The following is a 56,002-nucleotide window of genomic DNA, read 5'->3' on the forward strand; positions in this document are numbered from 1 at the left end:
ACAGCGTGACATCCAGGACTATATCGAGAACTTCTACAACACCCGGCGGCTGCACTCTACGCTGGGCTATCTGACGCCGGCTGCCTATGAAGCCAGCCAGCGTCCAAAAAACACCTATCGACGTGTCCACTAAAACTTGACCACCACAGCCGGCCTGGGGCAAGCCCCGCAAGATCTTCCCCCACACCCCACTGGCGGCAAGAACCCTAAGCACACGACTCTGCCCCGCGACCGTGAAATTGCCGCTGGCGGAGCACTGTGCGTTGGGGGCCTGGGGTGCGCGGGGAGTCGATGCGCCCGAGGGAATCTGAAGGCAGCGGCCGCAGGCCGCAACGAAGATGACGACGGGGCAGTCCGGAGCGAAGGCTCCGGACCGCAATCGTTGACCCGCGCACCCCAGGCCCCCAACGCACAGTGCGCCTAAAGAACCAAATCCACCCCCACGGCACACAACGCCTAAAGAACCCAAATCCAACCCCACCACACAAAACGCCTAAAGCCCCCACTCCAACCCCATCCCACCTCAAGACCCCAACCCATTCCCATCAAGGAAAACCCGCAATAGAAAACCAGAATACCCACCCCGACAATTTCTATTACCCCCAACTCGCCCCGCCCCCTAGACTCCCCATATCCCCCACCCGGAGAGCAACATGCCCGCCTACGGCCCGCCATTGAATTTCCAGCGCTGGATTCAAGACCACGCTCATCTTCTCAAGCCACCGGTTGGCAACCAGCAGATCTGGCAAGACGCCGACTTCATCGTCACCGTCGTGGGCGGCCCGAACCATCGCACCGACTATCACGACGACCCGCTGGAAGAATTCTTCTATCAGATCAAAGGCAACGCCTGGCTATCGCTCTGGGTCGACGGCAAACCCGAACGTGTCGACCTCAAAGAAGGCGACATCTTCCTCTTGCCGCCACACGTCCGCCATTCCCCGCAACGCCCCGAAGCCGACAGCGCCTGTCTCGTCATCGAACGTCAGCGCCCCTTGGGAATGCTTGACGGCTTCGAATGGTATTGCCCACATTGCGGCCACCTCGTGCATCGCGTCGAAGTGCAGCTAAAGAGCATCGTCACCGACCTGCCGCCGCTGTTCCAGGCCTTCTACGCCAGCACCGAACAACGCACCTGCCCCGGCTGCGGTGAAGTCCACCCCGGCAAAGGCCACACACAGCAGCCCCACCCCACCCAACACGCCACACCCGCCTAACGCCACCACCCAGCGAAGCCGTTCCCATGATTCAGAAAATCGACATGCATGCCCACTTCTTTCCGCCCATCACGCGGCAGGAAGCGGCGGCGCTTGATCCCGTCAACGCGCCCTGGCTGCGCCCCGATGGCGACGGTTCCACCGGCCAGATCATGGCGGGCGACCGGCCGTTCCGCCCCGTTGACGCCACCTTGTGGGACCCGGCGCTGCGCATCGAACAGATGGACCGCCACGGCGTCGACCTACAGATCCTGTGCGCCACGCCCATCATGTTCGGCTACACCTACCCCGCGCAGGCCGCGGCTGACTGGGCGGCGCGCATGAATGACCTGGCGCTGGAACACTGCGCGCATGCGCCGACGCGCTTGAAAGCGCTGGCGCAAGTGCCGCTGCAAGACCTGGACCTGGCCTGCAAGGAAGCCACGCGTGCGCGCGCAGCAGGGCACCTGGGCGTGCAGATCGGCAACCACGTCGGCCCACGCGATCTCGACGATGACACGCTCGTGCAGTTTCTGATCCACTGCGCCCACGACAACATCCCCGTGCTCGTCCATCCGTGGGACATGATGACCGACGGCCGCATGAAGAAATGGATGCTGCCGTGGCTGGTCGCCATGCCCGCCGAAACGCAGCTGGGCATTCTGTCGTTGATTCTGTCCGGCGCGTTTGAACGCATTCCCCGCAGCCTGAAGCTGTGCTTCGCGCATGGCGGCGGCAGCTTCGCGTTCCTGCTGGGCCGCGTCGACAACGCCTGGCGGCATCGCGACATCGTCCGTGAAGATTGCCCGCAACTGCCCTCGTCCTACACCGACCGCTTCTACACCGACAGCGCCGTCTTCGACCCGCACGCGCTCCGCCTCTTGATCGACGTCATGGGCGAAGACCGCGTGCTGCTCGGCTCCGACTACCCCTACCCGCTAGGCGAGCAGGAAGTCGGCCGCCTGGTCACGCATGCCGAGCTGGTGCCGGGCGTGCAGCAGAAGATTCTGTTCCGCAACACGATGACGTTCTTCGGCCTGAACGCGTAACACGTCACGCACGACGGCGCAGCACAGCACAACGCAACGCAACGCAGCACCACACCACGACCGTGACACACGGCAACTCAAGGGAAACCATCATGACACGCACCTCCATGCTGACCGCCGCCGCGGTTGTGGGCTTGACGCTATCGACCACTGCCTTGGCCGATGTGAAGATCGGCCTGTTGACGACCTTGACCGGCCCCGGCTCCGTGCTCGGCCAGGACCAGCTGGATGGCTTCATGCTGGCCGTGGACCAAGGCGGCGGCAAGCTGGGCGGCGTGCCGGTGCAGGTCATCAAGGAAGACGATCAGTTCAAACCGGAAGTGGGCGTGCAGGCCGCGCGCAAGCTGGTGCAAAGCGACAAAGTGCCGATCATCACCGGCGTGGTGTATTCCAACGTAATGCTTGCCGTGGTGCGCCCGGTCACCAGCGCCGGGGTGTTCCTGGTGGGCTCGAACGCCGGCCCCACCAATCTGGCCGGCAAAGACTGTTCGCCGTATTTCTTCTCAACGTCGTGGAACAACACGCAGCGCCACGAAGGCAGCGGTGAAATGGCCAACCAGATGGGCTTCAAGAAAGTCTATCTGCTGGCGCCCAACTACCAGGCTGGCAAAGACGCCATGGCTGGCTTCAAACGCTTCTATAAAGGCGACATCGCCAACGAAGTGTTCACGCAGGTCAACCAGCCCGACTACTCGGTGGAACTGGCCGCGTTGGCCGACGCCAAGCCCGACGCCGCCTACGTGTTCTTTCCCGGCGGCATGGGCGTGAACTTCATCAAGCAGTATCGCCAGGCCGGGCTCTTTGGCAAGATTCCGCTGCTGTCGGTGGACACCATCGACGGCGCTACGCTGCCCGCCCTGCAAAAGGATGCGCTGGGCGCCGTCACCAACGTGCCGTATTCGCCTGACCTGGACAACGCCGCCAACAAGGCGTTTGCCGCAGCGTTCCGCCAGAAATACGGCCGCGAGCCGTCCAGCTACGCCGCGCAATCGTTCGATGCCGCGCAGCTGATCGGCTCGGCGCTGAAGAAAACCGGCGGCAAGACCGACGACAAAGACGCCTTGCGCAAAGCGATGGAAGCCGCTGACTTCCCCTCGGTGCGTGGCGAATTCCGCTATCAGCCCAATCACTTCCCGGTGGCCGGCTTCTTCCGCGCCGACGTCGAAGCGGGCGCGGATGGCAAGGTGGCGTTCGTGAACAAAGGCCCGATCTTTCCGGACCTGGCCAAGGTCTCGGACCAGTACGCCGCCCAGTGCGTCATGAAGTAATTGCCATGTCGATGACGCTGCTGCTAGTGCAGACCTTGAACGGCCTGCAACTTGGCATTCTGCTTTTCCTGCTGGCGGCCGGCCTGACGCTGGTGTTCGGCATCATGAACTTCATCAACCTGGCGCACGGTTCGCTCTACATGATGGGCGCGTTCATCGCGGCCACCGTGTTCCGTCACACCGGCTCATTCCTGCTGGCTGCCGCCGCCGTCATCGCGGGCATGGCGGCGCTGGGGCTGCTGCTGGACCGCATCGCGCTGGCGCGCCTGTATCCGCGCGAACACCTGGACCAGGTGCTGGCCACCTTCGGCTTGATCCTGTTCTTCAACGAACTCACGCGCATCATCTGGGGCCCGGCGCCCATCAGCATGGGCCTGCCGTCTTGGCTGTCGGGCACCATCGACATCCTGGGCGTCACGTATCCGCTGTACCGCTTCCTGATCATCGTGGTGGGCTTGCTGGTGGCGGCCGGCTGCTATGTGCTGATCCACCGCACGCGGCTGGGCATGCTGATTCGCGCCGGGTCCACCGACCGCATGATGGTGGGCGCGCTGGGCGTGAACATCGCGCGGCTGAACACCTTGCTGTTCGTGCTGGGCGCGGTGCTGGCGGGTTTGGCGGGGCTGATGGCAGGACCCATCCTGTCGGCCCAGACGGGCATGGGCGAACCCATTTTGATCCTGACCTTGGTGGTGATCGTCATCGGCGGCATCGGCTCGGTGCGCGGCGCGTTTCTGGCCGCGCTGATGGTGGGGCTGATCGACACGCTGGGCCGCGCATTGCTGCCGACCTTGCTGCGCGCCGCCTTGCCACCCGCCGCCGCCAACGCGGCAGGCCCGGCCATTGCGTCGATGCTGATCTACGTGGTGATGGCGCTGGTGCTGGCCATGCGGCCGCAAGGCCTGTTTCCCGTCAAGCACGGATAAGGAGAACACCATGCTTCAGTTCTCTCCGCGCACCCTCGTCGCCACCGCCCTGTTGCTGTTGCTGGCGTTGGTGCCCGCCTATGCGCAATGGCAGGGCGAACCCTTTCTGCTGGCGCTATTCGGCCGCGTGCTGGTCTACGGCGTGGCGGCGCTGGCGTTGAATCTGCTGCTGGGGTTTGGCGGCATGGTCAGCTTTGGCCACGCGTTGTACCTGGGGCTGGGCGCGTATTCCGTCGGCGTGATGTCGCACTACGGCATTGAAAGCGGCTGGCTGCATCTGGCGGGCGCGCTGGGCGCGTGCGCCGTCGTTGGGCTTGTCAGCGGCTACGTGGTGATGCGCACGTCTGGCATTGCCTTCATCATGATCACGCTGGCGTTTGCGCAGATGTTTTATTTTCTGGCGACGGGGCTGGATGGCTTTGGCGGCGACGACGGCATGTCACTGTTCGCCGGCAGCGACTTCGGCCTCTTCCGCCTGGATACGCCGCTTGCGCTGTACTACGCGGCGTTTGGCGTCATGCTGGCCGTGCTGTGGCTGATGCATCGCCTGATCCACGCGCCATTCGGCATGGCGTTGCGCGGCTGCCAGGCCAATGAACGGCGCATGCGCGCACTGGGCTTTCCCACCTTGCGCTACCGGCTGGCGGCCTACGTGATATCAGCCATGATCTGCGGCGTGGCCGGCGTGTTGCTGGCGAACCTGACGATGTACGTGTCGCCGTCCTATCTGGCGTGGACGACGTCCGGCGAACTGATTGTGATGGTGGTGCTGGGCGGCATCGGCACGCTGTTCGGGCCGGTCGTCGGCGCGCTGACGTTCCTGCTGCTGGAAGAAGGCCTGAAGCTTTTGACCGGCCACTGGATGCTGATCATGGGCCTGCTGATCGTGGGCGTGGTGCTGGTATCGCGCCGGGGCGTGTACGGAAACTTGCGCGACACGCCGTGGCGCAAGCGCGCCGCGCCACTGCGCACGCCATCAGGAGAAACGCGATGAGCGCCGCGCTGCAAGTCGACAATCTGGTCAAGCGCTATGGCGGCCTGACCGTCACCGACAAGCTGTCTTTGAATGTACTGCCGGGCGAACTGCATGCCGTGATCGGACCAAACGGCGCAGGCAAGACCACGCTGATCGGCCAGCTCAGCGGGGAACTACGGCCCGACGCCGGACGCGTGCTGCTCAACGGCCGCGACATCACACGCATGCTGGTGGAAAAGCGCGTGCGCCACGGCCTGGCGCGTTCGTATCAGATCACCTCGGTCTTCAAGCCCTTCACCGCGCTGGAAAACGTGGTGATGGCGGTGCAGGCGCGGCGCGGCCACAGCTTTCGGTTCTGGACGCCCGTGCTGTCCACCGCGGCGCTGACCGAACCCGCCCACGATGCGCTGGCGCTTGCTGGCTTATCCGCCCGCGCCCACACCCCTGCGGGCGAGCTGGCACATGGTGAGTTGCGGCAACTGGAGCTGGCCATGGTGCTGGCCTGCCAACCGTCGCTGCTGTTGCTGGACGAACCGATGGCGGGCATGAGCCAGCACGAATCCGAAGCCATGACCCGCCTGCTGCTGCAACTGCGCGGGCACTACACGATTCTGCTGGTGGAACACGATATGCAAGCCGTCTTCGCGCTGTCTGATCGCATCACCGTGCTGGTCTACGGCAGCGCGCTGGCGTGCGGCACGGCGGACGAGATTCGCAACAACGCACAGGTGCGCGAATGCTATCTGGGCAGTGAACGGGGAAGCGGCGGAGCCAGAGCCAGAGTCAGCGCCAGCGCCGGAGTCAGCGCCAATGCCAAAGCAACACACCCGCAGGAGACCGCCGCATGAGCGCCCTGCTATCGCTACGCGGCGTGACTGCGCACTATGGCGCCAGCCAGGCGCTGTTCGGCATCGACCTGGATATCGGCCCCGGCGAATTCGTGACTTTGCTGGGCCGCAACGGCATGGGCAAGTCCACCACCGTGAAAGCGGTGATGGGGCTGACCCGCGCCACCCAAGGCATCATCACCTTCGACGGGCGCGACATCAGCCGGCTGCCCGCCTATAAGGTCGCGCAATGCGGCATTGGTCTGGTGCCCGAAGGCCGCCATATCTTTCCCAACTTGTCGGTGCGCGAAAACCTGATCGCCACTGCCCACAACCGCCAAGGCGCCGCGCAACCGTGGACGCTGGAACGCGTCTACGCGTTGTTTCCGCGCTTGTCGGAACGTGCGCGGCACTTGGGCAGCCACCTGTCGGGCGGTGAACAGCAGATGCTGGCCATCGGGCGCGCGCTGTTGACCAACCCCCGGCTGCTGATTCTGGACGAAGCCACCGAAGGCCTGGCCCCCGTCGTGCGCGAAGAAATCTGGAATGCGCTGGACACCTTGAAGCAGACCGGGCTGGCGGTGCTGTGCATCGACAAAAACCTGGAACCGCTGCTGGCCACGGCCGACCATCACGCCATCGTGGAAAAGGGCCGCGTGGCATGGACCGGTTCGTCGCAGGCGTTTTTGGATGACGAGCCCCGGCTGCTGCAATACCTGGGTGTGTAGTTTTAGGGCCGCCGCACTGGCGGCGCCACGCCCAGCCGCTGGCTCCACGCCTGTATCTCGTCCCATAGCGCAGGCGGCACGGGGATGCCGTCGCGTTGGCGTACACGCTGCGCGGCGGCTTCCGGGTCGCCCGGCAGGCGTGGCGCGCCCGGTGCTTGCGACAACTCCATCGCCATCGCCGCGACCACACCTGCCAACGCCGCACCGCCAGCAAAGCGCGCCGGGTCGATCACGATGAAGAACGCGCCAAGCTCGCGCGGCCGCTCCAACTCGGCGTACATCGGCGAAATATGCGGGCCGAACGGATTGCCGTTCAGCGGCCCGCACAGCAGCTCGATCATCATCGCCAGCCCGTAGCCCTTGTAGCCGTATTCCTCGCCGCCCAAGGGCCGCAATGCGCGCACCTGTTCCGCATCGGTGCAATCCTGGCCCTGCGCATCCAGCGCCACGCCGGGCGGCAAGGCCACGCCGTCACGCCGCGCGTTCATGACGCGGTTCCACGGAATGGCGGTGGTGGCCATGTCCAGGCACAACGGCTCGGCGCCCGCGCGCGGGAACGCCAGCGAAATGGGGTTGGTGCCAAAGAACGCCTGATGGCCGCCGAAAGGCGCGGCGATGGAATCCGAATGCGTGAAGGCGATGCCGATCAAGCCCTGGCGCGCCGCCGCGCGGCTATACAGGCCCACGGCGCCGCAGTGCGACGAATCGCTGACGCCGACGGCCGCGATGCCCGCCTCGCGCGCAAGTTCGATGGCAAGCGCATTGGCGCGGTGCGCCACCACAATGCCCTGCCCCTGTCCGCCATGCAGCTGCGCGGTGCCGGGTCCGGTACGTTCAACGCGCATGTCGGGCTGCGCCAGGATGGAGCCCTGCGCGACACGGTTCAGGTAATGCGGCAGCCGGGCGATGCCGTGGGAATCAATGCCCCACTGGCTGGTTTGCGCCAGGCTGGCCGTCAGGCAGCGCGCATCATCGTCGGTAAAGCCCTGCACGCGCAGGCAATCGTTGCCCCAGCGTTCCCACTCAACGGCGTCCACTCGGCTTTCCGCATGCATGCAGCGCTCCTTAAGTTGCGGCCTCCACGGCGTGCATCACGCCATGCTCGCGCAGGGTTTCCAGATGGGTCGCCAGCGCCTCGACGAATTCGGGCGATTTGCCCAACTCACCGAAGACCGGTTTGAAGCTCGCCAGCACCATCGCCCGGCGGTGCGCGGCCGCCGACGGCGCCGATGCCCGCGCCGCCACATCGGCGCGCGACATCAGCTTGGCCAGACGCGCCGCCAGCGGGTCTTGAATGACGTAGCGCCCGCCCTGCTCATCGACACCGCGCAGATAGTGCAGCCACGCCGCCACCGCAAGCGTCAGGCGCTGGATGTCGTCGCCCGTGCGCAGCCGGTCGCGGATCGTGTCCAGCAGCCGTTGCGGCAATTTCTGCGATCCGTCCATGGCGACCTGCGGCGTCGGATGCCGCAGCGCCGCGTTGGCGATGCGCGCCAAAAAGCGGCGGCGATATTCCTCCAGCCCGCTGTCCGGAATACCCTTCAACGTGGGCGCAATTTCCAGCCGCATCATCGCGTCGACAAAGTCGCGCAGCGCCGGGGTCTGCACCGACTGGCTGATCGTCTCGTGCCCCAGCAGCGCGCCCAGATAGGCGAAGGTGGAGTGCGGGCCGTTCACCATGCGCAGCTTCAGGCGTTCGTATGGCGCGGCGTTGCGCACGAAGGTCGCGCCGCCCTGCGTTTCCCATGCAGGCCGGCCGGCGGCGAATTTGTCTTCGATCACCCAGTTCAGATAGGGCTCGCCCACCACAGGCCAGGCGTCTTCCACGCCCAGACGCCCGGTGATGCGCTGGCGGTCTTCATCATCGGTGCCAGGCACGATGCGGTCCACCATGGAATTCGGAAACGTGCAGTTCGTGTCGATCCACGCCGTCAGCGCCACGTCTACACGCAGCGCAAAGGCCAGCACCAGGCTGCGCAGCATGTCGCCGTTGCCACGCAGGTTGTCGCACGACATCAAGGTGACTGGCGGCAGGCCGCGCTCGCGGCGCAGTGCCAGCCCGTAGACCAGGATGCCGATCGTGCTGCGCGGACGATGCGGGTTTTCCAGGTCGTGAAGAATGTCCGGATCGTCCCAGCGCAGGTAGCCGGTGGCGGGTTCGTGGCTGTAGCCCTTCTCCGTCACGGTCAGGCTCACGATGCGCGTTTGCGGATAGGCAATGCGTTCTAAAACGGCGTTGGGGTCTTCTTCGGCCACCATCACGCGCAGCACCGAGCCCACCACACGCAGCTGTTCGCGCGTGTTGCCGTCGGGGCCGCCGTCGCGTAGCGCCAGCGTGTACAGGCCGTCTTGCGGCGTCAACGCGTCACGCGTGGCGGCGCTGCGCAGCGACACGCCCAGAATGCCCCAGCTCAAATCGCCACTGGCCTGCATCGCCAGATCCGTCAACACCGCCTGATGCGCGCGGTGAAAGGCGCCCAGCCCCAGATGCACGATGCCGGGCGTCAGGCGGCTGCGGTCATAAAGGGGTTTTTCCACGTCTGCGGGCAGGCGCGGCAACGACTCCGTATTCAAACGTTCAAGCATGGTTGACCAATGGCGTAAGGCGCCATGCACCTGTCGGATGACCGGCCAGTCGGCGCGCGATGAGGATATCCGTAGACGCCGTTTTCTTCGACACCGCGACAGTGACCAAATGCAACGGCGGCGCCCACGATGCCGCCGCTACATCACCGCGCCCAACGCCCAAGGCACGAATTCGTTTTGGCCATAGCCGTGTTCTTCGCTGCGCGTGCGGTGCCCCGACGCGGTTTTCAGCATCAGCTGGAAGATGCGCTCGCCCATCTGCGCCACGCTTTGCGCGCCGTCGACGACTTCACCGCAATTGATGTCAATGTCGTCCGACTGGCGCTGCCACAACGCCGTATTGGTCGACAGCTTCAACGACGGCGCGGGCGCACAGCCGTAGGCCGAACCGCGTCCGGTGGTGAAGCAGATCAGGTTGGCGCCGCCCGCGACCTGGCCCGTGGCGGACACGGGGTCGTAGCCCGGCGTGTCCATGAACACCAGCCCGCGCGTGCGCACGGGCTCGGCGTACTCGAACACGTCGGTCAGGTTCGTGGTGCCGCTTTTGGCGATGGCGCCCAGCGACTTTTCCAGAATGGTCGTCAGCCCGCCCGCCTTGTTGCCGGCCGACGGGTTGTTGTCCATCTCGGCGTCGTTGCGGGCGCAGTAGTCTTCCCACCAGCGCACGCGCGCCAGCAGCTTGTCGGCAATGGCTGGGGTTTCGGCGCGGCGCGTCAGCAGGTGTTCGCCGCCATAGATTTCGGGCGTTTCGGACAGGATGGCGGTGCCGCCATGGCGCACCAGCAAGTCCACCGCTGCCCCCAACGCCGGGTTGGCGCTGATGCCCGAATAGCCGTCAGACCCGCCGCATTGCAGGCCCACGGTCAGGTGGCTGGCGGGCACCGGCTGGCGGCGCACCTGGTTCGCCTGCTCCAGCATTTGCTCCACCAGTTCGATGCCGCGCGCCACCGTCTTGCGTGTGCCGCCCGTGTCCTGAATGTTGAAGGTGTGCAGCAAGCCACTTTCGCGCAAGCCCTCTTGTTCCATCAGGCCGCCGATCTGATTCGTTTCGCAGCCCAGCCCCACCACCATCAGCCCGCCAAAATTGGCGTGCCGCGCGTAGCCGCCCAAGGTCCGGCGCAACACGCGCAGCGGTTCGCCTTCGCTGCCGGTGGCGCAGCCCGCGCCATGCGTCAGCGCCACCACGCCGTCCACATTCGGACAGGACGCCAGCGCTTCAGGATGGATGTCGCGGCGAAAGTGGTCGGCGATGGCGCGCGCGACCGTGGCCGAACAGTTCACGCTGGTCAGGATGCCGATGTAGTTGCGCGTGGCGACGCGGCCATCGGTGCGCACGATACCGTCGAAGGTGGCGGGTTGCGCCACGTAGTCGGTGGGATGCGCGCCCTGCCCCACCGCGTAGTCCCGTTCGAACTCCGAGAACTCCAGGTTCTGCGTATGCACGTGCTGGCCCGGCGCGATGTCTTGCCGCGCCACGCCAATGATCTGGTTGTAGCGGCGCACCGGCTGGCCCGCCGCGATGGCGCGCACGGCCACTTTGTGACCGGGCGGCACCAGCCCCTGCACCGTCACCCCTTCGCCTTCCAGCCGCGTGCCGCTGACGAGTTGCCGCCGCGCGATCACGACGTTGTCCGCCGGGTGGATGCGTATCACTGCCATGTCTGCGTGGGACATGAGACCTCCGGAAAGTTAAGGGGTGCGCGGGGCGATGACCCTCACCGAAATCGACGGGGAAGGGTCATCGCAAATTGCAGACGGGGGCTTCATGGGAGGGCTTGACGAGGCTACCCATCGATCAGCGCCGGGTCCCAGGCATGCACGCGCTGGCGCTGTTCACCCAGCCCTGCGATGCCCAGCTTCATTTCGTCGCCCGCTTTCAGGTACACGGGCGCGGGCTTTTGCCCCATGCCCACGCCGGGCGGCGTGCCCGTGCTGATGAGATCGCCCGGATACAGCGTCATGAAACGGCTGACGTACGCCACCAGTTGCGCCACGCCGAACACCATCGTGCGGGTGCTGCCGTTCTGAAAACGCTTGCCGTTCACTTCCAGCCACATCTCCAGGTCTTGCGGGTTGGGGATCTCGTCCGCCGTGGCCAGCCACGGGCCGATGGGGCCGAAGGTATCGCAACCCTTGCCCTTGTCCCACGTGCCGCCGCGTTCAATTTGATATTCCCGTTCAGACACGTCGTTCACGATGCAGTAGCCGGCCACGTGCTTCATCGCGTCGGCCTCGCTGACGTAGCGCGCGCGTTCGCCGATGACCACCCCCAGTTCCACTTCCCAATCCGTCTTGACGGAATCCTGCGGCAGCACGACCGGGTCGTTCGGGCCCACGACTGCGGACGTGGGCTTCATGAAGATGACGGGCTCGGCCGGCACGGCCAGGCCGGATTCCGCGGCGTGATCGGCGTAGTTCAAGCCGATGCAGATGAACTTGCCCATGCCACGCCACGGCGGCGCGACGCGGCCGGGGTTGGCCACCAGCGGCAGCGATGCCGGGTCCAGCGCGCGCAGTTCGGCAAGCCGCGCGCCGGCCAGCGTTTCGGCGGTGATGTCGGGCAGTACGCCAGACAGGTCGCGCACATTGCCTTGCATGTCGATCAGGCCGGGCTTCTCGGCGCCCTTGGCGCCATAACGCATCAATTTCATATCGGTTCCTTGTTGCGAAAAATGGGTGCGGTCAGTTGGACCAGCCGCCGTCGATCACCTGCGTGGTGCCGGTGGTGAAGGCGGATTCGTCACTGGCAAGATACACCGCCAGCGCGGCAATTTCTTCGGTGCGGCCGATGCGGCCCATCGGTTGGCGGGCGGTGAACGCGGCTTCGACGGCGGCGACGGGCTGCCCGCTGGCCTGCGCCTGCGCGTCGATACGTTGCCGTAACGAGGGGGATTCCACCGTGCCGGGGCAGATGGCGTTGCACCGGATGCCCTGGGCCACGAAGTCGGCGGCCACGGCCTTGGTCAAGCCGATGACGGCGGCCTTGGTCGCGCCATACGCGCAGCGGTTCGGCGCGCCTTTGATGCTGCCCGCCACCGACGCCATGTTCACAATCGAACCGCCGCCGCGCGCCAGCATGCCGGGCAGGCAGGCGCGCATCAGCCGGTACATGGACCGCACATTCAAATTGAACGAAAAATCCCACGCGTCTTCATCGCAATCCAGAATGGTGCCGGCATGCACGAAGCCCGCGCCGTTGAACAGCACGTTGACCGGCCCCGCGCCTTCAACCAGCGCTTGAATGGCGCGGCCGTCGGTCACATCCACCACTTGGGTGCGGCAGCCCGACAACGTGCCTAACGCGTCAGCATTGATGTCCACGGCCAGCACATCCGCGCCTTCGCGCGCAAACGCTTCCGCTACCGCGCGGCCGATACCTTGGCCGGCGGCGGTAACGATGGCGGTCTTGCCTTGCAGTCTTTGCGACATGAGTACGCGCTCCTTATTTGCCGGCCATGCCCATGGCGGTGGGCAGCCACAGCGTGATCTGCGGGATGTAGGTAATGGCGATCAGCGCCACGAACAGCGGCACCAGCCACGGCAGAATGGCCATCGTGGTGCGTTCAACCGATAGCCGCGCCACCCGCGCCAGCACGAACAGCACCATGCCCATTGGTGGATGCAGCAGGCCGATCATCAGGTTCAAGGTCATGATGAGACCGAAGTGGATCGGGTCGATACCCAGCTTCAACACGATGGGCAGCAAGATCGGCACAAGAATGGTGATGGCGGCGATGGTGTCGATGAAGCAGCCGACGATCAGGATCAGCACGTTCGCCATCAGCAGGAACACCCACTTGTTCTGCGTCACGCTCAGAATGGCGTCGGTCAGCGTTTGCGCGGCTTGCGTGGTGGTCAGCAGCCACGCGAACACAGATGCCGCCGTCACGATGAACAACACGGACGCGGTCGTTTCGATCGTGTCGAAGGTGGCTTTGGCCAAGGTCTTGAACGTCATCGAGCGGTAGCGCACCAAGCCCAGGAACAACGCCCAGATCACCGCGGCCACGGCGGCTTCAGTGGGCGTGAACCAGCCCAGCGTCATGCCGCCAATCAAGATCACCGGCGCCATCAACGCCATCACCGCAGAAAAGTTGAAGCGCCAATCCAGCGCCAGCAACGCCACGAATGCAATGCCAGTGGCCACGTTGGGCGACACGCCAGCCAGCGTCATCAACCAGATCGACAAGGGAAACGACAGCACGATCAGCACTTCCAACCCCGCGCCGCCCAGCCGCTTCCAGTTGAAGGCCACGTCACCGCCCCAGTTATTGCGGCGGGCGTAATAGGCCACGGTCAGCATCATCAGGATGGTCAGCACCGCGCCCGGCAACAAGCCCGCCAGGAACAGCGAGCCAATCGACACGTTGGCCATCATGCCGTAGATAACGAAGGGCAAAGACGGCGGAATGATGGGGCCCAGCGTGGCCGAGGCCGCCGTTACCCCGACGGCGAATTCCGTTTCGTAGCCATGATCTTTCATGGCTTTGATTTCGATGGTGCCTAGCCCCGCGGCGTCGGCAATGGCCGTGCCGGACATACCGGCAAACACCACCGAGCCGATGATGTTCACCTGCCCCAGCCCGCCGCGCATCCAGCCCACCAACGCCACCGCAAAGTTATAGATGCGGCCGGTGATGCCGGCGATGTTCATCAAGTTGCCGGCCAGAATGAAGAACGGCACGGCCAGCAAGGGAAACGATTCGACGCCCGCAATCATGCGCTGCGCGACCACCACATCCGGCACGCTGCCCGAGATCAATACGAACAACAGCGATGCGCCTGCCATGGACACCGCCACCGGCAAGCCCAGAATCATCAACAGCAGAAAGGTTCCAATCAGTGTGCCCATGAGTCGCTCCTGGAATGGCACTGCGGATACATAAGGGTGTGGCGCGGCGCGCCGTTCAGTCGAGCGACTCGTAGGCCGCCGGGTTCTCCAGAATCGAATAGCCCTGCCGCCAGTTCTGCACGGACACTTGAAGGGACCGCAAGAACATCATGACGAAGCCCGCCAGCGCAACCCAGTACACGTAGGACTTGTTCCAGAACAAGGTGGTCATGGGCTCGTCGCCCACCAGCACGATGTAGCGATACGTCAGCCACACGGCATAGCCGAAGAAGGCCGTGCGCAACACGTCGACCAACGTAGACAGCACGCGGCTGACGGGTTTGGGCAGGTAGCGGTACAGGAAGTCCACCTGAATATGGCGGCAGGCGCGCACGCACATCGCAGCGCCCAGGAACACCACGCCAATCAGGCAATACACCGCCAACTCTTCGGTCCACGCGTACGAATCATTCAGCACGTAGCGCGAGAAGAATTGCAGGAAGACGAGCCCCGCCATCGTCCAGAATATCGCCAGGCAGATCCAGTCTTCGGGCGCGTAGCCGGCCAGGCTGACTTCGTGATGGTCGGCCTCTTCGAAGCTATGGACGATCTCGTCGACGGATGACTGATGCGGGCCGGGTGGCGACGCGGCGTGGCCGGGCGCCGGGGTCGGGCCATGGTTGACGGCCGCCATGGGCGCCGCTTTTGCGTTCACGTGCATGAAGTTCCCCTGGTCGGAATCGGGTATCGAGCACCGGGTATCAAGCGGTGGCCGGCAACGGCGGGCCAACACGGCCCGCCGCCGCGGCTTACTTCACCGCCTGGATCTTTTCCCAATCCGATTTCTGATAGCCGTACTGCTCGAACGGCACCTTCTCCAGCACGGTCTTGCGGAAGTCGTCGACGTTGACTTCGGCCACGTTCAAGCCGCGCTTCTTGAACACTTCGACCATTTTCTTTTCGCTGTCGGCAACTTCGGATGACGCCTTTTCCGCTGCCTGCTGCGCAACCTCCGCGAAGATCTTCTTGTCTTCATCAGACAAGCTCTTCCACAACTTGCCCGAGATCACCGTGTTCAGGTGGTCAACGATGTGGCCCGTCAGGATGATGTTCTTCTGCACTTCATAGAACTTCTTCGCTTCGATGGTGGTGAGCGGGTTTTCCTGCGCTTCCACCGTGCCGTTCTGCAAGGCCAGGTACACCTCGGCGAACGCGATGGGCGCGGTGTTGGCGCCACAGGCGCGCGGCATGGCCAGGTAGGCCGCCACGTCCGGCACGCGAATCTTCATGCCCTTCATTTCCGAGCACTTGGTGAAGGCGCGATTCGATGTCGTCTGGCGCGTGCCGTAGTAGGTGGTGGCGACGATGTGGTTGCCGCTTTTTTCGTCGTAGCCGCCCGTGAGCTCCTTGTAGATGTCGCTCTTGGTGTAGGCGATCAGGTGCTCGGGGCTGCGGAAAGTGTAGGGGTAATAGGTGACGCCGATGCGGGGAAAGCTCTTGGCGGCGAAGCTGGAGCCCGAGATGATCATGTCCACGGTGCCCAGCGTCAGCCCCTGGTTGATGTCATTCTCCTTGCCCAGCTGAGAGGCGGGGTAGACATCGATGTGATAGCGGCCGTTCGTGCGTTTCTCGATTTCCTGCGCCGCCCACACCGACGAGGTGTGGAAGGGTTCGGAAGTCTCGTACACATGCGCCCATTTCAGCTTGGTTTGCGCCAGCGCGCTGCCACTGACGGCGAGCGCGACGGCGGCAAACAGCACTTTGATAGCGTTGCCTCGATTCATGTTGTCTCCTCTCTTTGAGGTAACGGACGCGGCGAATGTTGTTGTGAGCCGGCCCGCTTTATGTTTCACATCGGGATATCACCTACAGGTTGCACCTTCGTACTGCGACTACGGTTCCCCGGTGGCGTCAGGACGCCGCCGGCTCTTTGCTATCCACGCGCATCGTCTCGGCCCCGCCTGGCCAGCTGGCGGTCAAGCGGTCGAACGAGCAGGAAAGATGGTGATGCATCGCGGCGCGCGCGGCGGTTTCGTCGCCCGCCGCGATGGCGGTGATGACGCGGCGATGCTCGGTAATGGCGACGGCCCAGCTGTCCGGGTTTTCGAAGTAGTCGCCCAGCTTCACGGACAGGGGGTTGTGGCGTTCGTCGAAGAGTTCGCCCACCACGCGCACCAGCACGGCGTTGTTGGCCATTTCGGCCACGCGCAAGTGGAACAGGCGGTCGCCGCGGATGGGCACGTAGCCTGCGCGGGCTTCCTCTTCCATGGCACCCACGGCTTCCAGCAGGCCATCCACCAGCGCCGGCGCCGTGTGGCGGGCGGCTTGGGCGGCGAGTTCGCCTTCGATGGTCCAGCGTGCGCGGATGGTTTCAAGCGGGCTTTCGGCGGTCAAGCTCGCGCGCGGCGCGCCGGCAAGGCTCTGCACGTACACGCCGGAACCCATGCGCACTTCCACCCAGCCTTCGACTTCGAGAGCGATCAGCGCTTCGCGCACCGACGGGCGCGACACGCCCAGCTTCAACGCCAGATCTCGCTCCGGGGGAAGCCGCGCGCCCACGGGAAATTCGCCCGCCTCGATCAGCAGACGCAACTGGTCGGCAATCTGGCGGTACAAACGTCGCGGCTCGATGGTCTGAATCGGCATGGGGCGGGAAGCCTTGGGGATACAGCTGGCTGACAGGACGAAAAGGTAAAGTGGCCTTACCAATTGACCAGAATCCTGCGCCTGCTGTCGTTGGGTCACAATTAGGGTTTGCCCATAGCCCTGCTTCGCATCACGCGGGCAACCCTTATCTGTTAAAAAGCCGCCACACCCGGCCCTCTTTCGCAACCATGACCCACGACCCGCAACACTCGCCCTTTAAAAGCAGCGGCGGCGCGCGCCGCATCTTGAATGCGCTGCGTTATTCCTGGCAGGGCCTGAAGGCCGCCGTCAAATATGAAGCGGCCTTCCGCCAGGAACTCGCGCTGGCCGTGCTGATGATTCCGGCGGCGTTCTTCCTTGGGCGGACCACGGTCGAGGTCTTTTTTCTGGTTGGCACGGTCATCATGGTGCTGGCGGCGGAACTGCTGAATTCCGCCATCGAAGCCCTGGCCGATGCTTTGTCCGTGGAACGCCACCCCTTGCTGGGGCGCGCCAAGGACCTGGGCAGCGCAGCGGTGATGCTGCTGCTGATCTTCGCCGGAGCGGTCTGGATAGGCGTTGCCATCAGCCGTTTCGCCATGCATTGATACGGGTGGCGCCCCATGGGGGGTGCGCCGCTCTTTATACTGGGAGCCATGATGCCTAATTCGACGTCAGCACCCTCTGAGCGCATCGTCATCGTTGGCGGTGGCGCGGGCGGCCTGGAACTGGCCGCAAAGCTTGGCCGTATTCACGGCCGGCAACACGTGACGCTGGTCGACAGCCGTCCATTCCATATCTGGAAACCGTCGCTGCACGAAGCGGCCGCCGGCACGCTGGATATCCACCAGGAAGGCTTGTCCTATCTGATGCTGGCCCACATGAACGGCTTTTCGTTCGCGCAGGGCCGCTTGCTGAGCGTGGATCGCGCGCGCCGCCAGATCGTGGTGGATGCCGTGAACGACTCGCAGGGCCAGGAAGTCCTGCCGCGCCGCGACCTCGGCTACGACACGCTGGTGCTGGCGCTGGGCAGCACGTCCAACTTCTTCAATACCCCCGGCGCGGCCGAACACGCCGTCACGCTGGACACCACCGAAAACGCCGAACAATTCCGCCTGACCATGCTGAAAGCCATGGCGCAGGTGGACTTGGCCAAGGTGCGCAACCCGTCGGCCCGGCTGGACCTGGTGATTGTGGGTGGCGGCGCCACGGGCGTTGAACTGGCGGTTGAGCTGACCGAAGCCAGCCATGTGGTCAGCGCCTACGGCCTGCCTAACTTCCGTGCGGAACGCGACCTGGCGATCACGCTGGTCGAAGGCGCACCGCGCATTCTGTCGGCCCTGCCCGAGAAAATCTCGGAAGCCGCCACCAACCGGTTGACCGAGCTGGGCATTGGCGTGGAAACGGCGTGCCGCGTATCGGAAGTCACCGCCAACAGCGTGAAGACCGCCGACGGCCGCGAATTTCCCGCGCAGCTGTGCATGTGGGCAGCCGGCATCAAAGGCCCCGCCCTGCTGGCCGACCTGGACCTGCCGCTGAACAAGCTGGGCCAGCTGGAAGTCAACGAACGGCTGGAAACGGCCGACCCGCACATCCTGGCGCTGGGCGATTGCTGCTCGGTGCCCTGGCGCGACGGCCGCACCGTGCCTGCCCGCGCGCAAGCCGCGCACCAGCAGGCCGATTACCTGGCCAAGAAGCTCACCGCCCGCCTGCGCCGCTCGGCGGAACCTGCCGGCCCCTACGTCTACCAGGATCACGGGTCGCTCGTGTCGCTGGGCCAGGACGCGGGCGTGGGGTCCCTGATGGGCAAGCTCGCCGGACGGGGACTGTTCGTAAGCGGTACACTGGCGCGCTTGATGTACATGAGCCTGCACCTGATGCACCACAAAGCGGTGCTCGGTATCTCACGCACCGCCTCCCTGGCCCTGGCTCGCCTGCTCATGCGGCGCACGCGCCCCCGGGTCAAACTGCACTGAACTCCCCCATGAATTTCCTGCAAAAACTCGAACACGCCTGGACCACCAGCAACTCGCTTCTGCAAGTGGGCCTGGACCCCGACCCCCAACGCTTTCCGCGCGAATTGCAGGACAAGCCGGACGCCATCTTCCAGTTCTGCCGCGACATCGTCGACGCCACCGCGCCGTACGCATGCAGCTTCAAGCCGCAGATTGCGTACTTCGCCGCGCACCGCGCCGAAGACCAGCTGGAAGCGCTGTGCCAGCACATCCGCGACAAGCACCCCGACTTGCCGATCGTGCTGGACGCCAAGCGTGGCGACATCGGCTCCACCGCCGAAAACTATGCCCGCGAAGCCTACGAACGCTATCAGGCGCACGCGCTGACGGTCAGCCCCTACATGGGCCTGGACTCGGTCGAGCCCTACCTGGCGTGGCGTGACCGTGGCGTGATCGTGCTGTGCCGCACGTCGAACCCCGGCGGTTCCGATCTGCAATTCCTGAAGATGGATAGCGGCGAGCCGCTGTACCTGCACGTGGCAGGCCTGGTGGCCGACAAGTGGAACGCCAACGGCCAGTGCGGCCTGGTGGTGGGCGCAACGTTCCCGAACGAGCTGGCGGCGGTTCGCCAGCGCATCGGCGACGCCCTGCCCCTGCTGGTGCCGGGCATCGGTGCGCAAGGCGGCGACATCACCGCCACCGTGAACGCCGGCGCCAATGCCGCCCGCAGCGGCATGATGATCAATTCGTCACGCGCCATCATTTACGCCAGCGGCGGCGACGATTGGCGCGAGGCCGCCGGCCGCGCCGCCATGGGCCTGCGCGACGCGATCAACGCGGTGCGCTGATCCCGGCGTCATCGCCAAAAAAAACGGGTTGCATGCGTGCAACCCGTTTTTTTTTCAGCGCGGCTTAGCGTCGTTCGGCGGCATGTCGTGTTGCTCAGTGCCGCTTAGCGCCGATTCACCGGCGCGCCCAGAAATTCCAACACCCCTCGCAGCGCAAATTCCACCGCCGCGTGGCGCACCTGCGTGCGATCGCCGGGGAACACGTGCGTGACGGCGCGGCTGGTGATGCCTTCGCCCACGCGCATCGCAAACCCAAAGCACACCATGCCCACCGGCTTGCCCGGCGTGGCGCCGCCCGGCCCGGCGATGCCGGTGGTGGACACGGCCACGTGCGCGGCGGGTGACACCAGCAACACGCCGTTGGCCATTTCCAGCGCCACGGGTTCGCTGACCGCCCCGAAGTGATGCAGAGTATCGGGCGACACATCCAGTTCCGTCACCTTGGCGTCGTTGCTGTAGGTGACGAAGCCGCGCTCGAACCAGTCGCTGGAACCGGCCACCGACGTCATCGCGCCGGCCAGCAGGCCGCCCGTGCAAGACTCCGCCGTGCCCAACATCCAGCCATGGCGGCGCATGGCGTCGCCCAGCCGTTCAGCCAGACCCACGATGGTGGCTTCCGCCAACTGCTCCGCCGATAAATTCGAACGGGTGGTTCCTTGCGGTTCGCTCATCCCAAGACTCCTGTGCGTGCAATCAATGCCATGACCAGCAAGGCGTAGCCGGCGGCGACGATATCGTCCCACATTACGCCGAAGCCGCCCTTGATGTGGGCGTCAAAAAACTTGATGGGTGGCGGCTTGACGATGTCGAACGTGCGAAACAGCGCAAACGCCAGCAACTGCGACAACCAGCCTGCGGGCGTCAGCCAAAGCACCAGCCAGAACGCCACCATCTCGTCCCAGACCATTCCGACATGATCCGACTGCCCAAGTTCACGGCCCACACGATGGCAGGCCCAGCAGCCGTATAAAAAGGCCAGCGCCAGGAACACGCCAATCGCCAGATCCGACGCCGCAGGCGCCGCCGCCACCCAGATGCCCCAGGCAAGCAATGTGCCCCAGGTGCCAGAGGCCGGGCGGATCAGGCCGCTGCCAAAGCCGAACGCGATCAAACGGCCAGGGTCGCGGCACACCCAGGACAGGGCGGGATAGACAGCCCGCGAGCGTTCGCGCATGGAGACGGATGGCTTATCGGAAGAGGACATGGATGCGAGGCGGAGTAAGAGGGAACGAAGACAGGGATTGCGCGGGGTCAGGCTCTGGGTCTGGGTCAGGACGCGGGGAAATGGTCGAAGCCGGCAGGCAGGTCGGCCAGCGGATGGCCCTGGCTGTCCATCACGCGCAGCCCGGCTTGAGACAGCGTTTGGCCGATGCGGGTGACGCGGGCCTGGGCTGCGCGGGCGGCGGCTTCCACGGCATCGCGTTTGGCCGCCGGAGCGGTAAAGCACAACTGATAGACGTCACCGCCGCCCAGCACCGCGCGGCGGCGCAGCGCTTCGTCCATGGCGGACACAGCGGGGGCCACCGGCAGGCTCGCTTCATCCAGGCTTGCGCCCAGCCGGCTTGCAGCCAGGATGTGGCCCAGGTCCTGCAACAGGCCGTCAGACAGGTCGATCGCCGCATGCGCAATGCCGCGCAACGCCAGACCCAGCGCCACTTGCGGCTGCGGCCATTCCAGCGCGCCGCGGGTGGCGGCCAGCAAGGCGTCGTTCGCGGCGTACTGGCCATCCAGCAGGCGGTAGGCCACATCGGCCGCGCCCAGTTCGCCGGACACCCAGATGTCGTCGCCCGCTTCTGCGCCATCCCGGCGCAGGGCTTGTCCGGCCGGCACTGCGCCGAACACGGTGACGCTGATGGCCAGGTCATGCGCGCTGCGCGTGGTGTCGCCACCGATCAGCGGGCAGCCATGGGCATCGGCCAGCGCGTGAAAGCCTTCGGCGAACGCGGCCAGCCAGGGTTCTTCCAGACGCGGCAAGGCCAGCCCCAACACGCAGCCGATCGGGCGCGCGCCCATGGCGGCGAGATCCGACAGGTTCACGGCCAGTGCCTTGTGGCCCAACGCGCGCGGGTCCACGTCGGGAAAGAAATGCCGGCCTTCCAGCAGCAAGTCAGTGCTGGTGGCGACTTGCTCGCCGGGCGGCACGGGAAACAGCGCGCAGTCGTCGCCCACGCCCAGCAGCCCTGCGGGCGCGGTGCGGGTGAAATAGCGCGCGATCAGATCAAATTCGGACGCCACGGCAACTCCGAAAACCCGGCAGGCACGCCGGCACGATTATCAAAAGCCGAAGGGGTCAGGCGCAGGCCGCACCTGCCGCACCGGATAAGGGTGCGCGCAGGGCGGCATGCGCCTGACCCCTTCGACAGGCGGTCAAGCCCCGGTTCAGCGCCGTTGCTGCGCCGCGGCCTGGACCTCGTTCGCACGCACGTCGGCAGCCAGTTTGTCGAGCACGCCGTTGACGAACTTGAAGCCGTCGGTGCCGCCAAACGATTTGGCCAGCTCAACCGCTTCGTTGATGGCGACCTTGTACGGCACTTCGACATGATGAATCAGTTCGAAGCTGCCGATCAGCAGGATGCCATGCTCAACGGGCGACAGCTCGGCGAGCGGGCGGTCGATGTAGGGCGTGAAACGCTCGCGCAGCGTGGGCGCTTCGCGCAGAACACCATGCAGCAAGGTCTTGAACCATTGCGCGTCGGCCTCGGAAAAATCCTCGGTGTCGCGCAAATGGGCGTCGATCTCGCCGGCGTCCTGCGTGCCTTCGCCACCGCGCAGCAGCCACGCGTACACGCCTTGCAGCGCGAATTCGCGTGCACGGCGGCGAGCGCTGCGCGCATTGGCGCGGGCTTGCGCCGCGCTATCAGCGCTTGTCGTCGTCTTCTTCGTCGTCAAAATCTTCGTCCTCGTCTTCGTCGTCTTCGTCTTCGTCTTCTTCCTCGGGTTCCAGCGCCGCCACCAGGTTGGCCATTTCAACGGCCACCTGAGCGCAATCGCGGCCCTTGCCGGCGGCGCGGGCTTGCGCCTGCTCGTCGGTGTCGACGGTCAGAACGCCGTTTGCGACGGGGATGCCGGTTTCCAGGGAGATACGGGTGATTGCCGTGGCCGTTTCATTGCTGACCACTTCAAAGTGATAGGTCTCGCCACGGATGACCGCGCCCAGTGCAATCAGGGCGTCGAATTCAAACGTTTCGGCCATGTGGGACAGGGCCACGCCCAGTTCCAGGGCGCCGGGAACGGTAGTGACCATGACGTCACGTTCGTCCACGCCCAGTTCGGCCAGTTCTTTCAGGCACGCTTCAAGTTCGGCTTGGCCGATTTCTTCATTGAAGCGGGCGCGTACGATGCCGATGTGCAGCCCTTCGCCGTTCAGGTCGGGGGTAAGGATGTAAGGGTTCATGTGTCGGCCTTCAGTGTGTTGCGGGAGTATTCTGCGGGTCGCAATCGTAACCCGTAATGGTCAGCGAGAATCCGGCCATGCTGGGCATCTTGCGCGGCCGGGCCAGCAGCCTCATTTGGCCCACGTTCAGGTCGCGCAGAATCTGGGCGCCGATGCCATAAGTGCGCAAGCCGAAGCGGTCGGTGCTGGCGGCGGCAGCAGCCTGGGCCTTCGGGTCGTTCCAGCCGGCAATCTGGCCAAACAGGTGTTCCGTGGACGATTGGCAATTCATCAGCACCAGGACGCCTGCGGGCGAAGCGGCAATGGCCTCAAGGGCCTGCGCCACGCCCCAGCTGTGCGGGCTGGCGCCGGTGTCCAGCACGTCCAGCACCGAGGCCGGCTCGTGTACGCGCACCAGCGTTTCGACGTCGGGGGTCACGTTACCATGCACCAGCGCCAAATGGGCGGAGCCGGTGGCGGCGTCTTCATAGGCCACGGCCTCGAAGGTGCCCCACGCCGTTTGCATGGGGCGCTTGCCCACGCGCTTGACGATGGATTCGTGTTCGCTGCGGTACTGGATCAGGTCGGCGATGGTGCCGATCTTCAGGTTGTGCTGGCGGGCGAATTCCACCAGGTCCGGCAAGCGGGCCATGGTGCCGTCCGGCTTCAGAATTTCGCAGATGACGGCGGCGGGCGTCAGGCCGGCCATGGCCGTCAAGTCGCAACCGGCTTCCGTGTGGCCAGCGCGCACCAGCACGCCGCCGGGCACGGCGCGCACCGGGAAGATGTGGCCGGGCTGGACCAGGTCGGACGGCTTGGCGTCGCGCGCCACCGCTACCTGAATGGTGCGGGCGCGGTCGGCGGCCGAAATGCCGGTCTCGACGCCTTCGGCGGCTTCGATCGACTGCGTGAAATTGGTGCCGTAGCGCGTGCCGTTGCGGGCCGCCATCATGGGCAATTCCAACTGGCGGCAGCGTTCTTCGGTCAGGGTCAGGCACACCAGGCCGCGGCCATGGGTGACCATGAAGTTGATGGCTTCGGGCGTGACGAATTCGGCGGCCATGACGAGGTCGCCCTCGTTTTCACGGTCTTCTTCGTCAACCAGGATGACGATGCGGCCGGCACGCAGCTCGGCGATGATCTCGGCAACCGAAGCGATGCCGAAGGATTCCGGCTCGGAGCCGGGCAAAGAGGACAACTGGACGGACATGGCGGGCACGCAAACCAGGCGGGAAAGCCCGGATTTTACCGCTCTCGGCGCCAGAATCCCTATTCGCCCGCCAGAAGGCCGCCCGGCGGGGGCATCCGGTTAAACTTTCGCCCGGAGATCCCCCTATAAATCGAAGGAAAAACCTCATGCAAGCCCTTGCGGCCATGCCCTTGACCGTTGCGGCGGCGGTTCGCGTCGTGTTGACCGATATCGACGACACGCTGACCACCGAAGGCCGCCTGCCGGCCGACGCCTACGCCGCGCTGGAGCGCCTGGAACAGGCCGGCATCCAGGTCGTGCCCATCACCGGCCGCCCGGCCGGCTGGTGCGACCATATCGCCCGCATGTGGCCGGTGCGCGCCGTGGTGGGGGAAAACGGCGCGTTCTACTACGCGTATGACCGCAACGCGCGCCGCATGACCACGCATTACTGGACGGATGCCGCGTCGCGCCAGGCCAGCCGCAAGCAATTGGACGCCATCCGCGACCGCGTGCTGGCCGAGGTGCCTGGTGCCGCGGTGGCCAGCGACCAGGACTACCGCGTGGCCGACCTGGCCATTGATTTCTGCGAAGACGTGCCTGCCCTGCCCGATTCGGCCATCAGCAAGATCGTCCAGATCTTCCACGACGCCGGGGCGCAAGCCAAAGTCAGCTCGATCCACGTGAACGGCTGGTTTGGCGACTACGACAAGCTGACCATGACCCGCACGATGTTCCAGCGCGAATTCGGCCAGGATGTCGCAAGCGCCTTGGACAGCACGCTGTTCATCGGCGATTCGCCCAATGACGAACCGATGTTCGCGTACTTCCCGATTTCGGTCGGCGTGGCCAACATCCAGGCCCAGCTGCATCGCCTGACGGACCGCCCGGCTTATGTGGCGGCGTTTCACGGCGGCGCGGGCTTTGTCGAAATGGCCAACCGGCTGCTGGCCGCGCGCCAGGCGTCGCAGCCAACCCAAGCCCAACCGGCATAAGGTCAGACACACCGTGGCCACCCCCAAGCCCTCCTCCTCTGCCGCCGCCAATGACGGCCGCCGCAGCATCCAGTCCATCGAAGTGGGCGTGCCGTTATTGTCCGCGTTGGTGGACGCCGGCAAGCCCCTGAACCTGCGCGACCTGGCCGCAGGCGCCGGCATGACGTCCGCCAAAGCCCACCCCTATCTGGTGAGTTTCATCCGCGTGGGGCTGGTGCAACAGGACGCCATTACCGGCCAGTACGAGCTCGGCCCCTTCGCCTTGCAGATGGGGCTGGTCAGCCTGCAACGGCTGGACCCGGTGCGCATCGCCATGCCCGAGATCGCCACGCTGCAATCCGAAATCGGCCACACGCTGGGCATTGCCGTGCTGGGATCGCACGGCCCCACGATGATCCACATGACCGAAGCCAGCTACCCGGTGCACGTGAACATGCGCAAAGGCACGGTGATGTCGATGCTGCACACGGCCACCGGCCTGGTGTTTGCCGCGTGGCTGCCGCCCAAGGTCAGCGAGCACTACATTGCCCGCGAAGAAGGCGACACGGCGGTCATTGCCAGCGTGCCGCCCCCGCGCAAGGCATCGCGCGCCAACATCGAGGCGCAACTGGCCGACATCCGCGTGCACGGCATGGCCCGCGCGTTGGGCAACCCGCTGCCCGGCGTGGATGCGCTGTCGGTGCCGGTGTTCGACAACACCGGCAACATCGTTCTGGCGCTGACCAGCCTGGGTCCCACCGGCCTGTTCGACGTGGCGTGGGACGGCGCCATCGCCCGGCCGCTGCTGGCCTGCGCACAAGAGATTTCGCGCAAGCTGGGCTATCGGAATTAAGACTTTCGTTCGGTTGTTCGCAAAAAAACGAACATAAAGCGAACAATTCGAACAAAAGTCGAAAACAAAGGCAGGGACTTTCCCAAGTGTGCCTGTCCCCTCTTGTGTGTTTGAATTCAGGAAATATTCAAATTCATCCCATAAGAGGAGACAAACCATGCACGCGATGCGTCTATTGCAAGCGGCCGCCCTGGCCGCATTCGCTTTTGGCGGCACGGCCGCCCAGGCCGCCGACACCTGCTCCAACCGCGGTGATCTGGACCAGATGTACTGCGACGCCAACAAGGATTTGGTGGCGGACACGCCCGCCGACGCGTCCAAGCAGAAGACCCCGTCTACCCTGGTGTTCACCTACACCCCGGTGGAAGACCCGGCGGTCTACGAAGACATCTTCAAGCCCTTCACCAAGCACCTGTCCGAATGCACGGGCAAGCGCGTCGTGTTCTATCAAGTGCAAAGCAACGCCGCCGAAATCGAAGCCATGCGCTCGGGCCGCTTGCACGTGGGCGGTTTCTCGACCGGCCCCACCGCGTTCGCCGTAAACATCGCGGGCGCCGTGCCGTTTGCCGTGAAGGGTTATGCCGACGGCTTCCAGGGCTACAACCTGATCGTCATCGTCAAGAAAGACAGCCCCTACCAGAAGCTGACCGACCTGAAGGGCAAGAAGCTCGCGCACACCGCACCGTCGTCGAACTCCGGCCACATGGCGCCCGTGGCGCTGTTCCCCAAGGAAGGCCTGACGCCGGACAAGGACTACAAGGTGGTCTTCTCGGGCAAGCACGACCAGTCCGTCATGGGCGTGAACTCGGGCGATTACGACGCCGCCGCCGTGGCCTCCGACGTGTTCAAGCGCATGGTCGAACGCGGCCAGGTCAAGGAAGCCGACTTCCGCGTGATCTACCGCAGCGAAAAATTCCCCACCTCGTCGTTCGCCTACGCGCATGACCTGGAGCCGAAGTTCCGCGACCAGATGCTCAAGTGCTTCTACGACTACCGCTTCCCCGCGGAAATGTCGAAGGCCTTTGATGGCGCCGACCGCTTCTATCCGGTGACCTATCAGAAAGACTGGGCCATCGTCCGCCAGGTGGCTGAATCGGGTGGCGAAAGCTTCAACCGCGCCGCCTACGACCGCGAATCCGCAAAGAGCAAGAAGTAATCCAGCATGACGACGTCGCTACGCATTTCCGGCCTGGTCAAGGAATACCGGGCCGGCCGGCCGGTTCTCAATGGCATCAACCTTGAAGTCGCCGGCCAAGGCCTGACCGCCATCATCGGCCCTTCCGGCACCGGCAAAAGCACGCTTCTGCGCTGCATCAACCGGCTGATCGAACCCACCCAGGGCGAGATCGTGTTGCAGTCCAAGGAAGGCACCGTGGACCTGGCCCGTGTGCGTGGCGCGTCGTTGCGCCGTGCGCGCCGGCGCATCGGCATGGTGTTCCAGGAATACAACCTGGTCGAACGCCTGACCGTCATGGAAAACCTGCTGACGGGCCGGCTGGGCTACACCTCGGCGCTCAAGGCCTGGATGCGCCGCTTCGAACCCGAAGATATCGAGCACGCCTACAAGCTGCTGGATACCGTCGGCCTGGCGGGCTTTGCCGACCAGCGCGCGGATGCCTTGTCGGGCGGACAGCGTCAGCGCGTGGGCATCGCCCGTGCGCTGATGCAGCGCCCGCAACTGCTGCTGGCAGACGAGCCGACGTCGTCGCTCGACCCGAAGACCTCGGTTGAAATCATGGAGCTGCTGTCCGTGCAGGGCAGCGCCACCGGCATTCCCGTCATCGTGAACATTCACGACGTGGAGCTTGCGCGCCGCTACGCCACCCGCATCGTCGGCATGTCCGGCGGGCATGTGGTCTATGACGGCGACGGCCATGGCCTGGACGCCACCATGCTCAAGACGATCTACGGAGGCGAGTCTTGGCTGGAATGACGCACCCTCAGGGCAACCGCCCCTTTGCCATGTCCGGGCGCGCCAAGGCGGGCCTGGTGCTGCTGCTGATCTACACCGTGTATGCCGGCGCGCAGCTGGATTTCAGCTGGGCGCGCTTTGAAACCGGCATGGGGCATGCGTCGACGTTTCTTTCGCGCATGTTCCCGCCCAATTTCGAAAAGCCCGCCACCTTGTGGAAGGGCATTGCGGAAAGCCTGGAAATTGCCGTGCTGGCATCCGTGCTGGGCATTCTGTTCGCGCTGCCGGTGGGCCTATTGGGCGCGCGCAACATGATGCCGGCCTGGGTGTCGTGGCCCGCGCGTTCGCTCGTGGCCTTGTGCCGCGCGCTGCACCCGGTCATCGTCGCCATCCTGTTCGTCAAGGCCGTGGGCTTTGGCGCGCTGGCGGGCATTCTGGCGTTGACGGTGGCGTCTATCGGCTTCATCGGCAAGCTGTTCACCGAAGCCATCGAAGAGATATCGCTCAAGCAGGTGGAAGCGGTGCGCGCAAGCGGCGCGTCGTTCGCCAACGTGATCATCTTTGGCGTGCTGCCACAGGTGTTCGCGCGCTTCATCGGCTTTGCCACCTATCAATTCGACTCCAACCTGCGCAACTCCACCATGGTGGGTATCGTGGGCGCGGGCGGGGTGGGCGGCACGCTGTTCTCGGCCTTCCAGCGCTTTGACTACGACTTCGTCAGCGCCATCCTGCTGACGCTGATCGCCATCATCATGCTGGGCGAAATCATTGCGGGCTTCGTGCGCGCCGTGTTCCTGGACAACCTGGGCTTTGACCGCATCCTGCAAGGCCGCTTTGCCGGCGCACGCGGCATCAGCGCCGGCAAACCGCCGGCGGCCCGCAAGGCGGAGGTGGAAGAATGAACACCCATGCCTCTACCTTGAACCCGGCCGGTTCGCCACGCGTGTGGCAGCGCTACAGCATGGGCCAGCGGCTGCTGCGCTTTGCGCTGTATCTGCTGGTGGTGGCCGCCATTGCGCAAGCCATTCGCGGCGTGGAAGTCATACCGGAGTTCCTGTATGACGCCCCCGAGCAGATGGCCGACCTGTTTCGCCGCATGTGGCCGATCGACTGGGCTTACTACCCGGACGGCGTGCACAACGCGCTGATCGAAACGCTGCACATCGCCACACTGGGCACCATTCTGTCCGTCTTCATGGCGGTGCCGGTGGGCCTGCTGGCGGCCAACAACCTGACGCCCAGCAAGACCATCAACATGCTGGCCCGGCTGATTCTGGTGTCCAGCCGCTCGGTCAATTCGCTGGTCTGGGCGCTGCTGTTCATCGCCATCTTCGGACCCGGCGCGCTGGCCGGCACGCTGGCCATTGCGTTCCGCTCGATCGGGTTCGTGGGCAAGCTGGTGGGCGAAGCCATCGAAGAGGCGCAGCGCGGCCCCATCGAAGCCGTGACCGCCACGGGCGCCAGCAAGGGTTCGGTGCTGTGGTACGCCTACTGGCCGCAGATTCGCCCGGCGTTCTGGTCGATTGTGCTGCTGCGCTGGGACATCAACGTGCGCGAATCCGCCGTGCTGGGGCTGGTGGGCGCAGGCGGCATCGGCATGGCGCTGGACACCGCGCTGAACCTGTTCCAGTGGGATCGTGTGGCGCTGGTGCTGGCCGCGATCTTCGTGGTGGTGGTGCTGGCCGAAATCATCATTACCCAGGCGCGTAAGCGAATCTTGTGACGCACGCTGTGGTGCGCATCCTGTAGTGCGCATCCTTTATGCGCATGCTTAGCGTCCCTGTTTAACGCTTGTCGGTTTCCCCTGACCAGCGCTCCTTGGCGCCGCCCTTGAAAAGGGGCGGCGCTTTTTTCTTGTCGCGGTTGCGGTGCAGCTTGTCCGGCGATTGCGAACACGTCTATGCTCAATGTGAACAAAATATGAACGGTCATCAAATCCCGCCCCCGGGTTGATTAAGATCTCGGCTTTTGCCGTTGGACACCCATCGCCATGTCGGAACAGGAATTGAAGCTGCACGTGCCCACGGCGTCCCGCCAGGCCGTGCTGCGCGAAATCAAGCAACGCGAAGCCACGCGCATCCGTTTGCATGCCATGTATTTCGACACGCCCGAACGCGAACTGGCGCGGGCGCGCATCGCGATCCGCTTGCGCCAGGAAGGCAGCGACTGGGTGCAGACGCTGAAGATGCCCGGCATCAACGCCATCACGCGCATTGAACTAAACCATCCCCGCCCCGGCCCCGTGCTGGACTTGTCGGTTTATGCCGGCACCGAAGTTGAAAGCGCGCTTGCCGCCATCAAAGGCGAACTAGGCCTGCGTTATGAAACCGACGTGCAGCGCCTCTTGCGCAAGGTTCGCACGCGCTACGGCACGGTGGAACTCGCGTACGACACCGGCATCCTGCGCGCGGGCGCGTTGGAACTGCCCATTTCCGAACTGGAATTCGAACTCGTGTCCGGCCGCCCCGCCGCCATCTTCGCCACCGCGCGCGGCTGGCAGCAGCGCCATAGCCTGGTGCTGGACCCGCGCAGCAAATCTGAACGCGGCGACGCGCTGGCGCAGTTGGCAGAACGCCTGGCCGACGTAGACGCCGCGCCGGGCGACGATCTGGAAACCCGCCGCGCCCAAGCCATTGCGCAATTCTGGGCGCCGCGCACGGCAAGCTCCGTCAAGCTGCGCGACGACATGACGCCGTCGCAAGCCATGGGCCGCATCGCCGCCGAATGCCTGGACCAGATCGCGCGCAACGCCTCGGTGCTGGCCGAAGTGGACACCGAAGGCGTGTACCGCGCCGGCAATTCCGAACACGTGCATCAATTGCGCGTGGGTGTGCGCCGGCTGCGTTCGGCGTGGAAACTCTTCGACGGCTGGATTGCGCCGGTGCCGGACGCGCTGCTGGAAGGCGCGCGCACGCACTTCGGCGCATTCGGCGCCAACCGCGACCAAGACGTGTTGAACGAAACCGTGGCGCCCGCGCTGATGCGCGCCGGCATGCCCGTGATTCCGATGGAAGCCCCGCCGCCTGAAGAAGATGCGCAAACCATCGCGGGCGGCAAGGGCTTTCAAGCCTGGCTGCTTGAGTTGCTGGAATGGAGCCTGGAGGTGCCGCCCGCCATGCCGGCCAACGACGGCATGACGATCGCCAACGGCACGCCCAGCGACGCCGCGCCCGAACCCGCGATCCGCCTGGAAGGCGGCGTGGCTGGGCCGAGCGTCAAGCCCACCATCATCCCGATGCTGGCGCCGGAACCCGAGCCGCAACGCTTGCACAAGCAGCTGGCGCGCCGCCTGCATCGCTGGCATAGCAAGGTGGCGGATCAAGGCACGCAATTCGCCACGCTGGACATTCCCACGCGCCACGAGCTGCGCAAGCGCGGCAAGCGGCTGCGCTACAGCCTGGCGTTCGCCGAATCGCTGCTGCCCGTCGCCAAGCTGCGCGGCTATCGCAAGCTACTGTCCAAGGTGCAGGACGTGCTGGGCGAGATCAATGATCTGGCGGTGGCGCGCGACTACTACGCGTCGTGTACGGCCACGCATCCGCAAGCCTGGTTCGCGCTGGGCTGGATCAGCGCACGCCTGGAAGAGCTGGCGGTAGAGGCGCAGAAGGCGTTCGAGGAATTGGCAAAGAGCAAGCCGTTCTGGAAGTAACCGGGGTCAGGCGCGCGGGCGCCTGCGCTACCCCATTTTCACGACAGCCGCTTGTGCGGCTTGCACCTCGACACGCATCTCGCACTGCGTTTCAAAAAAGGGGCCATAGACAGCAACGGGTCAGCTTGCTGTCAAGTTAACGACATCCGTGGCACCAATACTGGATCGCTGTCGTCCGGCCAACACGCGCCGGGCGCCTTCGTGGCCCGCAGCATCCGCCCGGCATTTGTCCTCTGTGACGGCAACGGCCCTGCGCGCCGTCAGCCCATCCACATAGACCGAACCATGGAAACCACTTCCCCCTTGCTCGCCCATGCAAGACGAGGCCTGTTGGCCTTCTGCGCCCTGTCGCTTGTGTTCACGCTGTCCGCTTGCGGCGGTGACGACAACGACTCGGACGAACCCGCTCCCCCCACGACGCCGACCACGCCCGCGCCGCCCCCCGCGGCGTGCGCCACGCATTGCGCCCCATGAGCCCGTTCATCGCAGACCCGCAGGAGACACAGCCAATGTCGTTCGACGCATCCAAACGCAAGTTCTTCAAGACCACGCTGGGGGCCACCGCCGCCGTCAGCGCCTTGTCGATGTTCCCGCCCAGCATCCGCCGCGCGCTGGCGATTGAAGCCAGCAGCCCCACCGGCACGATTCAGGACGTCAAACACGTCGTGCTGCTGATGCTGGAAAACCGTTCCTTTGACGGCTACTTCGGCACATTCCCGGGCGTGCGCGGGTTTGGTGACCGCTTCCCCATTCCGCTGGCCAACGGCAAGAACGTGTTCCACCAGACACGCAGCGACGGCACGGAAGAATTGCCTTATCACCTGGACGCAGCGCTGGGCAACGCGCAGCGCGCGGGCAGCACGCCGCACTCGTGGCCGAACTGTCAGGCCGCGTGGGACCACGGCCGTATGAACAAATGGCCCAGCGCCAAGCAGCCCCTGTCGATGGGCTATTACGAAACCGCCGAAGTGCCGTTCCACCGCGCGCTGGCCGACGCCTTCACGCTGTGCGACAACTACCACTGCTCGATGCACGCCGGCACGATCCCCAACCGCTTGTTCTTCTGGACGGGCACCAACGGCCCATCGGGCGACAACGTGTCGGTGGTGATGAATGAAATGAACGACGGCGCCGACGTCGGCCCGTCCACCGAAGGCTGGACGTGGACGACCTATGCCGACCGCCTGCAAGCCGCCGGCGTCAGCTGGAAGGTCTACCAGAACATCCCCGACAACTTCGGCTGCAACGAAATGATGAGCTTTCGGCACTGGCGCGCCGAGATCGAAAAAATGCCGGCAGACCGCCAGGTCACGAACCAGGGCGGCCCGGCCTACAACCCCGCCATCGACGATCAATTCAGCCCGCTGGCCAAGGGCTTCGGCAACACGATGCCCGACGGCGGTTTCCTGCAAAGCCTGCGCGACGACGTCGCCAACGGCACGCTGCCCGAAGTGTCGTGGATCATTCCGCCCGCTGCCTACAGCGAACACCCCGGCCCCTCCAGCCCGGCCAAGGGCGCGTGGTACATCCAGGCGGCGCTGGACGCGCTGACGCAATCGCCCGAGGTCTGGAGCAAGACCGTGTTCCTGGTCACCTACGACGAGAACGACGGCTTCTTCGACCACATGCCCACGCCGTCCGCGCCGTCACGCAACGACGACGGCACGCTCGCCGGCAAGTCGACGATGACGGACGCCGAGATGGCGTTTGAATACTTCACGTATCCGCCCGCCACGCCCAAGCAGCTGACTGCCGACGGCAAGCCCTTCGGCCCCGGCATGCGTGTGCCGATGTGGGTGATATCCCCCTGGAGCCGTGGCGGCTGGGTCAATTCGCAAGTGTTCGATCACACGTCTGCGCTGCGCTTTCTTGAGCAACGCTTCGGGGTTGTCGAACCCAACATCAGCGCGTTTCGCCGCGCCGTGTGCGGTGACCTGACGTCCACCTTGAATTTCGTGTCGCCCAACAGCGCCAGCATGCCGACCTTGCCGGGCCGCACGACAAAGACGGACGCCGACGGCCTGACCACCTGGCAGGAAGCGCAGCCCGCCATCGCGATTCCGACGCAGCAGACGCTGGCCAAGCAAGCAGAAGGCACACGCCCGTCGCGCGCACTGCCCTACGAGCTGCACACCAGCGCGCGCGAAGCGGCGCGTGAAAACCGCGTTCAATTGCTGTTCGCCAACGCCAGCACGGGCAAGACGGCTGCGGTTTTCCATGTGTACGACAAGCTGCATCTGGACCGCATCCCGCGCCGTTATGTGGTCGAGGCCGGCAAGTCGCTGGACGACGTCTGGGACGTGTCCGCCGACAGCGGCAAGTACGACTTGTGGGTGCTTGGCCCCAACGGCTATCACCGCGCCTTCACGGGCGATTTGATGCAAACGGGGGGAACGCAGCCCGAGATCCAGGTCTGCTATGTGCCTTGCGACGACCCGCAGATGCAGGTCAAGCTGCACAACAACGGCAGCGCGGCCTGCACGTTCACGGTGCAGGCCATGGCGTACCGCAACGATGGGCCGTGGACGGTCACGGTCGACGCGGGCCAGGTCGGCGAGTTGAGCTGGCCCGTCACGGACAGCGGGCAGTGGTACGACTTTGCCGTCGCCTGCAACGGCTACGCCGCCTTCCAGCGCCGCTTCGCCGGACGCATGGAGACGGGGAAAGATGCCGTCAGCGATCCGGCAATGGGAAAGGTGGAGTAAGGAATTCGCCGGCGATCAATGGATGATCTGCCGGCGATTCGTTGAGGATCAATCGGCCTTCAGTGGGCGATTAGTCTGCAAGCAGCGCCGCGGCGAATTCGTCCGCGACGAAGGGCTGAAGGTCTTCCAGGCTTTCACCCACGCCGATCCAGTACACCGGAATCGGGCGCACGCCCTGGCTGCCCGCCGCCACGGCAGCCAGCGTGCCGCCCTTGGCGGTGCCGTCCAGCTTCGTCACGACGAGGCCCGTCAGATTGATGGCCGCATCAAACGCGCGGATCTGCGCCAAGGCGTTCTGCCCGGTGTTGCCGTCCACCACCAACAGCACTTCGTGAGGCGCTGCCGCATCCGCCTTGCCGATGACGCGGCGGATCTTCTTCAGTTCTTCCATCAAGTGCAGCTGCGTGGGCAAGCGGCCGGCGGTATCCACCATGACCACGCCCATGCCGCGCGCGCGGCCCGCGTTCACCGCGTCAAACGCGACGGCGGCGGGGTCGCCGCCATCCTGCGAAATCACGCTGACGTTGTTGCGGCTGCCCCATTCCACGAGCTGCTCGCGGGCGGCAGCGCGGAAGGTATCGCCCGCGGCCAAGAGCACGCTGGCGCCCTGGCGCTGGAACGTGTGCGCAAGCTTACCGATGGAGGTCGTCTTGCCCGCGCCGTTCACGCCGGCAATCATCACCACCAGCGGTTTGCCGCTGGTCAGGTTGAAGCCGCGTTCCAGCGGTCGCAGGTGATCGGCCAGCAATTGGCGCAGCGCCGTCTTGACCTTGGCCGGGTCTTCAATGCGTTCTTTCTTGACGCGCGCACGCAGCGCGGTCAGCAGCTTCTCGGTGGCCTCCAGGCCCGCATCGGCCATAATGAGCGCCGATTCGAGTTCCTCGAACAGGTTTTCGTCGACCTTGACGCCGACGAAAATGCCGCCAATGCTTTGACCGGTGCGCGACAAGCCCTGCTTCAAGCGCGACAGCCACGACGCCTTCTTGGGCGCCTCGGCAGCGGGTTCAGGGGTTGGGGTTGGAGCTGGGGCTGGGGCTGGGGCTGGGACGACTGCGGCGGGTACCGGTGCAGGTGCGGCAACGACAGGCGGCGACGTCACAATCGGGGCGGGCGCGGCAGGTACAGGCGCCGGAGCCGCGACTGGCGCAGCGGCACGTACCGGCTCGAAAGCCGGTGCGGGCGGTGCTGCCGGGGTAGCTGGCGCAGGCGACATTGCCGGGGCCACCGGCGGCGTGGCCACGGCGGGAGCGGCAACCGGTGCAGGCGCGATGGGCGCGGCTACCGGCGACGAAACCGGCGGTGAAACCGGAGCAGGGGTTGGCGTGGGGGTTGCCGTCGGCGCGGCAGTCGGAGCAGAAACTGGCGCGGCAATCGGGGCAGCAACTGGCGCAGAAGCCGGAGCAAAAGCCGGCGCAGGAATCGGATCGGCGGCAGGAACGGGAGCCGGTGCCGGCGCAGGAATCACCGGCGCGGCGGCGGGTGCTACGGGCGCGACAACGGCGTCCACGACCTCTGGCGGCGGCGCGGGCTGGACCGGCGCGGCGGGCGGAGGGGATTTTTTCTTGAAGAAGCGGCTAAACATGGGTAACAAGTATATTCGTATCGTCGGCGGCCAATACAGGCGCACCCCCATCGTCGTGCCCGACGTGGAGACGCTGCGCCCCACGCCCGACCGGGTGCGCGAGACGCTGTTCAACTGGTTGAATCATCTGTGGGCCGGCGAATTCGCCGACAAACAGGTACTGGATCTGTTCGCCGGCAGCGGCGCCCTGGGTTTCGAGGCGGCGTCACGCGGCGTGGCGCATGTGCAGATGGTCGAGCGGGACAAGACCGCCGCGTCCGCGCTGCGGACACTGCGCGACAAGCTCAAAGCCGACATGATACGCATCCATGTGGGCGACGCGATGCAGGTCGCCGAACGGATGGATGCGTCCCGATTTGACCTCATCCTGTTGGACCCGCCCTTCGGACAGGGCTGGCTGCCGCGCCTGTGGCCGATCCTGCCGGGTATTCTCAGCGAGCATGGGCTAGTCTACGTCGAGGCGGAAACCCCCATCGAAGCCCCCGAAGGATTTCAGATCTTGCGGCAGGACAAGGCAGGCGCGGTGCACTACCACCTGCTGGAATTTGCTGCATTGCGCAAATAGATCAATAATCCGAGCTTCGGAGGATGGTGTACACCACTAATAACGGTACGGAGCTCGCATGATCATCGCTGTATATCCCGGCACTTTTGACCCGCTGACCCGGGGCCACGAAGACTTGGTCCGCCGTGCGGCCACGCTTTTCGACAAGGTCGTTGTGGGCATCGCCCACAGCCGCAACAAGAAGCCTTTCTTCAGCATCGACGAGCGCGTGGAAATCGCCCGCGAAGTGCTGGGCCACTATCCCAACGTGGAAGTGCAAAGCTTCGGCGGTCTGTTGAAGGATTTCGTCCGCGACCAGAACGGGCGCGTCATCGTGCGCGGCCTGCGCGCCGTGTCCGACTTTGAATATGAATTCCAGATGGCCGGCATGAACCGCCATCTGCTGCCCGACGTTGAAACCCTGTTCATGACGCCGTCGGACCAATACCAATTCATCTCGGGCACCATCGTGCGCGAAATCGCCCAGCTGGGCGGCGACGTCAGCAAGTTCGTGTTCCCGTCCGTGGAACGCTGGTTGCAGGAAAAGGCCAAGGAACGCCGCGAGCAGTCCTGGCCGGGCTGACCCGCCCGCGTGGCACCATCCTTGAAGGGCGCTCAATGCGCCCTTCTTGCGTTTTGCGGCCCGGCAGTACAATCAAGCCGCCTCTGGCTTAACCCTGCTGCCCATCATGGCCCTGCTCATCACCGAAGAATGTATCAATTGCGACGTTTGCGAGCCCCAGTGCCCGAACGACGCAATTTCCATGGGCGATGACTATTACGTCATTGATCCCGACAAATGCACGGAGTGCGTCGGCCATCACGACGAACCCCAGTGCAAGGTGGTGTGTCCGGTGGAGTGCATTGAACTGCACCCGCAATGGAACGAAGGCCAGGAACAGCTCATGGCCAAGTACCGCCGCCTGACCGGTGCCGCATGAGCGACGTCACACAGACAGGCATCAACCTTCCCCCCGCTTCCCACCACGCCCGCCGCGACATCTCCGCGTCGGCGATCGCGGCTGGCCTCGTGGCCGTGCTGGTCAGCTTTGGCGGCACCGCCGTGCTGATGGTGCAAGCCGGCCACGCGGCCGGGCTGGACGCGGCGCGCATCGGCTCCTGGATTGGCTCGCTGAGTCTCGTGCTGGGGCTGGGCGGCGCGTTCTACAGCCTGCGCACGGGTCTGCCGATTGTCATGGCGTGGTCCACACCCGGCGCGGCCTTGCTGGTGACGGCGCTGGCGGGCGTACCCTTCAATGAAGCCATCGGCGCGTTCGTGCTGGCGGCCGGGCTGACGCTGGCCTGTGGCCTGTTCGGCTGGATCGACCCCATCTTGCGCCGCATCCCCGGCGAAGTCGCCGCCGCGATGCTGGCTGGCGTGCTGCTCAATTTCGGCATGGGTATCTTCACCAACATCAGCAAGCAACCGGCGCTGGTGCTGACGATGTGCGCCGCCTACCTGCTGTGCCGGCGCTGGGCGCCGCGCTACGCGGTGCTGGTGGTGATGGCGGTGGCCGTCGCCCTGGCGTTCGCGCTTGACCTGATGCAGCTGAATCTGCTGGACTGGCGGCTTACTGAATTCGTCTGGACCACGCCCGCCTTCAGCGCGCAGGCTGCGGTCAGCTTGGGAATTCCCTTGTTTGTGGTGGCCATGGCGTCGCAAAACCTGCCCGGCCTGGCCATCCTGCAAGCGGCGGGCTATCGCCCCCCTGCGTCGCGTTTGGTGGCCGCCACGGGCCTCTTGGGCTTGCTGGCCGCCCCGTTTGGCGCGCACAGCGTGACGATGGGCGCCATCAGCGCCGCCATCTGCACCGGCCCCGAAGCGCATCCCGACCCCGGCAAACGCTATATCGCCGCCGCCACGTATGGGCTGGGCTATGTGGGCCTGAGCCTTGTCGCGGGTGCGGTCGCCGTCTTCTTCCAGGCCTTGCCTGCCGCGCTGCTGGCGGCGCTGGCGGGCCTGGCCTTGCTGGGCACCATCATGGGCGGCATGGCCGCCGCCATGGCCAACCCGCAACGGCGCGAAGCCGCGCTCATCACCTTGCTGGCGACGGCGTCGGGGTTCAGTTTCTGGGGAATCGGGTCGGCCTTCTGGGGCCTGGCGGCGGGCCTGCTGGCGCACACCGCATTCGAATACAAGCGGGCGCGCGCCGGCGCATAAACCGCCCCGCCGGCCGCTAGGAAAGCGTCGAGCGCTTCAAAGGAATCACGCCGGCCAGGCGGCCACGGGCGTATCCGGGTGCACTTTCATGATGCGGCAAGGCACCTGCACAAAATTTGAAATCCACGCGGCGGCAAGTTCGCCTTCGTCAACGACGTCAATCGTCTGCTCGCCCACCTTCATGCTGTAGCGCACGCTGTCGTCGTCTTCGATGACGTCCAGCGGAATATCCATGCGCAGCATGCCCGGCGCCTTCAGCACCAGATAGCCCAGGCGCAGCTCCACCGACACGTCGGCAAGCTTGGGACACAGTTCGCGGTTCAGCCATTGGCCGGAATCGTTGGCCACCAGCCATTGACGGTGATAGGCGGCCGCATTGGGTTGCGGCGTGACGCCGCATTCCGCGATGGGCTGGAAATCGGACGGAACGTCGCACGGGAGGGAATCGGTGCTCATCGGCCCAGCAGACCCTTCAGCGCCTTGTCCACCGCCGCGCCGTTCTTGCCCTTGCCGGTGACGGCTTCGCGCAGCTTGTTCTCCAGGCTGCGCTTGAGGATGCCGCCGATGGCGTCTTTCCACAGCAGCGTGTAGGTGGGCTTGTCGAACGGGCCTTTGAGGTGCACGGGGATGGTCACGTCCTTCAGGTCGATCAGCTCTTTGCCTTCGTCGGTCGCGGCCGGATTGACGACGCGCGCGCGCGCCACCAGGTCCAGCTCATTCTTCACGAAGTCGATGGTGGCCGGATCGCCTTGGGTCACGCGCAGCAACGGCGACACGACGTTCAAGCGCTTGACCGTCGCCACGCCCTTGGTGAAGGCCAGGTCCGCGTCCATCTCCGAGAATTCGGTCTGCTTGCTGGTGTCGGCCGGCACTGTTTCGTTCTGCGATTCTGCCGTGAAAGCGGCCTTCAGCTCGCGCAGCGTCTGCGTCAGGTTGATGCCCTTGACCGCGCCATCGCGCAGGCGCACTTGCACCGTGCCGCCCAGCCCGCTCTTCATGGCGTAGGCGTTGGCGCCCGCGGTCTTCAGGTCCAGCGCCAGGCTGCCGGTGCCGCTCAGCACGTTTTGCTTGGCCAGGTCCATCAGCAAGGGCTCAATGGAAATACCCGCCAGCGACATCTTCGTGGCCAGCTGATTGCCTTGCGCAGCGTCCACCGACAACGCACCCGCCAGCTTGCCGCCGTACAGGCCGGCGGTAAGGCTGGAGATATCGAGCTTGCCCTTGTCCAGTTTGACCRCAGCCGCCACGTCGTCGGCCTTCAGGCCGCGCATGACGAGCTTGCCCACCTTCAAGGTGCCGTTGACGCTGGGGCCAACCAGTGCCGACAGATCAATCGTGTCGTCTGCGGGTGCGGCGGGCGCGGGCGGTTGCGCCGGCTTGGAATCGTCCTTCTTGCCATCAGCGGGCGGCTTGGGCGGCGCAGCCACAACGGGCGGCACCAGCTTGTCCAGATCCAGCGTGTCCACGGCCAACGCAAAGTTCACGGCGGGCGAGGTGGACAGCTTGGTGATGTCGGCGCTCAGGTCGAACTTGCCGCCTTCGAGCACGGCGTTGATCTTGCTGGTGGCCTGATCTTTCAGCAGGTCCACGTTCAAGCTGCCGATCACCGGAATCTGCAGGCTGCCCTTGGGCAGGCCGGGGTCGGTGATGTTGACGTCACCGCGCAGCGCCGACAGGCCGCCGCTACGTTGCAGCAGGTTCAAGGTCAGAGGCGACGCAAAGTTCAGCTTGACCACGCGGTCGCCATTCTTGGACGTGCTGTCCACCTTGGCTTCTTTGATGTCCAGCTCGGCGGCGTTGCCGCTGATGCCGTTCAAACCAAAGCTGGCGTCCAGGCCGCTGACGCGCACGCGGCCGGTCAGGGCTTCGCCAGTCGCCGACGCTGGCGAAATATTCAGCGCAGGCGCATCCACCGCCAGCTCAAACGGACCATCCGCCGAACCGCCCTTGGCGCGAATGGCCAGCTTTTCAATCTGCAATTGACTCTTGTGCGGGTCGATTGCCAGCTTCGGCATCGCCACGCTGGCTTCGACGCCGGTGGCGCGCGCGGCGGGGTCGGTGATATCGCCCTGGAAAACCACTTCCAGGCCGGCCACATCCAGCGCCGATTTCTGGCCATTGAAAGCCAGGTTGCCACGCACCGCCAGACTCTTGGCCTCGGCGCCAGGCAACTTGCCGTCCATGCGCAAATCCAGCTTCTGGGCGGCGTAGCGCTTGGCGGACGGGTCCAGCGTCAGCAGGGCCTGCCCGGTCAGGTTGGCGTCCACACGCGGGTTGCCGCCTTCAACGCGCGCCGTCAGGCGCACATCGAACGGCTGGTTGAACGTGACGCGGCCGGTATTGGCGTTGATCTTCGTGACCGCCACGGCCATGCCCGAAATCTCATCCTGCAACTGCACTTCGCCGTCTTTCAAGTCCAGCCCGGCGATGTCGATCTGCATGTTGTTGCGCGACGCGGGCAAGGTGCCGCTGGTGATGGCTTGGGCCGCGGTCTGGGCGGCGCCTACCAGCGCTTCGGCGGGGTTGGACGGCGCCGTCGTGGTGGCGGACGCGCCGCCCACGAGGTTGCTGAAGTTGAACTGGCCGTCTTTGCCGCGCACCACACGCGCCTTGAAGCCGCTGATGGCCACGTGGTCCACCACGAAGCTGTTCGACAGCAGCGGCCACACGGCCACCGCCAGGCGGGTGCTTTCAATGGACGCGAAGGTGTCGGGGCTATTGGGCTCGGACAGGGACACGCCCTGCACCGACAGACCAATGCGCGGGAAGAGCGAAAGCTCGATCTCGCCATCGATCGTGAGTGTGCGGTGATAGCGTTCCTGCACAAGCTCTTCGAGCTTGTACTTGTACGCGTTGGGGTCGAACGTCAGCAAGAAGATGGCCAGGCCAACGACGGCCACGACAACCAACACCACCAGGCCTATCAAAATGCGCTTGAACCACGTTTTCATTGCCGCCCCGTCGGTACCTCGACTGGAAATCCTTGAATGCCGCCCACCGCGCCAAGCGCGGGGGTGGTGCTGTAGCGGTGGAAAGCCACACGCCAATTGGAGCTATCTGCCTTTTAGGGCGAGTCCTCGCTACTGCCGAAAGCCCGAAGCTGCGGCGCCAGAAAGGGAGGATCTACCAGGGAAGGCCTGCTGAAGACGCTGGCATGACCAGCGTGCAGATTTCGCTATCGTAACAAATCAGACCGCCTTCGCGATGACTTGTCAGGTCATGACACCAAAAACCGGACAAATCACATGCCCTGAAGCCCAAAAAACGGCGCTTTCAGCTGACGGCTTTCTGTCTGGCGGATTGTAGGACTAGAATAATTGATCAATCAATTATTGATGCATCCAACAATGTCCGCCCCCGCCCCCAGTACCCCGCATTCGCCCGGCCAGATGCTTCCTTTCCGGCAAACCCTGCTTGCCATGCTGGGCATGTGCTTCGTCATGATGATGGTCGCCATCGACCAGACCGTGGTGGGCACCGCGTTGCCAACCATTGTGGCCGAACTCAAGGGCTTCGAACTGTATGCATGGGTTGCGACGTCTTACCTGCTGACCTCCGTCATTACCGTGCCCATCTTCGGACGGCTGGGCGATTACTACGGACGCAAGCCGTTCGTGGTGGCCGCCATCATCTTGTTCACGCTGGCCTCGGTGCTGTGCGGCGCGGCCAACAGCATGCTCACGCTGGTGCTGGCCCGCGCCTTGCAAGGTATCGGCGGCGGCATGCTGGTGGGCACCGCGTTCGCGTCCATCCCCGATCTGTTCCCGGACCCGCACGTGCGGCTGCGCTGGCAAGTCATGCTGAGCTCGGCCTTCGGTATCGCCAACGCCGTGGGGCCGACGTTGGGCGGCGCATTGACCGAACACTACGGCTGGCGCTCGGTGTTCTATGTGAACTTGCCGATCGGCATTCTGGGCTTGTGGTTCGTGTCGCGCTATTTGCCGCATCTGCGCAACCACACATCGGGCAAGGTCCGGCTGGACTGGCAAGGCGCCGTGCTGATCGCGCTGGCGCTGGGCAGCCTGCAATTGCTGGTTGAACTGCTGCCCAAGGAAGGCTTCAGCACCGCCCTCGTGCTGCTGGCCGTGGGCAGCATCGCCGCGTTCGCGCTCTTGATCTGGTGGGAAAAGCGCTGCCCGCACCCCCTGCTGCCGCTGGACATGTTCCGCAACCGCGGCCTGGCCACGCTCTTCACGCTGGCGCTGCTGGTGGGCGTGACGATGTATTCGCTGTTGTTCTACGCGCCGCTGCTGCTGCAAGGCGGCTTTGGCCTGTCGCCCCAGGATGCAGGCTTGCTGATCACGCCCATGGTCGTTTTCATCACGGTGGGCAGCATCATCAACGGCCGCATCATCACGCGCATTCGCAATCCCAACCGCATGCTGTACGCGGGCTTCTTGCTGATGGCGCTGTCCTGTTTGGGTATTGTCACTACCCATAGCTATACGTCACATGGGCTGATCGCCGCCTACATGCTGATGGCCGGCCTGGGCATGGGCTTCATCATGCCCAACCTGACCGTGTTCGCGCAGCAGACGGCGGGCCGCACGCATCTGGGCATTGCCACGGCGCTGTTGCAGTCGCTGCGGATGATTGGCGGCATGCTGGGCACGGCGGTCGTGGGCACGATGGTCAGCCACAGCTACTTCAGCGGCGTGGAATCCACGCTGCATGGCGCATCCGCGCAATGGCTGCCCGAATTGAACGACCCGCAGATGCTGGTGAACCCGGCGGCCCAGACCCAGTTCCTGGCACAATTGGCGCATCAAGGCCAGGACGGGACGTCGCTGATCGAGATCGCGCGGGTTGCGCTGGTGGGCGCCATTCATGAAGGGCAGCTCATCGCGCTTGCCGTCGCCATCTTCGCGCTGTGGTGCGTGCGCCGCGTGCCCCTGGTGCAATTGGCGCGGCCTCCCAAAGCGGAGCCGGCCAGCGTCGGAGAATAGCTTTTGCCCAAACAACAACAAGGCCTGCAAGTCATCCAGCACATGGGGCAGACGTACCGCGTCATGCAAAGCGCATTCAGCAGCAAGGTGGGCCACGCCCTGCCCCGCTGGCGCATCCTGCTGGCGCTGCATGAATGCGGACCTTGTTCGCAAAAGCATCTGGCCGAACGCTGCCGCCTGGACCCCGCGTCCTTGACGCGGCAATTGCAGGCCATGCAAAAGCTGGGATGGATCTCGCGCGCCGTGGACGCGCAAGACAACCGCCTGACCAACGCCACGCTTACCGAAGCCGGCCAGGCGGTCGTGAACGAAGCCCTGCCCAAGCGCGCGGCCTTCTTTGAAGCATCGTTGAAGGGCTTGTCAGCCACCGACATCGACACGCTGAACCGCGTGCTGACCGTGCTGGAAACCAACTTCGTGCAGGCTGCGGGCGACAAAGACCGCGCGTGAGCGCTGGCCTGCGTGCGGCAGGATCAGCACACAGCTCATCCACGGCCGCGCGGTCCAAATACGTCTCTGCTGATGGCGCGAGCCGGCCAGCCCTCGGGAATGCTGGATGCTGGAGGCAAAAAAAATCGCCGCTATCAGGCGGCGATTCTTGAGCCTGTTCACCGCAACCCCAGGTTGTTCACCATGGCGGTTGTGGCGGATAACCGGGTACGGTGGGATTTTCCGGGTAGAAAAAACCAATCAGACGTTGAACAGGAAGTTCATCACATCGCCGTCTTGCACGATGTATTCCTTGCCTTCGGCGCGCATCTTGCCCGCTTCCTTGGCGCCTTGCTCACCCTTGTACGTAATGAAGTCTTCGTACGCGATGGTTTGCGCGCGGATGAAGCCGCGTTCAAAGTCGGTGTGGATGACGCCGGCGGCTTGCGGGGCGGTGGCGCCGATGGCGACCGTCCAGGCGCGCACTTCCTTCACGCCAGCGGTGAAGTAGGTTTGCAGGCCAAGCAGCTTGAAGGCGGCACGGATCAGGCGGTTCAGGCCCGGCTCTTCCATGCCCATGTCGGACAAGAATGCTTGGCGATCGGCGTCGTCCAGGTCCACGATTTCGGATTCGATGGCGGCGCAGATGGCCACGACCGGCGCGTTGCGCGCGGCGGCGAATTCGGTCAGGCGGTCAAGCAGCGGGTTGTTGGTGAAGCCGTCATCGGCGACGTTGCCAACGTACATCGCGCGCTTGGCGGTGATGAAGCACAGCTGGGCGATGTCGGCCTGTTCTTCCGTCGTCAGGTCCAGCGCGCGGATCGGCTTGGCTTCGTTCAACTGGGCAATGCACTTTTCCAGCACGGCCACGATGCGCTGCGATTCCTTGTCGCCCGAACGCGCGGTCTTCTGATGACGCAGCAGCGCTTTTTCAGCGGTTTGCAGGTCAGCCAGGGCCAGTTCGGTTTCGATGACTTCGATGTCGGCGATCGGGTCGACCTTGCCCGCCACGTGGATCACGTTGGGATCTTCGAAGCAGCGCACGACGTTGACGATGGCGTCGGTTTCGCGGATGTGCGACAGGAACTGGTTGCCCAGGCCTTCGCCCTTGCTCGCGCCGGCCACCAGGCCCGCGATGTCGACGAATTCGACGGTGGCGGACAGGATGCGTTCGGGCTTGACGATTTCAGCCAGCTTCTGCAGACGCGGGTCCGGCACTTCGACCACACCGACGTTGGGTTCGATGGTGCAGAACGGATAGTTCTCGGCGGCGATGCCGGCGCGGGTCAGAGCGTTGAAGAGAGTCGATTTGCCAACGTTGGGCAGGCCGACGATGCCGCATTGCAGAGCCATGGGAATCCTGTGTAAGTACGGTATTGATCGTTAACGTTCTAGTTTACCCCGGGTGGGGCAAACGGCTCTTTCACCAGCACGGGGATACGGCCCCGCTATTTGGCGATCGACGGCGCCCAGCGCATGACGGCCCAGATCATCAAAATGGGGCCCGCGTTGAACGTGGCGTGCAGCAAGATGGCCGCCCCGATGCCGCGGCGCACGCGCATCCAGCCCAACACCAGCCCGGTCAGCCATTGCGGCAGCACCAGCAACGGCATCAGCCAATACGGTGTCTTGCTGTAGACGAAGTTGGTCAGGTGGACGGCGGCGAACGTCAGCGCGATCAAATGAAAGACCAAGCCAAAATGCGTCAGGTAATACCGCCGCCAAGGGGTGTCCCAGCCCGCAAGCGGCGCGGCGCGGCCGCGCGCACCCCAGATAGCCAGGATGACGAATGCGGCCAACAGCAGCCCCGTCCACAGCTTCGGGCCGTACAGCACGACGGGCATCAGCGCAGGCACCAGCCACAGCGCCTGCAATGGCCGTCGCAAGCCGTAGCGAAACAGGATTTCTTCGACCAACGGCGCCCACAACACGGCCGTCAGCCACGGCAGGTTGGCCGGATCGATCCGGTGCGTGGCGCCGCCCAGGCCGGCCGCCATCACGGCGACCGGACCCAGCGCAAATAGATTCAACGCCCAGAGCAAGCCCGCCCAGGCCAGCAAGCGGCCAGGCCGGATGCCGGGCCACCAATCCGCCCACAGGCCGCTGCCCATCGTGCGCCCCGGCAGCCGCGACGCGGGACGCGGATGGCGGATAAAGCGCCAGAAGTCCGCGGCCTCGTCACGGAAACGCGTCTTGCCAACGGAAGCGGGCGGCTTGGGCTGGAGCATCAGGCGACGTTGCCGCTGTGCAATTGACGCGTCGCCAGCGCGAAATCACCCGCCAGCATCGCCGGCACCACGGCGCGGCAACGGTCGATGACGGCTTCGATTTCTTTTTGTTCATCGCGGCGCGGCGGATGCAGCACGAAGTCCGCCACTTGCTGCGCCAGGTTCAAGGTGCGCGGATGGCCGATACCGATGCGCAGGCGCCAGAAATTCGGGCTGCCCAGCACCGCCTGGATATCCTTCAAGCCGTTATGGCCGGCGTGTCCGCCGCCCTGCTTGAGTTTTACCTGGCCCGGCAACAGATCCAGTTCGTCATGCAACACCAGCACCTGCTCCGGCTCCAGCTTGTAGAAGCGAGCCAGCGCGCCGACCGCCTGGCCGGATTTGTTCATATAGGTAATGGGTTTGAGCAGCAGCACGTTGTCTGCGCCCAGGCGCGACTTGGCCACCATGCCGAAAAAAGATTTCTCAAGCGCAAAAGAAGTGCGCAAGTCGTCCGCCAGGTGGTCGGCCAGCCAGAAGCCGGCGTTGTGCCGCGTGGTTTCGTAGTCGGGACCGGGATTACCCAATCCCACAATGAGGCGTATGGGAATAGACATGATGGAGGGTGTTTAAACCAAAAAACCCTGCGCATGCAAATGCACACGCAGGGTTTCGAGCATAAGCCGCAGAAAGCCCGAAGGCTTTCCGGCAAGACTTAGGCAGCCGGAGCGGCTTCGGCTTCGTCGTCAGCGGCGGCAGCGCCACCCTTGACGATGGCGGCAGCCAGCAGCGGATTGTCTTCACCGCCGTGGGGAACGTACGTCACGCCCATCGGCAGCTTGATGTCAGCCAGGTGGATCGAAGCGCCAGCCAGGATGTTGGTCAGGTCAACTTCGATGAATTGCGGCAGAGCCTTCGGCAGGCAGGTGATTTCCAGTTCGGTCGTCACGTGGCTGATGATGGCGCCCGACAGCTTCACGGCCGGCGAGATTTCAGCGTTCACGAAGTGCAGCGGCACCTTGGTACGCAGGGCTTGGTTGGCGTCCACGCGCTGGAAGTCCACGTGCAGGACTTGCGGCTTGTAGGCGTGCCATTGAACCGAACGCAGCAGAACTTGCTCTTCCTTCGCGCCTTCGAGCTGCATTTGCAGGATCGATGCGTGGAATTCTTCCTTACGCAGGGCGTGGTAGATCTCGTTGTGGTCGAGTTCGATGTTCAGGGGGGCAGCCGTACCACCATAGACAATGGCGGGAACGCGGCCCGCGCGGCGCAGGCGGCGGCTCGCACTCGAACCCTGGACGCTACGCGCAGTGGCGATAAATTTCATGGAAAACTCCAAAAACAAAATAAGGTGAAGAGGCTTCACCAGTTAACGGCACGGCGCGCAACATGCGCGCCGTGTTGGTTGCGCCTTGCCGCGACCAGCAAGGTGCAAAAACTAGGGTGGGCTGTGGCCCGGCTGACGCGCCAGGCGTCAGTCGACGAACAGCGAGCTGACCGATTCCGCGTTCGAGATACGCAGGATGGTCTCGCCCAGCAGCGCGGCGCACGACAGCTGGCGAATCTTGCCGCTGGCCTGGCCTTGCTCGGAGAGCGGGATGGTGTCGGTGACGACCAGTTCGTCCAGTTCCGACGCTTCAATGCGGTCAATGGCGCCGCCCGACAGCACGGGGTGCGTGCAATAGGCGTAAACGGCGCCGGCGCCGCGGTCTTTCAGGGCCTGGGCCGCCTTGCACAGCGTGCCGGCGGTGTCGACCATGTCGTCCATGATGATGCAGGTACGGCCGTCGACTTCACCGATGATGTTCATCACTTCCGACACGTTGGCGCGCGGACGGCGCTTGTCGATGATGGCCAGATCGGCTTCCAGTTGCTTGGCCAGGGCGCGGGCGCGAACCACGCCGCCGATGTCCGGGGACACCACGACCAGGTTCGAGAAATTGCGGCGCCAGATGTCGCCCAGCAAGATCGGACCGGCGTAGATGTTGTCCACGGGGATATCGAAGAAACCCTGGATCTGGTCAGCGTGCAGGTCCATCGTCAGGACGCGGTCAACGCCAGCCACTTGCAGCATGTTGGCCACAACCTTGGCCGAGATCGCAACGCGCGCCGAACGCGGGCGGCGGTCTTGGCGGGCGTAACCGAAATAGGGAATCGCGGCAGTGATGCGGCCAGCCGAAGCGCGGCGCAGGGCATCAACCATCACCATGATTTCCATCAGGTTGTCATTGGTGGGAGCACAGGTGGGCTGCAGGACGAAGACGTCCTTGCCACGCACGTTCTCGTTGATTTCGACCATCACTTCGCCGTCCGAGAAGCGACCAACGGTCATCTTGCCCAGGGACATATCGAGGTGGTTGACTACGTCCACGGCCAGCCGAGTGTTGGCCGTGCCCGTGAAGATCATGAAGCTATCGTTTGCCATGATGGATGATGCGATGGTCGTTTTAAGACACTAACGAGGTGATGCGGGGTGAAAACACCAGCGGACCCGGAAAATAAAAAAGCTGCTGAACCCGGGCCAGTGTCTTACAGGCGTGTTCAACAGCTTTTTTATGTATTCGGTTGGCTGGGGAGGAAGGATTCGAACCTTCGCATGCCGGAATCAAAATCCGGTGCCTTAACCAGCTTGGCGACTCCCCAACTATCTTGCAATCCAATTCCGCAACGGATGTTCAGTTAAACCAGTACAAGCCTGCACTAACCGAAACCGTGGATGCGTTGTGCTGTTTGTTTCAACAGCGCCGCGCATTATAGCGGATATTTCTGCTTTTGCCAAAACGGCTTCAGAAAGTTCGGAAAACTCGGCGAATAAACATGCGCCTGATCCCGACATGCGTACAGGGTAACCCTGTTCTGCAAGCCACCGCGATGCCCTGAAAACTTCAGGATAAAGACGGTGAACTACCGGCTCCAGATCATTTTTCCCGAAGGAAAATATTGGCGAAGCAAGAAAGTCCGCTATTGTGATGTAAGAAGAATCCCTTGTCAAATCGGGCGCTGAAAATATCCCTACGGTCGGTACGCTCGTGTCCGGCTGCGCCACCAGATAAGCCCGTTCCGGCAGCGTGATGGCGGTGAGATCTTCGCCCACGCCTTCTGCGAATGCCGACTGCCCGAACACGAACACCGGCACGTCTGCGCCCAGCGGCAAAGCCAGCGCCATGAGCTCGCGCCGCGTAAGGCCCGTACCCCACAATTTGTTCAACGCGATCAGCACGGTGGCGGCATCGCTCGACCCACCGCCCAGCCCGCCGCCTTGCGGAATGCGTTTCTCCAGCGCGATCTGCGCGCCCTGCCGCGTGCCGGTGGCGCGCTGCAGGGCATGGGCCGCGCGCAAGGTCAGGTCATCGGCTTCTGACACGCCCGGCAATTCTGCGGCGCGGCTGATGACGCCATCGGCGCGCGCATCAAAGTGCAGCGTGTCGCATAGATCAATGAAACGGAAGACCGTCTGCAGCAGGTGGTAGCCGTCGGCGCGGCGGCCCACCACATGCAGGAACAAGTTCAACTTCGCGGGAGCGGGTACGTCGTAGAGCGTCACGGAAAAACAACCGATGCGGGACAAGCCCCCATTCTAGCCACGCGCCGCGCCCTCTGCCGTGTAGTACGGCACGTCCACCCGCGCAAGCGGCGTGCGTCCGCGCAGATGATCGGCAATTTTTTCCGCCATCATGATGACCGGCGCGTTCAGGTTCCCCGTGACGATGTCCGGCATGATCGACGCATCAATCACGCGCAAGCCTTGCAGCCCATGCACGCTGCCATAGCCATCCACTACCGCCATCGGGTCCGATGCCGCACCCATCTTGTTTGAGCACGACGGGTGATAGGCGGTCTCGGCCTGCGCACGCACGAACGCATCAAGATCAGCATCGCTTTTCACATTCGCCCCCGGTGAGATTTCGCGGTCCGCGTAGGGCGCCAGCGCGGGCTGCGCAAAGAGCTCACGCGTGATGCGCAGCGCCGCGCGGAATTCACGCCAGTCCTGCTCGTCAGACATGTAGTTAAACAGGATGCTGGGATGATCCTGCGGTGAACGCGAGCGGATATGCACACGCCCCCGGCTGGGCGAACGCATTGATCCCACGTGCATTTGAAAACTGTGCACCTTGATCGGATTGGAGCCGTTGTAATTGATGGCGACCGGCAGGAAGTGATATTGCAAATTCGGCCACGGAAAATCGTCATGGCTGCGAATGAAGCCGCCGGCTTCGAACTGATTGCTGGCGCCCACACCCGTACCCATGAACAACCACTGCGCGCCGATCTTCGCTTGGTTGTGCAGCTTCAGGGATGGCGCCAAGGAAACGGGCAGCTTGCATTCATACTGCACGTAGAGCTCAAGGTGATCCTGCAAGTTCGCGCCCACACCGGGCAGCTCGTGCAACACCGGCACACACAGGTCACGCAACAACGCGCCGGGGCCGACACCTGAGCGTTGCAGAATCTGCGGCGACGCGATCGCGCCCGCGCACAACAGCACTTCGCGCAGCGCATGGCTGCGATGATGCTGCCCGTGCTGCTGCCAGGCCACGCCCACGGCGCGCTGGCCAGAGAACAGAATCACATCGGTCAACGCGCGTGTGACGATCGTCAGGTTCGTGCGCCTGCGCGCCTGATCCAGATACCCGCGCGCCGTGCTGGCGCGCCTTCCACGCGGCGTGACCGTGCGATCCATCGACCCAAAGCCTTCCTGGCGATAGCCATTCACGTCATCGGTTGACGCATAGCCTGCCTGGGTACCCGCTTGCACCATCGCGGCGAACAAGGGATTGTTGTCCGCCTTTGGTGTGGTGACGCTGACCGGCCCGCTATCGCCGTGATAATCGCAGCCGCCCACATCGCGGCTTTCGGCCTTCTTGAAGTACGGCAAACACGACAGGTAATCCCAATGCGCCAGGCCATCGATAAGCGCCCAATGGTCGTAGTCCAGCGCATTGCCGCGGATGTAGCACATGCCGTTGATCAGTGATGACCCGCCCAGCCCTTTGCCGCGCCCGCAATCCAGGCGGCGGCCGTTCAGATGCGGTTCGGGATCGGTTTTATAGGCCCAGTTGTAGCGTGTGCCTTGCAAGGGCATCGCTAGCGCAGCGGGCATCTGCGTGCGGAAATCCAGCCGATGATCCTGGCCGCCTGCTTCCAGCAACAGCACGGTGGTTCCGGGATCTTCGGTCAAGCGTGCTGCCAGCACATTCCCGGCGGAGCCTGCGCCGATGATGATGTAGTCGTACTCCTTCTTGATGGACATCGTCTTCTCCCCCCTGCACACGGAAAGCGGAACGCCAGGCGTGACCGCCCGGCGAGACCTGCGGCAATGAAGCGCCGAGCCGGGTCAGAAGACAGAGGCGAACGACCCCAGCTCGACTTGCACGGACTTGGTCTGCGTGTATTCGGCCAGCGCGGCCAAGCCGTTTTCGCGGCCGATGCCCGATTGCTTGTAGCCGCCCACCGGCATCTGCGCGGGCGATTCGCCCCACGTATTGATCCAGCAAATGCCGGCCTGCAAGTGGTGCGCGATGCGGTGAGCGGCATTCAGGTCGTTGCTGACGACGCCCGCCGCCAAGCCGTAACGGCTGTCGTTGGCGCGCTTGATGACTTCGTCTTCGTCGTCGAAAGAAAGAATGCTCATCACGGGGCCAAAGATCTCTTCCTGCACGATCTCCATGCTGTCGTTGCAGTCCGTGAATACGGTGGGCGCCACGTATGCGCCCTTGGCAAGCGCGCCTTCGATCATGCGCACGCCGCCTGCCAGCAGATTGGCGCCTTCGCGCTTGCCGATCTCAATCCAGCTCAGCACATGGTCCATGTGCGAAAAGCTGACCAGGGGGCCGAAGTTCGTGCGCGGGTCGCAAGGCTCGCCCACGCGGATGCGCGCCACGCGCACCAGCACGGCGGCTTCGAACTCGGCCTTCAATGAGCGATGCACGAACACACGCGTGCCGTTGGTGCATACCTGGCCCGAGCTGAAGAAGTTGGCCATCACGGCGATGTCTGCTGCGCGGTCGACGTTGGCGTCCGGCATCACGATCAGTGCAGACTTGCCGCCGAGCTCCAGCGTGACGCTCTTAAGCGATGACTGGGCCGCCGTGGCCATGACGTGTTTGCCGGTATCGACCCCGCCGGTGAACGATACCTTAGCGATGCCGGGGTGGCTGGTGAGCCAGTCACCGATCTCGCGGCCGCTGCCCAGCACCACGTTGAATACGCCATTGGGCAAGCCGGCTTGCGTGTAGATCTCGGCCAGCCGCAATGCCGTCAGCGGCGTGATTTCAGCGGGTTTGAAGACCATCGCGTTGCCCGTCGCCAACGCCGCGGCCGACTTCCACATCGCGATTTGAACGGGGTAGTTCCATGCGCCGATGCCCGCGATGACGCCCAGCGGTTCGCGCCGGGTGTAGAAGAAACTGGTCTCGCGCAGCGGCGCCTGCACGCCTTCGACAGCGGCGGCCAGGCCGGCGCAATACTCGATGACATCGACGCCCGTGGCGATGTCCACCAAGCGCGTTTCCGACAACGGCTTGCCGGTATCCAGGGTTTCGAGTTCGGCCAATTCATCATTGCGCTCGCGCAGCAACTGCGCCGCCTTGAGCAGCACGCGCGAGCGTTGCGCGGGCGTGCGCGCCGCCCAGACCTTCTGCCCTTCCTGCGCACTGGCCACGGCGCGGTCGATGTCTTGCCGGGCGGCCACCTGCACTTCCGCCAAGACCACGCCGTTGGCGGGATTCACCGTGGTGATGGTCTTGCTGCTGATGGCGTTGGTGCGCCGGCCGTGGATGTAGAGCTGTTGGATAGGCAAGGGCATGAGGGTCCGTCCTGTCGTCAGAGTGAGGGCGGGCCCAAGGCTGGACTGCCCCCGGATTGGCTGCGAGCAAGCAGCAGGTCTACATAGTCGTAAGCGATGGCGCGCGCGTGATCCCCGATTACCGCCGCGCCCATCAGGCTGCCGCGCAACCACAGCCCGTCGATCATGGCGGCCAGCCCGCGCGCCGCAATGCGCGCATCGGCCAACGGCATGACGCGCAGAAACTGGCAACACAGGTTGGAGTACAGCCGGCGGTCGTTGGCGCGCTGCAATCGGCGCAAGCGCGGCTGGTGCATGCTGGCCGCCCAGAACGTCAGCCAGGCGCGCATGGCGCTGCCCGAGACTTGCGTGGGCACGAAGTTGCCATCAACAATGGCGCGCAACTGAGCGCGCGCCTCGGGCGCCGCGGCGGCACGGGCGCGCGATACGGAGTCGCGCAAGTTGCGCAGCAGTTCGCGCATGGTGGCTTCCAGCAAGCCGTCTTTGTCGCCGAAGTAATGGCTGATGATGCCGGTGGACAGCTTGGCCGCGCGGGCGATGTGGGCGATGGAGCTTTCCGCCAGGCCGACTTGATCGATGGAATCAAGGGTGGCCTGAATCAGTTGATTGCAGCGGATGGGCTGCATTCCGACTTTTGGCATGGTGGGCGCGGTTCCTGGTGTGACGGTGGCCGGGGCCGAGAGGCGGTTCGCCGGGCTGCGATGGAGTCTAGTTTATATTGATTGATCATTCAATATAAAACCGGTAAGGTCCGCCAAACGACGGCGGAAGATGCATGGGAACACGCGGCAACCCATGCACCAGCCCATGCGGCAAAGCACTCAGCAGAACAGCCAGCAGCGCCCGCCGCAGCGCACAACGAACCACCACAACGCAGCACCCAGGCAGTACCACCAGACGGGGAGACGGCGGTGCAACAAGACGGGGACAGCACGACGCAACAACCAGGGGCCGCGCCAGCCAGGCGCGGGTGGCTCGCGCACACGAACCCCGTCGTTTTCCTGAGCGCGTCAGGCGCCGTGCTGCTGATCGGCGCCCTGCTCATCACCTACCCCGATGCCTCGCAGGCTTGGCTGGAGACGGCTCAGTGGTTTGTGGCGGCGCACTTCGGCTGGTACTACATGCTGGCGATGGCGGCGAGCGTGGGCTTCGCGCTCTGGCTCGCGTTATCCCGCCACGGCGCGCTGCGCTTGGGCGATGACGACGAGTCCCCGGAATTCAGCTATCTATCGTGGGTGTCGATGCTGTTTTCTTCCGGCATCGGCATCGCGCTGGTGTACTACGGTGTGTACGAACCCCTGGACCATTTCCTGTTGCCGCCAACCGGCGCGGGCGGCACCACGGAAGCCGCGCGCAATTCGCTGACGTTGACGTTTCTGCACTGGGGCATTCACGGCTGGACGCTGTACGCGCTGACCGCAACGGCGCTGGCGTACTTCGCGTATCGGCGCAACCTGCCGCTAGCGCTGCGCTCGCCGTTGCAGGGCCTGTTGAACCGGCCGCTGCCCAAAAGCGTAGGGCATGCCGTGGACGGCTTTGGCGTGCTGGCCACCATCGTGTCCATGGTGACGAACCTGGGGCTGGGCGCATTGCTGCTGCACGCCGGGCTGACGTACCTGCTGGACGTGCCCAATACGGCGGCAGTGCAGGCGCCCATCGTCATCATCATGATGGCCGTGGCCACTAGCGCGGCGGCGCTCGGCATCAAGCGCGGCATTGCCGTGCTATCCAACATCAACACCTATCTGATGGGCTTCCTGCTCCTGTTCATCTTCCTGGCCGGCCCTACCCGCCTGCTGCTGGACGCGCTGGTGCAAAACCTGGGCGACTACCTGAACGCTTTCCTGGGCAAAAGCTTCGACCTGTATCTGTATGACCTCAAAGCCGAGCGCTGGACCAGTTCCTGGACGATCTTCTACTGGGCGTGGTGGATCGGCTGGGCGCCGTTTGTGGGCATGTTCATCGCGCGCATCTCACGCGGGCGCCGCATTCGCGAATTGATCTTCGGCGTGATGCTGGTGCCGCTGGGCTTCACGCTGGCGTGGCTGTCCATCTTCGGCAATACCGCCATTGATCTGGTGATGAACCAAGGCGCGGCGGCCCTGGGCGACGCCGCCATGACCAACCCGCCGATGGCGTTCTACAAGCTGATGGAATATTTGCCCATGACGAACCTGGTCGCCGCGGTGGGCGTCGTGATGTCGTTCATGCTGTTTCTGACGCCGGTCGACTCAGGCACGCTAATGATCGCCAACCTGTCGGCGCGTGACGCCGACGCCGGACGCGACGCACCCATCTGGCTGCGCATCTTCTGGGCGGCGCTAACAACAATGCTGGGAATTGGCCTGCTGCTGGCGGGAAACTTCAATGCCATGCAGACCGCGGTGGTGCTCTGCGGCCTGCCGTTCTCAGTGGTGTTGTTGTGCTACATGGCGAGCCTGTACCGGTCGCTCGCGCGAGACAACCCCGAACCACGCAGCCAGCCCGCCGTGCGCTGACGGCGGGCGCTCAGGGCTGGCAGGATCAGACCTGATTCACGATCAGGGTTGGTTCACGATCAGAACTGATTCACGATCAAAACTGATTCACGATCAGGGMTGGTTCACGACCAGAGCTGATTCACGATCAGGGCTGGTTCACGACCAGCCGCACCATGATGCGGCGGCCCGGCTCCTGGCGTTGCAGAACCAGCAACTGCGGGCCCTTCGTGTCATAGCGCGACAGGTTGGCTTGCCAGCCACCTTGCTCGAAGGCCGTGGGGCGGCCCAGGTCATCACGCTTGATCTCTGTGGCTTCCGGGTCAGCCGGCAGCTTGCCGCGCAGCCAGTCGCGCAGGCCGGATACCGGCATGCTGCTGC

The 56,002-nt window shown here is 64.5% G+C and carries 55 protein-coding genes and 1 tRNA gene (1 of these 56 cut by a window edge); 27 read left to right on the forward strand and 29 right to left on the reverse strand.

Annotation, left to right across the window (positions count from 1 at the left end):
* Positions 1-10: 10 nt before the first annotated feature.
* The 8 genes from AC1DSJ_RS15550 (at position 11) to AC1DSJ_RS15585 (ending at position 6,970) form a co-directional block, all read left to right on the forward strand.
* Positions 11-133 (forward strand): IS3 family transposase, encoded by a 123-nt coding sequence (locus tag AC1DSJ_RS15550; protein ID WP_441371697.1) that lies wholly within the window; start codon positions 11-13, stop codon positions 131-133.
* 520 nt (positions 134-653) lie between these two features.
* Positions 654-1,217 carry a 3-hydroxyanthranilate 3,4-dioxygenase gene (locus AC1DSJ_RS15555; RefSeq protein WP_175170873.1) on the forward strand — a complete coding sequence of 188 codons (564 nt, stop codon included), beginning with the start codon at positions 654-656 and terminating at the stop codon, positions 1,215-1,217.
* Positions 1,218-1,243: 26 nt separating this feature from the next.
* A complete protein-coding gene (locus tag AC1DSJ_RS15560; RefSeq protein WP_054423099.1) occupies positions 1,244-2,245 on the forward strand; it encodes an amidohydrolase family protein in 1,002 nt (333 codons plus the stop codon).
* Between the two features lie 92 nt (positions 2,246-2,337).
* The gene (locus tag AC1DSJ_RS15565; protein WP_441371581.1) at positions 2,338-3,513 is read left to right on the forward strand and encodes an ABC transporter substrate-binding protein; all 1,176 of its coding nucleotides are present in this window, start codon (positions 2,338-2,340) and stop codon (positions 3,511-3,513) included.
* A 5-nt stretch (positions 3,514-3,518) separates the two neighbouring features.
* Positions 3,519-4,439, forward strand: coding sequence for a branched-chain amino acid ABC transporter permease (locus tag AC1DSJ_RS15570; RefSeq protein ID WP_175170875.1), 921 nt, complete (start codon positions 3,519-3,521; stop codon positions 4,437-4,439).
* A gap of 10 nt (positions 4,440-4,449) precedes the next feature.
* Positions 4,450-5,433 (forward strand): branched-chain amino acid ABC transporter permease, encoded by a 984-nt coding sequence (locus tag AC1DSJ_RS15575; RefSeq protein ID WP_346551463.1) that lies wholly within the window; start codon positions 4,450-4,452, stop codon positions 5,431-5,433.
* Entirely contained in the window at positions 5,430-6,263 is an 834-nt protein-coding gene (locus AC1DSJ_RS15580; protein WP_441371582.1) for an ABC transporter ATP-binding protein, read from the forward strand. Before AC1DSJ_RS15575 ends, AC1DSJ_RS15580 begins: the two co-directional genes overlap by 4 nt.
* On the forward strand, positions 6,260-6,970 hold the full coding sequence (locus AC1DSJ_RS15585) for an ABC transporter ATP-binding protein (RefSeq protein WP_441371583.1): 711 nt from the start codon (positions 6,260-6,262) through the stop codon (positions 6,968-6,970). The genes AC1DSJ_RS15580 and AC1DSJ_RS15585 overlap by 4 nt, the downstream gene beginning before the upstream one ends.
* Before the next feature lie 2 nt (positions 6,971-6,972).
* On the opposite strand, the gene AC1DSJ_RS15590 is transcribed toward AC1DSJ_RS15585, so the two are convergent.
* The 9 genes from AC1DSJ_RS15590 to AC1DSJ_RS15630 form a co-directional block, all read right to left on the reverse strand.
* A complete protein-coding gene (locus AC1DSJ_RS15590) occupies positions 6,973-8,025 on the reverse strand; it encodes an Ldh family oxidoreductase (protein WP_441371584.1) in 1,053 nt (350 codons plus the stop codon).
* A gap of 10 nt (positions 8,026-8,035) precedes the next feature.
* Entirely contained in the window at positions 8,036-9,556 is a 1,521-nt protein-coding gene (locus tag AC1DSJ_RS15595) for a mannitol dehydrogenase family protein (RefSeq protein ID WP_441371585.1), read from the reverse strand.
* A gap of 138 nt (positions 9,557-9,694) precedes the next feature.
* Positions 9,695-11,230, reverse strand: coding sequence for a UxaA family hydrolase (locus AC1DSJ_RS15600; protein ID WP_441371586.1), 1,536 nt, complete (start codon positions 11,228-11,230; stop codon positions 9,695-9,697).
* A 110-nt stretch (positions 11,231-11,340) separates the two neighbouring features.
* Positions 11,341-12,207, reverse strand: coding sequence for a fumarylacetoacetate hydrolase family protein (locus AC1DSJ_RS15605; protein ID WP_441371587.1), 867 nt, complete (start codon positions 12,205-12,207; stop codon positions 11,341-11,343).
* A gap of 31 nt (positions 12,208-12,238) precedes the next feature.
* Entirely contained in the window at positions 12,239-12,985 is a 747-nt protein-coding gene (locus tag AC1DSJ_RS15610) for an SDR family oxidoreductase (protein ID WP_054423116.1), read from the reverse strand.
* Between the two features lie 13 nt (positions 12,986-12,998).
* On the reverse strand, positions 12,999-14,408 hold the full coding sequence (locus AC1DSJ_RS15615; RefSeq protein ID WP_006227624.1) for a TRAP transporter large permease: 1,410 nt from the start codon (positions 14,406-14,408) through the stop codon (positions 12,999-13,001).
* Positions 14,409-14,463: 55 nt separating this feature from the next.
* Positions 14,464-15,108: a TRAP transporter small permease gene (locus AC1DSJ_RS15620; protein ID WP_441371588.1), complete on the reverse strand. Its 645-nt coding sequence runs from the start codon at positions 15,106-15,108 to the stop codon at positions 14,464-14,466.
* An 88-nt stretch (positions 15,109-15,196) separates the two neighbouring features.
* Positions 15,197-16,171, reverse strand: a complete 975-nt coding sequence (locus AC1DSJ_RS15625; protein WP_175170882.1) for a sialic acid TRAP transporter substrate-binding protein SiaP — start codon at positions 16,169-16,171, stop codon at positions 15,197-15,199.
* A gap of 127 nt (positions 16,172-16,298) precedes the next feature.
* Positions 16,299-17,033, reverse strand: coding sequence for a FadR/GntR family transcriptional regulator (locus AC1DSJ_RS15630; RefSeq protein WP_054423117.1), 735 nt, complete (start codon positions 17,031-17,033; stop codon positions 16,299-16,301).
* A gap of 188 nt (positions 17,034-17,221) precedes the next feature.
* Between AC1DSJ_RS15630 and AC1DSJ_RS15635 the strand changes: the two genes are divergently transcribed.
* The 3 genes from AC1DSJ_RS15635 to pyrF are packed head-to-tail and all read left to right on the forward strand — an operon-like array spanning position 17,222 to position 19,815.
* On the forward strand, positions 17,222-17,620 hold the full coding sequence (locus tag AC1DSJ_RS15635) for a diacylglycerol kinase (protein ID WP_054423118.1): 399 nt from the start codon (positions 17,222-17,224) through the stop codon (positions 17,618-17,620).
* Positions 17,621-17,668: 48 nt separating this feature from the next.
* A complete protein-coding gene (locus AC1DSJ_RS15640; protein WP_175170883.1) occupies positions 17,669-18,988 on the forward strand; it encodes an NAD(P)/FAD-dependent oxidoreductase in 1,320 nt (439 codons plus the stop codon).
* An 8-nt stretch (positions 18,989-18,996) separates the two neighbouring features.
* Positions 18,997-19,815, forward strand: a complete 819-nt coding sequence (gene pyrF, locus AC1DSJ_RS15645) for an orotidine-5'-phosphate decarboxylase (RefSeq protein ID WP_441371589.1) — start codon at positions 18,997-18,999, stop codon at positions 19,813-19,815.
* 104 nt (positions 19,816-19,919) lie between these two features.
* Here the strand turns inward: pyrF and AC1DSJ_RS15650 are convergent, their stop codons facing one another.
* The 6 genes from AC1DSJ_RS15650 to ribBA all read right to left on the reverse strand — a co-directional run bounded on the left by AC1DSJ_RS15650 (position 19,920) and on the right by ribBA (position 24,398).
* Positions 19,920-20,486 carry a CinA family protein gene (locus AC1DSJ_RS15650; protein ID WP_054423120.1) on the reverse strand — a complete coding sequence of 189 codons (567 nt, stop codon included), beginning with the start codon at positions 20,484-20,486 and terminating at the stop codon, positions 19,920-19,922.
* Positions 20,483-20,989, reverse strand: coding sequence for a phosphatidylglycerophosphatase A family protein (locus tag AC1DSJ_RS15655; RefSeq protein WP_342066278.1), 507 nt, complete (start codon positions 20,987-20,989; stop codon positions 20,483-20,485). The genes AC1DSJ_RS15650 and AC1DSJ_RS15655 overlap by 4 nt, the downstream gene beginning before the upstream one ends.
* Positions 20,990-21,084: 95 nt before the next feature.
* Positions 21,085-22,050 (reverse strand): thiamine-phosphate kinase, encoded by a 966-nt coding sequence (gene thiL, locus AC1DSJ_RS15660; RefSeq protein ID WP_346551478.1) that lies wholly within the window; start codon positions 22,048-22,050, stop codon positions 21,085-21,087.
* Positions 22,051-22,194: 144 nt separating this feature from the next.
* Complete coding sequence (gene nusB, locus AC1DSJ_RS15665; RefSeq protein ID WP_175170885.1) at positions 22,195-22,704, reverse strand: transcription antitermination factor NusB; 510 nt, start codon at positions 22,702-22,704, stop codon at positions 22,195-22,197.
* Positions 22,673-23,209 (reverse strand): 6,7-dimethyl-8-ribityllumazine synthase, encoded by a 537-nt coding sequence (ribH, locus tag AC1DSJ_RS15670; protein ID WP_054423123.1) that lies wholly within the window; start codon positions 23,207-23,209, stop codon positions 22,673-22,675. Before ribH ends, nusB begins: the two co-directional genes overlap by 32 nt.
* 10 nt (positions 23,210-23,219) lie before the next feature.
* Positions 23,220-24,398 carry a bifunctional 3,4-dihydroxy-2-butanone-4-phosphate synthase/GTP cyclohydrolase II gene (ribBA, locus tag AC1DSJ_RS15675; protein ID WP_054423124.1) on the reverse strand — a complete coding sequence of 393 codons (1,179 nt, stop codon included), beginning with the start codon at positions 24,396-24,398 and terminating at the stop codon, positions 23,220-23,222.
* A gap of 146 nt (positions 24,399-24,544) precedes the next feature.
* Between ribBA and AC1DSJ_RS15680 the strand changes: the two genes are divergently transcribed.
* The 9 genes from AC1DSJ_RS15680 (at position 24,545) to AC1DSJ_RS15720 (ending at position 34,470) form a co-directional block, all read left to right on the forward strand.
* Entirely contained in the window at positions 24,545-25,372 is an 828-nt protein-coding gene (locus tag AC1DSJ_RS15680) for an HAD-IIB family hydrolase (RefSeq protein ID WP_342066263.1), read from the forward strand.
* Positions 25,373-25,385: 13 nt separating this feature from the next.
* Complete coding sequence (locus AC1DSJ_RS15685; protein ID WP_441371590.1) at positions 25,386-26,204, forward strand: IclR family transcriptional regulator; 819 nt, start codon at positions 25,386-25,388, stop codon at positions 26,202-26,204.
* Between the two features lie 157 nt (positions 26,205-26,361).
* Positions 26,362-27,360, forward strand: coding sequence for a phosphate/phosphite/phosphonate ABC transporter substrate-binding protein (phnD, locus tag AC1DSJ_RS15690; RefSeq protein ID WP_054423127.1), 999 nt, complete (start codon positions 26,362-26,364; stop codon positions 27,358-27,360).
* Between the two features lie 6 nt (positions 27,361-27,366).
* Positions 27,367-28,137 (forward strand): phosphonate ABC transporter ATP-binding protein, encoded by a 771-nt coding sequence (phnC, locus tag AC1DSJ_RS15695; protein WP_054423128.1) that lies wholly within the window; start codon positions 27,367-27,369, stop codon positions 28,135-28,137.
* The gene (gene phnE, locus AC1DSJ_RS15700; protein ID WP_054423129.1) at positions 28,134-29,018 is read left to right on the forward strand and encodes a phosphonate ABC transporter, permease protein PhnE; all 885 of its coding nucleotides are present in this window, start codon (positions 28,134-28,136) and stop codon (positions 29,016-29,018) included. Before phnC ends, phnE (AC1DSJ_RS15700) begins: the two co-directional genes overlap by 4 nt.
* Complete coding sequence (gene phnE, locus AC1DSJ_RS15705) at positions 29,015-29,839, forward strand: phosphonate ABC transporter, permease protein PhnE (protein WP_054423130.1); 825 nt, start codon at positions 29,015-29,017, stop codon at positions 29,837-29,839. Before phnE (AC1DSJ_RS15700) ends, phnE (AC1DSJ_RS15705) begins: the two co-directional genes overlap by 4 nt.
* Positions 29,840-30,106: 267 nt before the next feature.
* Entirely contained in the window at positions 30,107-31,765 is a 1,659-nt protein-coding gene (locus AC1DSJ_RS15710) for a CYTH and CHAD domain-containing protein (RefSeq protein ID WP_441371591.1), read from the forward strand.
* 285 nt (positions 31,766-32,050) lie between these two features.
* The gene (locus tag AC1DSJ_RS15715; RefSeq protein ID WP_156336542.1) at positions 32,051-32,239 is read left to right on the forward strand and encodes a hypothetical protein; all 189 of its coding nucleotides are present in this window, start codon (positions 32,051-32,053) and stop codon (positions 32,237-32,239) included.
* Between the two features lie 35 nt (positions 32,240-32,274).
* Complete coding sequence (locus AC1DSJ_RS15720; protein ID WP_342066259.1) at positions 32,275-34,470, forward strand: phosphocholine-specific phospholipase C; 2,196 nt, start codon at positions 32,275-32,277, stop codon at positions 34,468-34,470.
* Between the two features lie 70 nt (positions 34,471-34,540).
* On the opposite strand, the gene ftsY is transcribed toward AC1DSJ_RS15720, so the two are convergent.
* Positions 34,541-35,683 carry a signal recognition particle-docking protein FtsY gene (gene ftsY, locus AC1DSJ_RS15725; RefSeq protein ID WP_441371592.1) on the reverse strand — a complete coding sequence of 381 codons (1,143 nt, stop codon included), beginning with the start codon at positions 35,681-35,683 and terminating at the stop codon, positions 34,541-34,543.
* A 367-nt stretch (positions 35,684-36,050) separates the two neighbouring features.
* Between ftsY and rsmD the strand changes: the two genes are divergently transcribed.
* From rsmD to AC1DSJ_RS15745, 4 genes are all read left to right on the forward strand, one after another.
* The gene (gene rsmD, locus AC1DSJ_RS15730) at positions 36,051-36,617 is read left to right on the forward strand and encodes a 16S rRNA (guanine(966)-N(2))-methyltransferase RsmD (protein ID WP_175170890.1); all 567 of its coding nucleotides are present in this window, start codon (positions 36,051-36,053) and stop codon (positions 36,615-36,617) included.
* Positions 36,618-36,675: 58 nt separating this feature from the next.
* Positions 36,676-37,179 (forward strand): pantetheine-phosphate adenylyltransferase, encoded by a 504-nt coding sequence (coaD, locus tag AC1DSJ_RS15735; protein WP_046807920.1) that lies wholly within the window; start codon positions 36,676-36,678, stop codon positions 37,177-37,179.
* Between the two features lie 106 nt (positions 37,180-37,285).
* Positions 37,286-37,537 (forward strand): YfhL family 4Fe-4S dicluster ferredoxin, encoded by a 252-nt coding sequence (locus tag AC1DSJ_RS15740; protein WP_006221659.1) that lies wholly within the window; start codon positions 37,286-37,288, stop codon positions 37,535-37,537.
* Complete coding sequence (locus tag AC1DSJ_RS15745; protein ID WP_441371593.1) at positions 37,534-38,757, forward strand: benzoate/H(+) symporter BenE family transporter; 1,224 nt, start codon at positions 37,534-37,536, stop codon at positions 38,755-38,757. Before AC1DSJ_RS15740 ends, AC1DSJ_RS15745 begins: the two co-directional genes overlap by 4 nt.
* A 45-nt stretch (positions 38,758-38,802) precedes the next feature.
* Here the strand turns inward: AC1DSJ_RS15745 and AC1DSJ_RS15750 are convergent, their stop codons facing one another.
* Positions 38,803-39,213: an MOSC N-terminal beta barrel domain-containing protein gene (locus AC1DSJ_RS15750; RefSeq protein ID WP_441371594.1), complete on the reverse strand. Its 411-nt coding sequence runs from the start codon at positions 39,211-39,213 to the stop codon at positions 38,803-38,805.
* Complete coding sequence (locus AC1DSJ_RS15755) at positions 39,210-41,708, reverse strand: AsmA family protein (RefSeq protein ID WP_476760342.1); 2,499 nt, start codon at positions 41,706-41,708, stop codon at positions 39,210-39,212. Before AC1DSJ_RS15755 ends, AC1DSJ_RS15750 begins: the two co-directional genes overlap by 4 nt.
* A gap of 396 nt (positions 41,709-42,104) precedes the next feature.
* Between AC1DSJ_RS15755 and AC1DSJ_RS15760 the strand changes: the two genes are divergently transcribed.
* Entirely contained in the window at positions 42,105-43,703 is a 1,599-nt protein-coding gene (locus tag AC1DSJ_RS15760; RefSeq protein ID WP_175170892.1) for an MDR family MFS transporter, read from the forward strand.
* Positions 43,704-43,706: 3 nt separating this feature from the next.
* A complete protein-coding gene (locus tag AC1DSJ_RS15765) occupies positions 43,707-44,153 on the forward strand; it encodes a MarR family winged helix-turn-helix transcriptional regulator (RefSeq protein ID WP_054423139.1) in 447 nt (148 codons plus the stop codon).
* A gap of 240 nt (positions 44,154-44,393) precedes the next feature.
* Here the strand turns inward: AC1DSJ_RS15765 and ychF are convergent, their stop codons facing one another.
* From ychF to betI, 10 genes are all read right to left on the reverse strand, one after another.
* A complete protein-coding gene (gene ychF / locus AC1DSJ_RS15770) occupies positions 44,394-45,485 on the reverse strand; it encodes a redox-regulated ATPase YchF (protein ID WP_054423140.1) in 1,092 nt (363 codons plus the stop codon).
* Between the two features lie 95 nt (positions 45,486-45,580).
* Positions 45,581-46,360, reverse strand: a complete 780-nt coding sequence (locus AC1DSJ_RS15775; protein WP_441371595.1) for a CPBP family glutamic-type intramembrane protease — start codon at positions 46,358-46,360, stop codon at positions 45,581-45,583.
* Complete coding sequence (gene pth, locus AC1DSJ_RS15780) at positions 46,360-46,956, reverse strand: aminoacyl-tRNA hydrolase (protein WP_054423142.1); 597 nt, start codon at positions 46,954-46,956, stop codon at positions 46,360-46,362. Before pth ends, AC1DSJ_RS15775 begins: the two co-directional genes overlap by 1 nt.
* Before the next feature lie 98 nt (positions 46,957-47,054).
* Positions 47,055-47,666, reverse strand: a complete 612-nt coding sequence (locus tag AC1DSJ_RS15785; RefSeq protein ID WP_054423143.1) for a 50S ribosomal protein L25/general stress protein Ctc — start codon at positions 47,664-47,666, stop codon at positions 47,055-47,057.
* Between the two features lie 147 nt (positions 47,667-47,813).
* The gene (locus AC1DSJ_RS15790) at positions 47,814-48,764 is read right to left on the reverse strand and encodes a ribose-phosphate pyrophosphokinase (RefSeq protein WP_006227587.1); all 951 of its coding nucleotides are present in this window, start codon (positions 48,762-48,764) and stop codon (positions 47,814-47,816) included.
* Positions 48,765-48,905: 141 nt separating this feature from the next.
* A tRNA-Gln gene (locus tag AC1DSJ_RS15795) sits at positions 48,906-48,982 on the reverse strand.
* A 1-nt stretch (position 48,983) separates the two neighbouring features.
* On the reverse strand, positions 48,984-49,883 hold the full coding sequence (ispE, locus tag AC1DSJ_RS15800; protein ID WP_441371698.1) for a 4-(cytidine 5'-diphospho)-2-C-methyl-D-erythritol kinase: 900 nt from the start codon (positions 49,881-49,883) through the stop codon (positions 48,984-48,986).
* Positions 49,884-49,916: 33 nt separating this feature from the next.
* Positions 49,917-51,590, reverse strand: coding sequence for a choline dehydrogenase (gene betA / locus AC1DSJ_RS15805; RefSeq protein WP_441371597.1), 1,674 nt, complete (start codon positions 51,588-51,590; stop codon positions 49,917-49,919).
* Between the two features lie 84 nt (positions 51,591-51,674).
* The gene (betB, locus tag AC1DSJ_RS15810; RefSeq protein WP_441371598.1) at positions 51,675-53,144 is read right to left on the reverse strand and encodes a betaine-aldehyde dehydrogenase; all 1,470 of its coding nucleotides are present in this window, start codon (positions 53,142-53,144) and stop codon (positions 51,675-51,677) included.
* A gap of 17 nt (positions 53,145-53,161) precedes the next feature.
* The gene (gene betI / locus AC1DSJ_RS15815) at positions 53,162-53,785 is read right to left on the reverse strand and encodes a transcriptional regulator BetI (RefSeq protein ID WP_342066242.1); all 624 of its coding nucleotides are present in this window, start codon (positions 53,783-53,785) and stop codon (positions 53,162-53,164) included.
* Positions 53,786-54,055: 270 nt separating this feature from the next.
* On the opposite strand from betI, the gene AC1DSJ_RS15820 reads away from it, so the two are divergent.
* Positions 54,056-55,642: a BCCT family transporter gene (locus AC1DSJ_RS15820; protein WP_441371599.1), complete on the forward strand. Its 1,587-nt coding sequence runs from the start codon at positions 54,056-54,058 to the stop codon at positions 55,640-55,642.
* A 127-nt stretch (positions 55,643-55,769) separates the two neighbouring features.
* Here AC1DSJ_RS15820 and lolB read toward each other — a convergent pair whose 3' ends face one another.
* Positions 55,770-56,002, reverse strand: the end of a protein-coding gene (lolB, locus tag AC1DSJ_RS15825) for a lipoprotein insertase outer membrane protein LolB (RefSeq protein ID WP_441371600.1). It continues 349 nt past the right edge of the window; only the last 233 of its 582 coding nucleotides appear in the window; its start codon lies beyond the right edge, outside the window; its stop codon occupies positions 55,770-55,772.

The sequence above is a fragment of the Achromobacter sp. 01N37 genome, assembly GCF_056399725.1.

Excerpts from the sequence above, each read along its gene's own strand:
- betA (WP_441371597.1), bottom strand. The coding sequence starts at position 51,590 with ATGTCCATCAAGAAGGAGTACGACTACATCATCATCGGCGCAGGCTCC.
- AC1DSJ_RS15605 (WP_441371587.1), bottom strand. The coding sequence starts at position 12,207 with ATGAAATTGATGCGTTATGGCGCCAAGGGCGCCGAGAAGCCCGGCCTG.
- AC1DSJ_RS15615 (WP_006227624.1), bottom strand. The coding sequence starts at position 14,408 with ATGGGCACACTGATTGGAACCTTTCTGCTGTTGATGATTCTGGGCTTG.
- AC1DSJ_RS15610 (WP_054423116.1), bottom strand. The coding sequence starts at position 12,985 with ATGTCGCAAAGACTGCAAGGCAAGACCGCCATCGTTACCGCCGCCGGC.
- AC1DSJ_RS15655 (WP_342066278.1), bottom strand. The coding sequence starts at position 20,989 with ATGCGCGAACGCTCGCGGGCTGTCTATCCCGCCCTGTCCTGGGTGTGC.
- AC1DSJ_RS15570 (WP_175170875.1), top strand. The coding sequence starts at position 3,519 with ATGTCGATGACGCTGCTGCTAGTGCAGACCTTGAACGGCCTGCAACTT.
- ribH (WP_054423123.1), bottom strand. The coding sequence starts at position 23,209 with ATGAACCCTTACATCCTTACCCCCGACCTGAACGGCGAAGGGCTGCAC.
- ychF (WP_054423140.1), bottom strand. The coding sequence starts at position 45,485 with ATGGCTCTGCAATGCGGCATCGTCGGCCTGCCCAACGTTGGCAAATCG.
- AC1DSJ_RS15575 (WP_346551463.1), top strand. The coding sequence starts at position 4,450 with ATGCTTCAGTTCTCTCCGCGCACCCTCGTCGCCACCGCCCTGTTGCTG.
- AC1DSJ_RS15565 (WP_441371581.1), top strand. The coding sequence starts at position 2,338 with ATGACACGCACCTCCATGCTGACCGCCGCCGCGGTTGTGGGCTTGACG.
- AC1DSJ_RS15600 (WP_441371586.1), bottom strand. The coding sequence starts at position 11,230 with ATGTCCCACGCAGACATGGCAGTGATACGCATCCACCCGGCGGACAAC.
- AC1DSJ_RS15775 (WP_441371595.1), bottom strand. The coding sequence starts at position 46,360 with ATGCTCCAGCCCAAGCCGCCCGCTTCCGTTGGCAAGACGCGTTTCCGT.
- AC1DSJ_RS15680 (WP_342066263.1), top strand. The coding sequence starts at position 24,545 with ATGCAAGCCCTTGCGGCCATGCCCTTGACCGTTGCGGCGGCGGTTCGC.
- phnE (WP_054423130.1), top strand. The coding sequence starts at position 29,015 with ATGAACACCCATGCCTCTACCTTGAACCCGGCCGGTTCGCCACGCGTG.
- AC1DSJ_RS15745 (WP_441371593.1), top strand. The coding sequence starts at position 37,534 with ATGAGCGACGTCACACAGACAGGCATCAACCTTCCCCCCGCTTCCCAC.
- pyrF (WP_441371589.1), top strand. The coding sequence starts at position 18,997 with ATGAATTTCCTGCAAAAACTCGAACACGCCTGGACCACCAGCAACTCG.
- AC1DSJ_RS15740 (WP_006221659.1), top strand. The coding sequence starts at position 37,286 with ATGGCCCTGCTCATCACCGAAGAATGTATCAATTGCGACGTTTGCGAG.
- AC1DSJ_RS15760 (WP_175170892.1), top strand. The coding sequence starts at position 42,105 with ATGTCCGCCCCCGCCCCCAGTACCCCGCATTCGCCCGGCCAGATGCTT.
- AC1DSJ_RS15630 (WP_054423117.1), bottom strand. The coding sequence starts at position 17,033 with ATGCCGATTCAGACCATCGAGCCGCGACGTTTGTACCGCCAGATTGCC.
- ftsY (WP_441371592.1), bottom strand. The coding sequence starts at position 35,683 with ATGTCGCCTGCGCCAGCTACCCCGGCAGCACCGCCCGCACCGGCTTTC.
- AC1DSJ_RS15595 (WP_441371585.1), bottom strand. The coding sequence starts at position 9,556 with ATGCTTGAACGTTTGAATACGGAGTCGTTGCCGCGCCTGCCCGCAGAC.
- coaD (WP_046807920.1), top strand. The coding sequence starts at position 36,676 with ATGATCATCGCTGTATATCCCGGCACTTTTGACCCGCTGACCCGGGGC.
- rsmD (WP_175170890.1), top strand. The coding sequence starts at position 36,051 with ATGGGTAACAAGTATATTCGTATCGTCGGCGGCCAATACAGGCGCACC.
- AC1DSJ_RS15580 (WP_441371582.1), top strand. The coding sequence starts at position 5,430 with ATGAGCGCCGCGCTGCAAGTCGACAATCTGGTCAAGCGCTATGGCGGC.
- AC1DSJ_RS15590 (WP_441371584.1), bottom strand. The coding sequence starts at position 8,025 with ATGCATGCGGAAAGCCGAGTGGACGCCGTTGAGTGGGAACGCTGGGGC.
- phnD (WP_054423127.1), top strand. The coding sequence starts at position 26,362 with ATGCACGCGATGCGTCTATTGCAAGCGGCCGCCCTGGCCGCATTCGCT.
- pth (WP_054423142.1), bottom strand. The coding sequence starts at position 46,956 with ATGTCTATTCCCATACGCCTCATTGTGGGATTGGGTAATCCCGGTCCC.
- AC1DSJ_RS15750 (WP_441371594.1), bottom strand. The coding sequence starts at position 39,213 with ATGAGCACCGATTCCCTCCCGTGCGACGTTCCGTCCGATTTCCAGCCC.
- betB (WP_441371598.1), bottom strand. The coding sequence starts at position 53,144 with ATGCCCTTGCCTATCCAACAGCTCTACATCCACGGCCGGCGCACCAAC.
- AC1DSJ_RS15625 (WP_175170882.1), bottom strand. The coding sequence starts at position 16,171 with ATGAATCGAGGCAACGCTATCAAAGTGCTGTTTGCCGCCGTCGCGCTC.
- AC1DSJ_RS15585 (WP_441371583.1), top strand. The coding sequence starts at position 6,260 with ATGAGCGCCCTGCTATCGCTACGCGGCGTGACTGCGCACTATGGCGCC.
- ribBA (WP_054423124.1), bottom strand. The coding sequence starts at position 24,398 with ATGTCCGTCCAGTTGTCCTCTTTGCCCGGCTCCGAGCCGGAATCCTTC.
- AC1DSJ_RS15715 (WP_156336542.1), top strand. The coding sequence starts at position 32,051 with ATGGAAACCACTTCCCCCTTGCTCGCCCATGCAAGACGAGGCCTGTTG.
- AC1DSJ_RS15650 (WP_054423120.1), bottom strand. The coding sequence starts at position 20,486 with ATGAGCGAACCGCAAGGAACCACCCGTTCGAATTTATCGGCGGAGCAG.
- phnE (WP_054423129.1), top strand. The coding sequence starts at position 28,134 with ATGACGCACCCTCAGGGCAACCGCCCCTTTGCCATGTCCGGGCGCGCC.
- AC1DSJ_RS15785 (WP_054423143.1), bottom strand. The coding sequence starts at position 47,666 with ATGAAATTTATCGCCACTGCGCGTAGCGTCCAGGGTTCGAGTGCGAGC.
- phnC (WP_054423128.1), top strand. The coding sequence starts at position 27,367 with ATGACGACGTCGCTACGCATTTCCGGCCTGGTCAAGGAATACCGGGCC.
- AC1DSJ_RS15710 (WP_441371591.1), top strand. The coding sequence starts at position 30,107 with ATGTCGGAACAGGAATTGAAGCTGCACGTGCCCACGGCGTCCCGCCAG.
- AC1DSJ_RS15640 (WP_175170883.1), top strand. The coding sequence starts at position 17,669 with ATGATGCCTAATTCGACGTCAGCACCCTCTGAGCGCATCGTCATCGTT.
- AC1DSJ_RS15555 (WP_175170873.1), top strand. The coding sequence starts at position 654 with ATGCCCGCCTACGGCCCGCCATTGAATTTCCAGCGCTGGATTCAAGAC.
- betI (WP_342066242.1), bottom strand. The coding sequence starts at position 53,785 with ATGCCAAAAGTCGGAATGCAGCCCATCCGCTGCAATCAACTGATTCAG.
- AC1DSJ_RS15790 (WP_006227587.1), bottom strand. The coding sequence starts at position 48,764 with ATGGCAAACGATAGCTTCATGATCTTCACGGGCACGGCCAACACTCGG.
- AC1DSJ_RS15560 (WP_054423099.1), top strand. The coding sequence starts at position 1,244 with ATGATTCAGAAAATCGACATGCATGCCCACTTCTTTCCGCCCATCACG.
- AC1DSJ_RS15720 (WP_342066259.1), top strand. The coding sequence starts at position 32,275 with ATGTCGTTCGACGCATCCAAACGCAAGTTCTTCAAGACCACGCTGGGG.
- AC1DSJ_RS15620 (WP_441371588.1), bottom strand. The coding sequence starts at position 15,108 with ATGCACGTGAACGCAAAAGCGGCGCCCATGGCGGCCGTCAACCATGGC.
- AC1DSJ_RS15635 (WP_054423118.1), top strand. The coding sequence starts at position 17,222 with ATGACCCACGACCCGCAACACTCGCCCTTTAAAAGCAGCGGCGGCGCG.